The sequence below is a fragment of the Serratia sp. (in: enterobacteria) genome (genome assembly GCF_051654945.1).
In the GTDB taxonomy this organism is placed as follows: domain Bacteria; phylum Pseudomonadota; class Gammaproteobacteria; order Enterobacterales; family Enterobacteriaceae; genus Chania.
The window spans coordinates 57,672-113,162 of the sequence record NZ_JBOFZA010000038.1 but is presented as its reverse complement, the minus strand read 5'-3'; the positions used below and the strand labels follow the sequence as shown (position 1 = coordinate 113,162).

Annotated in this window: 58 protein-coding genes (2 of these 58 running past the window's edge); 27 read left to right on the top strand and 31 right to left on the bottom strand. The window is 55.4% G+C overall.

What is annotated here, in order from left to right; translation table 11 throughout:
• Both fdxH and fdnG read right to left on the bottom strand, forming a co-directional pair.
• Positions 1-712 carry the 5' portion of a formate dehydrogenase subunit beta gene (gene fdxH, locus ACRDCA_RS05190; protein WP_438688578.1) on the bottom strand. It extends 182 nt beyond the left edge of the window, so 712 of the gene's 894 nt are visible here — the first part of the coding sequence; its start codon is at positions 710-712; its stop codon lies beyond the left edge, outside the window.
• 12 nt (positions 713-724) lie between these two features.
• A complete protein-coding gene (gene fdnG / locus ACRDCA_RS05185) occupies positions 725-3,772 on the bottom strand; it encodes a formate dehydrogenase-N subunit alpha (RefSeq protein WP_438688577.1) in 3,048 nt (1,015 codons plus the stop codon).
• Between the two features lie 479 nt (positions 3,773-4,251).
• Here fdnG and ACRDCA_RS05180 point away from each other — a divergent pair, with 479 nt between their 5' ends.
• Positions 4,252-4,641 (top strand): hypothetical protein, encoded by a 390-nt coding sequence (locus tag ACRDCA_RS05180; RefSeq protein WP_438688617.1) that lies wholly within the window; start codon positions 4,252-4,254, stop codon positions 4,639-4,641.
• Positions 4,642-4,667: 26 nt separating this feature from the next.
• On the opposite strand, the gene ACRDCA_RS05175 is transcribed toward ACRDCA_RS05180, so the two are convergent.
• Positions 4,668-5,051 (bottom strand): hypothetical protein, encoded by a 384-nt coding sequence (locus tag ACRDCA_RS05175; protein ID WP_438688576.1) that lies wholly within the window; start codon positions 5,049-5,051, stop codon positions 4,668-4,670.
• Positions 5,052-5,283: 232 nt separating this feature from the next.
• Between ACRDCA_RS05175 and ACRDCA_RS05170 the strand changes: the two genes are divergently transcribed.
• Genes ACRDCA_RS05170 through ACRDCA_RS05150 form a run of 5 tightly spaced genes read left to right on the top strand, consistent with a single transcriptional unit; the run spans position 5,284 to position 8,364 of the window.
• A complete protein-coding gene (locus ACRDCA_RS05170) occupies positions 5,284-5,703 on the top strand; it encodes a PPC domain-containing DNA-binding protein (RefSeq protein WP_438688575.1) in 420 nt (139 codons plus the stop codon).
• 27 nt (positions 5,704-5,730) lie between these two features.
• Entirely contained in the window at positions 5,731-6,309 is a 579-nt protein-coding gene (locus tag ACRDCA_RS05165) for an ECF transporter S component (RefSeq protein ID WP_438688574.1), read from the top strand.
• Positions 6,309-7,019 carry an energy-coupling factor transporter transmembrane component T gene (locus ACRDCA_RS05160; protein ID WP_438688573.1) on the top strand — a complete coding sequence of 237 codons (711 nt, stop codon included), beginning with the start codon at positions 6,309-6,311 and terminating at the stop codon, positions 7,017-7,019. Before ACRDCA_RS05165 ends, ACRDCA_RS05160 begins: the two co-directional genes overlap by 1 nt.
• Positions 7,010-7,681, top strand: coding sequence for an energy-coupling factor ABC transporter ATP-binding protein (locus ACRDCA_RS05155; RefSeq protein WP_438688616.1), 672 nt, complete (start codon positions 7,010-7,012; stop codon positions 7,679-7,681). Before ACRDCA_RS05160 ends, ACRDCA_RS05155 begins: the two co-directional genes overlap by 10 nt.
• Positions 7,675-8,364 (top strand): ABC transporter ATP-binding protein, encoded by a 690-nt coding sequence (locus ACRDCA_RS05150; RefSeq protein WP_438688572.1) that lies wholly within the window; start codon positions 7,675-7,677, stop codon positions 8,362-8,364. The genes ACRDCA_RS05155 and ACRDCA_RS05150 overlap by 7 nt, the downstream gene beginning before the upstream one ends.
• Before the next feature lie 57 nt (positions 8,365-8,421).
• Here ACRDCA_RS05150 and ACRDCA_RS05145 read toward each other — a convergent pair whose 3' ends face one another.
• Both ACRDCA_RS05145 and ACRDCA_RS05140 read right to left on the bottom strand, forming a co-directional pair.
• A complete protein-coding gene (locus tag ACRDCA_RS05145) occupies positions 8,422-8,805 on the bottom strand; it encodes a DUF6979 family protein (protein WP_438688571.1) in 384 nt (127 codons plus the stop codon).
• Between the two features lie 80 nt (positions 8,806-8,885).
• A complete protein-coding gene (locus ACRDCA_RS05140) occupies positions 8,886-9,749 on the bottom strand; it encodes a YicC/YloC family endoribonuclease (protein WP_438688570.1) in 864 nt (287 codons plus the stop codon).
• A 126-nt stretch (positions 9,750-9,875) separates the two neighbouring features.
• Between ACRDCA_RS05140 and rph the strand changes: the two genes are divergently transcribed.
• A complete protein-coding gene (gene rph, locus ACRDCA_RS05135; protein ID WP_037376445.1) occupies positions 9,876-10,592 on the top strand; it encodes a ribonuclease PH in 717 nt (238 codons plus the stop codon).
• 90 nt (positions 10,593-10,682) lie between these two features.
• Positions 10,683-11,324, top strand: coding sequence for an orotate phosphoribosyltransferase (gene pyrE, locus ACRDCA_RS05130; protein WP_025121328.1), 642 nt, complete (start codon positions 10,683-10,685; stop codon positions 11,322-11,324).
• Between the two features lie 33 nt (positions 11,325-11,357).
• Here pyrE and slmA read toward each other — a convergent pair whose 3' ends face one another.
• The 3 genes from slmA to coaBC form a co-directional block, all read right to left on the bottom strand.
• Positions 11,358-11,954, bottom strand: coding sequence for a nucleoid occlusion factor SlmA (slmA, locus tag ACRDCA_RS05125; protein ID WP_025121329.1), 597 nt, complete (start codon positions 11,952-11,954; stop codon positions 11,358-11,360).
• A gap of 247 nt (positions 11,955-12,201) precedes the next feature.
• On the bottom strand, positions 12,202-12,660 hold the full coding sequence (gene dut, locus ACRDCA_RS05120; protein WP_037408615.1) for a dUTP diphosphatase: 459 nt from the start codon (positions 12,658-12,660) through the stop codon (positions 12,202-12,204).
• Positions 12,638-13,855 (bottom strand): bifunctional phosphopantothenoylcysteine decarboxylase/phosphopantothenate--cysteine ligase CoaBC, encoded by a 1,218-nt coding sequence (gene coaBC, locus ACRDCA_RS05115; RefSeq protein ID WP_438688569.1) that lies wholly within the window; start codon positions 13,853-13,855, stop codon positions 12,638-12,640. The genes dut and coaBC overlap by 23 nt, the downstream gene beginning before the upstream one ends.
• Before the next feature lie 181 nt (positions 13,856-14,036).
• On the opposite strand from coaBC, the gene radC reads away from it, so the two are divergent.
• From radC to mutM, 4 genes are all read left to right on the top strand, one after another.
• Positions 14,037-14,720 carry a RadC family protein gene (gene radC, locus ACRDCA_RS05110; protein ID WP_438688568.1) on the top strand — a complete coding sequence of 228 codons (684 nt, stop codon included), beginning with the start codon at positions 14,037-14,039 and terminating at the stop codon, positions 14,718-14,720.
• Positions 14,721-14,985: 265 nt separating this feature from the next.
• Entirely contained in the window at positions 14,986-15,222 is a 237-nt protein-coding gene (rpmB, locus tag ACRDCA_RS05105) for a 50S ribosomal protein L28 (protein ID WP_004931195.1), read from the top strand.
• Between the two features lie 11 nt (positions 15,223-15,233).
• Positions 15,234-15,401, top strand: coding sequence for a 50S ribosomal protein L33 (gene rpmG, locus ACRDCA_RS05100; protein WP_004392084.1), 168 nt, complete (start codon positions 15,234-15,236; stop codon positions 15,399-15,401).
• A gap of 82 nt (positions 15,402-15,483) precedes the next feature.
• A complete protein-coding gene (mutM, locus tag ACRDCA_RS05095) occupies positions 15,484-16,293 on the top strand; it encodes a bifunctional DNA-formamidopyrimidine glycosylase/DNA-(apurinic or apyrimidinic site) lyase (RefSeq protein ID WP_438688567.1) in 810 nt (269 codons plus the stop codon).
• Here the strand turns inward: mutM and coaD are convergent, their stop codons facing one another.
• The 3 genes from coaD to waaA are packed head-to-tail and all read right to left on the bottom strand — an operon-like array spanning position 16,294 to position 18,834.
• A complete protein-coding gene (coaD, locus tag ACRDCA_RS05090) occupies positions 16,294-16,779 on the bottom strand; it encodes a pantetheine-phosphate adenylyltransferase (RefSeq protein WP_438688566.1) in 486 nt (161 codons plus the stop codon).
• Positions 16,780-16,782: 3 nt separating this feature from the next.
• Positions 16,783-17,556, bottom strand: coding sequence for a glycosyltransferase family 2 protein (locus ACRDCA_RS05085; RefSeq protein ID WP_438688565.1), 774 nt, complete (start codon positions 17,554-17,556; stop codon positions 16,783-16,785).
• The gene (gene waaA, locus ACRDCA_RS05080; protein ID WP_438688564.1) at positions 17,557-18,834 is read right to left on the bottom strand and encodes a lipid IV(A) 3-deoxy-D-manno-octulosonic acid transferase; all 1,278 of its coding nucleotides are present in this window, start codon (positions 18,832-18,834) and stop codon (positions 17,557-17,559) included.
• Between the two features lie 124 nt (positions 18,835-18,958).
• On the opposite strand from waaA, the gene ACRDCA_RS05075 reads away from it, so the two are divergent.
• Positions 18,959-19,972 (top strand): glycosyltransferase family 9 protein, encoded by a 1,014-nt coding sequence (locus ACRDCA_RS05075; RefSeq protein ID WP_438688563.1) that lies wholly within the window; start codon positions 18,959-18,961, stop codon positions 19,970-19,972.
• 34 nt (positions 19,973-20,006) lie between these two features.
• Here ACRDCA_RS05075 and ACRDCA_RS05070 read toward each other — a convergent pair whose 3' ends face one another.
• The 3 genes from ACRDCA_RS05070 to rfaQ are packed head-to-tail and all read right to left on the bottom strand — an operon-like array spanning position 20,007 to position 23,313.
• Positions 20,007-21,104, bottom strand: a complete 1,098-nt coding sequence (locus tag ACRDCA_RS05070) for a glycosyltransferase (RefSeq protein ID WP_438688562.1) — start codon at positions 21,102-21,104, stop codon at positions 20,007-20,009.
• A 2-nt stretch (positions 21,105-21,106) separates the two neighbouring features.
• Positions 21,107-22,234: a glycosyltransferase family 4 protein gene (locus ACRDCA_RS05065; protein ID WP_438688561.1), complete on the bottom strand. Its 1,128-nt coding sequence runs from the start codon at positions 22,232-22,234 to the stop codon at positions 21,107-21,109.
• A complete protein-coding gene (rfaQ, locus tag ACRDCA_RS05060; RefSeq protein ID WP_438688615.1) occupies positions 22,231-23,313 on the bottom strand; it encodes a putative lipopolysaccharide heptosyltransferase III in 1,083 nt (360 codons plus the stop codon). The genes ACRDCA_RS05065 and rfaQ overlap by 4 nt, the downstream gene beginning before the upstream one ends.
• A gap of 104 nt (positions 23,314-23,417) precedes the next feature.
• Between rfaQ and ACRDCA_RS05055 the strand changes: the two genes are divergently transcribed.
• From ACRDCA_RS05055 to ACRDCA_RS05045, 3 genes are all read left to right on the top strand, one after another.
• Positions 23,418-24,548 (top strand): RNA-guided endonuclease InsQ/TnpB family protein, encoded by a 1,131-nt coding sequence (locus ACRDCA_RS05055; protein WP_438688560.1) that lies wholly within the window; start codon positions 23,418-23,420, stop codon positions 24,546-24,548.
• Positions 24,549-24,815: 267 nt separating this feature from the next.
• Positions 24,816-25,772 carry a polysaccharide deacetylase family protein gene (locus ACRDCA_RS05050; RefSeq protein ID WP_438688559.1) on the top strand — a complete coding sequence of 319 codons (957 nt, stop codon included), beginning with the start codon at positions 24,816-24,818 and terminating at the stop codon, positions 25,770-25,772.
• A gap of 1 nt (position 25,773) precedes the next feature.
• Complete coding sequence (locus tag ACRDCA_RS05045; RefSeq protein WP_438688558.1) at positions 25,774-26,868, top strand: glycosyltransferase family 9 protein; 1,095 nt, start codon at positions 25,774-25,776, stop codon at positions 26,866-26,868.
• A 30-nt stretch (positions 26,869-26,898) separates the two neighbouring features.
• On the opposite strand, the gene ACRDCA_RS05040 is transcribed toward ACRDCA_RS05045, so the two are convergent.
• The 6 genes from ACRDCA_RS05040 to rfaD are packed head-to-tail and all read right to left on the bottom strand — an operon-like array spanning position 26,899 to position 33,268.
• A complete protein-coding gene (locus tag ACRDCA_RS05040) occupies positions 26,899-27,879 on the bottom strand; it encodes a glycosyltransferase (protein WP_438688557.1) in 981 nt (326 codons plus the stop codon).
• A complete protein-coding gene (locus tag ACRDCA_RS05035) occupies positions 27,876-29,108 on the bottom strand; it encodes an O-antigen ligase family protein (RefSeq protein WP_438688556.1) in 1,233 nt (410 codons plus the stop codon). Before ACRDCA_RS05035 ends, ACRDCA_RS05040 begins: the two co-directional genes overlap by 4 nt.
• A 28-nt stretch (positions 29,109-29,136) precedes the next feature.
• Positions 29,137-30,300: a glycosyltransferase gene (locus ACRDCA_RS05030; RefSeq protein WP_438688555.1), complete on the bottom strand. Its 1,164-nt coding sequence runs from the start codon at positions 30,298-30,300 to the stop codon at positions 29,137-29,139.
• A complete protein-coding gene (rfaC, locus tag ACRDCA_RS05025; RefSeq protein WP_438688554.1) occupies positions 30,300-31,265 on the bottom strand; it encodes a lipopolysaccharide heptosyltransferase RfaC in 966 nt (321 codons plus the stop codon). Before rfaC ends, ACRDCA_RS05030 begins: the two co-directional genes overlap by 1 nt.
• Positions 31,266-31,267: 2 nt before the next feature.
• A complete protein-coding gene (gene rfaF, locus ACRDCA_RS05020) occupies positions 31,268-32,314 on the bottom strand; it encodes an ADP-heptose--LPS heptosyltransferase RfaF (protein ID WP_438688553.1) in 1,047 nt (348 codons plus the stop codon).
• Positions 32,315-32,338: 24 nt separating this feature from the next.
• Positions 32,339-33,268 (bottom strand): ADP-glyceromanno-heptose 6-epimerase, encoded by a 930-nt coding sequence (rfaD, locus tag ACRDCA_RS05015; protein ID WP_438688552.1) that lies wholly within the window; start codon positions 33,266-33,268, stop codon positions 32,339-32,341.
• 240 nt (positions 33,269-33,508) lie between these two features.
• On the opposite strand from rfaD, the gene kbl reads away from it, so the two are divergent.
• Together kbl and tdh are read left to right on the top strand one after the other, a co-directional pair.
• Positions 33,509-34,705: a glycine C-acetyltransferase gene (gene kbl, locus ACRDCA_RS05010; protein ID WP_438688551.1), complete on the top strand. Its 1,197-nt coding sequence runs from the start codon at positions 33,509-33,511 to the stop codon at positions 34,703-34,705.
• A gap of 9 nt (positions 34,706-34,714) precedes the next feature.
• A complete protein-coding gene (tdh, locus tag ACRDCA_RS05005; protein ID WP_438688550.1) occupies positions 34,715-35,740 on the top strand; it encodes an L-threonine 3-dehydrogenase in 1,026 nt (341 codons plus the stop codon).
• A 178-nt stretch (positions 35,741-35,918) separates the two neighbouring features.
• On the opposite strand, the gene ACRDCA_RS05000 is transcribed toward tdh, so the two are convergent.
• The 3 genes from ACRDCA_RS05000 to gpmM are packed head-to-tail and all read right to left on the bottom strand — an operon-like array spanning position 35,919 to position 39,760.
• Complete coding sequence (locus tag ACRDCA_RS05000; protein WP_438688549.1) at positions 35,919-36,869, bottom strand: divergent polysaccharide deacetylase family protein; 951 nt, start codon at positions 36,867-36,869, stop codon at positions 35,919-35,921.
• A 2-nt stretch (positions 36,870-36,871) separates the two neighbouring features.
• The gene (gene envC, locus ACRDCA_RS04995) at positions 36,872-38,206 is read right to left on the bottom strand and encodes a murein hydrolase activator EnvC (RefSeq protein ID WP_438688548.1); all 1,335 of its coding nucleotides are present in this window, start codon (positions 38,204-38,206) and stop codon (positions 36,872-36,874) included.
• 9 nt (positions 38,207-38,215) lie between these two features.
• A complete protein-coding gene (gpmM, locus tag ACRDCA_RS04990; RefSeq protein WP_438688547.1) occupies positions 38,216-39,760 on the bottom strand; it encodes a 2,3-bisphosphoglycerate-independent phosphoglycerate mutase in 1,545 nt (514 codons plus the stop codon).
• Positions 39,761-40,052: 292 nt separating this feature from the next.
• Between gpmM and ACRDCA_RS04985 the strand changes: the two genes are divergently transcribed.
• The 7 genes from ACRDCA_RS04985 to ACRDCA_RS04955 all read left to right on the top strand — a co-directional run bounded on the left by ACRDCA_RS04985 (position 40,053) and on the right by ACRDCA_RS04955 (position 45,413).
• Entirely contained in the window at positions 40,053-40,487 is a 435-nt protein-coding gene (locus ACRDCA_RS04985; protein ID WP_025121353.1) for a rhodanese-like domain-containing protein, read from the top strand.
• 26 nt (positions 40,488-40,513) lie between these two features.
• Positions 40,514-40,762 (top strand): glutaredoxin 3, encoded by a 249-nt coding sequence (gene grxC, locus ACRDCA_RS04980; protein WP_024482902.1) that lies wholly within the window; start codon positions 40,514-40,516, stop codon positions 40,760-40,762.
• 82 nt (positions 40,763-40,844) lie between these two features.
• A complete protein-coding gene (gene secB / locus ACRDCA_RS04975; RefSeq protein ID WP_025121354.1) occupies positions 40,845-41,315 on the top strand; it encodes a protein-export chaperone SecB in 471 nt (156 codons plus the stop codon).
• Positions 41,315-42,334 carry an NAD(P)H-dependent glycerol-3-phosphate dehydrogenase gene (gene gpsA, locus ACRDCA_RS04970; protein WP_438688546.1) on the top strand — a complete coding sequence of 340 codons (1,020 nt, stop codon included), beginning with the start codon at positions 41,315-41,317 and terminating at the stop codon, positions 42,332-42,334. Before secB ends, gpsA begins: the two co-directional genes overlap by 1 nt.
• A 98-nt stretch (positions 42,335-42,432) precedes the next feature.
• Positions 42,433-43,254: a serine O-acetyltransferase gene (gene cysE, locus ACRDCA_RS04965; RefSeq protein ID WP_438688545.1), complete on the top strand. Its 822-nt coding sequence runs from the start codon at positions 42,433-42,435 to the stop codon at positions 43,252-43,254.
• A gap of 101 nt (positions 43,255-43,355) precedes the next feature.
• Complete coding sequence (locus tag ACRDCA_RS04960; RefSeq protein ID WP_438688544.1) at positions 43,356-44,858, top strand: PLP-dependent aminotransferase family protein; 1,503 nt, start codon at positions 43,356-43,358, stop codon at positions 44,856-44,858.
• Positions 44,859-44,957: 99 nt separating this feature from the next.
• The gene (locus ACRDCA_RS04955; protein ID WP_438688543.1) at positions 44,958-45,413 is read left to right on the top strand and encodes a GNAT family N-acetyltransferase; all 456 of its coding nucleotides are present in this window, start codon (positions 44,958-44,960) and stop codon (positions 45,411-45,413) included.
• Between the two features lie 36 nt (positions 45,414-45,449).
• On the opposite strand, the gene rhaM is transcribed toward ACRDCA_RS04955, so the two are convergent.
• From rhaM to rhaB, 5 genes are all read right to left on the bottom strand, one after another.
• Positions 45,450-45,764, bottom strand: coding sequence for an L-rhamnose mutarotase (gene rhaM, locus ACRDCA_RS04950; protein WP_438688542.1), 315 nt, complete (start codon positions 45,762-45,764; stop codon positions 45,450-45,452).
• 16 nt (positions 45,765-45,780) lie between these two features.
• Positions 45,781-46,929, bottom strand: coding sequence for a lactaldehyde reductase (fucO, locus tag ACRDCA_RS04945; protein ID WP_438688541.1), 1,149 nt, complete (start codon positions 46,927-46,929; stop codon positions 45,781-45,783).
• Positions 46,930-46,996: 67 nt separating this feature from the next.
• Entirely contained in the window at positions 46,997-47,821 is an 825-nt protein-coding gene (gene rhaD / locus ACRDCA_RS04940; protein WP_438688540.1) for a rhamnulose-1-phosphate aldolase, read from the bottom strand.
• Between the two features lie 10 nt (positions 47,822-47,831).
• On the bottom strand, positions 47,832-49,088 hold the full coding sequence (locus ACRDCA_RS04935) for an L-rhamnose isomerase (RefSeq protein WP_438688539.1): 1,257 nt from the start codon (positions 49,086-49,088) through the stop codon (positions 47,832-47,834).
• On the bottom strand, positions 49,085-50,554 hold the full coding sequence (gene rhaB / locus ACRDCA_RS04930) for a rhamnulokinase (RefSeq protein WP_438688538.1): 1,470 nt from the start codon (positions 50,552-50,554) through the stop codon (positions 49,085-49,087). The genes ACRDCA_RS04935 and rhaB overlap by 4 nt, the downstream gene beginning before the upstream one ends.
• A gap of 323 nt (positions 50,555-50,877) precedes the next feature.
• Here rhaB and rhaS point away from each other — a divergent pair, with 323 nt between their 5' ends.
• On the top strand, positions 50,878-51,699 hold the full coding sequence (rhaS, locus tag ACRDCA_RS04925; RefSeq protein ID WP_438688537.1) for an HTH-type transcriptional activator RhaS: 822 nt from the start codon (positions 50,878-50,880) through the stop codon (positions 51,697-51,699).
• Positions 51,700-51,783: 84 nt separating this feature from the next.
• Positions 51,784-52,623, top strand: a complete 840-nt coding sequence (rhaR, locus tag ACRDCA_RS04920; protein WP_438688536.1) for an HTH-type transcriptional activator RhaR — start codon at positions 51,784-51,786, stop codon at positions 52,621-52,623.
• A gap of 3 nt (positions 52,624-52,626) precedes the next feature.
• On the opposite strand, the gene ACRDCA_RS04915 is transcribed toward rhaR, so the two are convergent.
• The 3 genes from ACRDCA_RS04915 to trmL all read right to left on the bottom strand — a co-directional run.
• The gene (locus ACRDCA_RS04915) at positions 52,627-54,051 is read right to left on the bottom strand and encodes an arabinose isomerase (protein ID WP_438688535.1); all 1,425 of its coding nucleotides are present in this window, start codon (positions 54,049-54,051) and stop codon (positions 52,627-52,629) included.
• A gap of 10 nt (positions 54,052-54,061) precedes the next feature.
• Positions 54,062-55,096, bottom strand: a complete 1,035-nt coding sequence (rhaT, locus tag ACRDCA_RS04910) for an L-rhamnose/proton symporter RhaT (protein WP_438688534.1) — start codon at positions 55,094-55,096, stop codon at positions 54,062-54,064.
• A 204-nt stretch (positions 55,097-55,300) separates the two neighbouring features.
• On the bottom strand, positions 55,301-55,491 hold the 3' end of the coding sequence (trmL, locus tag ACRDCA_RS04905) for a tRNA (uridine(34)/cytosine(34)/5-carboxymethylaminomethyluridine(34)-2'-O)-methyltransferase TrmL (protein ID WP_438688533.1). Its footprint extends 283 nt past the window's final position; 191 of the gene's 474 nt are visible here — the last part of the coding sequence; its start codon lies beyond the right edge, outside the window — the gene reads right to left on this strand; its stop codon occupies positions 55,301-55,303.

The window sequence follows — 55,491 nt, the reverse complement described above, 5'->3', positions numbered from 1 at the left end:
GATACAGCTCGGGGTTATCGGCATGGTGCAGTACGTACATCACGTGGGTGCCGCCAACGCCTTGCGGGTTGTAAATGCCCGCTTGGTCAAAGCCGCGTTTCTTCAGCTTTTCGACGCGCTCCTGTGCCACGTCCAGCATTTCTGCTTTGGTGCCAAAGTGAATCGCGCCCGTCGGGCAGGTTTTCACACAGGCCGGTTCCTGGCCCACGCTGACGCGATCCACACACAGGGTACATTTGTACGCCCGGTTGTCTTGCGGGTTGAGCCGTGGGATGTTGAACGGACAGCCGCTGATGCAGTAGCCACAACCAATGCAGTGCTCAGACTGAAAATCCACGATGCCGTTGGCATATTGGATAATCGCCCCGGCAGACGGGCAGGCCTTCAGGCAACCCGGATCCGCGCAGTGCATACAGCCATCCTTGCGGATCAGCCATTCCAGCTTGCCGTTCTGCTCCACTTCCGAGAAACGCATCAGCGTCCAGGATTTGGCACTCAGATCGGCGGGGTTGTCATAAACCCCGACGCAGTGGCCCACTTCGTCGCGGATGTCATTCCATTCGGAACAGGCCACCTGACAGGCCTTGCAACCGATGCAGGTGGAAACGTCGATCAGCTTGGCGACCTCAACCTTGTAATCACGCGCCTGCGGCGGTGGTGTCAGGGTGTTGGTGGCCGAACGTTTGATAATGTCTTGTGATTGCATGGACATAAATTCAGCTCCTTACACCTTTTCCACGTTAACCAGAAACGCTTTGTACTCCGGCGTTTGCGAGTTGGCATCGCCGACAAACGGCGTCAGGGTGTTGGCCAGATAGCCTTTGCGCGTCGCCCCTTCAAAGCCCCAGTGCAGTGGAATACCGATGGTGTCGACATCCTGCCCGTTCACCTTCAGGGTTTGCAGACGGCGGGTCACCACGGCTTTCGCCTTGATAAAGCCGCGCTTGCTGCTGACCTTGACGGTGTCGCCTTGCTCAATCCCTTTCTCTTTCGCCAGACGTTCGCTGATTTCCACAAACTGCTCCGGCTGCATGATCGCGTTAAGGCGCGCGTGCTTGGTCCAGGTGTGGAAATGCTCGGTCAGACGATAGGTGGTACCGACATACGGGAATTCGGATTTATCACCCATGCGTTTGGCGTCGGACGGATAGAGACGGGCCGCCGGGTTGGAGATCACGTTTGGATGCAGTGGGTTGGTGCCCAACGGCGTTTCAAACGGCTCGTAGTGTTCCGGGAACGGCCCTTCGGCCATTTTGTCGATGGCAAACAGCCTGCCCAGACCTTCCGGTTGCATGATAAACGGCCCAACGCCGCTGCCCGGTGCGGCAGTGTTGTAGTCTGGAATATCATTCCCGACCCACTTGCTGCCGTTCCATTCAATCAGCATGCGTTGCGGATCCCAAGGTTTACCCATTGGGTCGGCGGAGGCGCGGTTGTAGATAATGCGGCGGTTCAGCGGCCATGCCCAGGCCCAGCCCAGCGTATTGCCCAAACCGGACGGATCGCTGTTATCACGGTTGGCCATCTGGTTGCCTTTGCTGGTCCAACTGCCGGCATAGATCCAACAGGCCGAAGCCGTGCTGCCGTCATCGCGCAGCAACGCGAAGGAGTCCAGCAACTGGCCTTTTTTCGCTTGCAGGTTGCCGTTGGCGTCATACAGATCTTCCAGCGCATAGCCGTTGCTGTCTTTCGCCACTTCCTCGGATTCAGGGTGATCTGGCCGTTCATAGTGCCAGCTCATCTTCAGTAACGGCTCGACACCTTTACCGCCTTCGCTGCCATACATCTGACGCAGACGATGGTACAGACCCGCCAGGATCTCGCCGTCGGTTATCGCTTCACCTGGGGCATCGCCGCCTTTCCAGTGCCATTGCAGCCAGCGGCCGGAGTTGGCGATCGAACCGTCTTCTTCGGCGAAGCAGGTTGATGGCAGACGGAATACTTCGGTCTGGATCGCCGCAGTATCGACATCGTTCATCTCACCGTGGTTTTGCCAGAAGTTGGAGGTTTCCGTGACCAGCGGATCGATGATCACCAGATACTTCAGTTTGGCCAATGAGGCGACCACCTGATTTTTATCCGGGAACGAGGCGACCGGGTTAAAGCCCTGGCAGATATAGCCGTTGACCTTATTCTGATCCATCATCTGGAAGTATTTCATTACGTCGTAGGACTGATCCCACTTCGGCAACCAATCAAAGCCCCAGTTATTCTCTTTCTGTGCATCGTTACCGTAGAACGATTTCATCAGGCTGACGAAGAATTTCGGGTAGTTGCTCCAATAGTTAACCTGGCCCGGTAAGGTGGCCTTTGGCGTATTGGCGGTCAGATAGGTGGTCAGATCGGTCTGTTTATCCGAAGGCAGCGTCAGATAACCCGGCAGGCTGGTGGACAGCAGGCCGATATCGGTCAACCCCTGAATGTTGGAGTGACCACGCAGGGCGTTGACGCCACCGCCAGCCATCCCCATGTTGCCTAGCAGCAACTGGATCATCGCCATGGTGCGGATGTTCTGCGCGCCGACCGTGTGCTGCGTCCAACCCAAGGCGTACAGGAAGGTCGTTGTGCGGTCTGCTGCACTGGTCGAAGCCAGGACTTCGCACACCTTCAGGAAATCTTCCCGTGGGGTGCCGCAGATATTTTCCACCACTTCCGGGGTGTAGCGGCTGACGTGCGTTTTCAGCAGGTTCCAGACGCAACGCGGGTGCTGGAGCGTATCGTCACGCAAGGCATAGCCGTCTTCGCCAAACTGGTAGTTCCAGGTGGTTTTGTCGTATTGGCGTTTGCCTTCGTCATAACCGCTGAACAACCCGTCTTCAAAGGTAAAGTCATCCCGGACCAACAGGTTGGCGTTGGTGTAATGCTTCACGTATTCGGCATTGATCTTGTTGTTGGAAATCAGGTACAGCAAAACGCCCGACAGGAAGGTAATGTCGGTGCCGGAGCGGATCGGTGCATAGATATCGGCAACCGATGCGGTACGGGTAAAGCGGGGATCGACGACGATTAACGTGGCGTCGTTGTTGTTTTTGGCTTCCATCGCCCAGCGGAACCCCACCGGATGCGCTTCAGCGGCGTTGCCGCCCATCACCATCACAACGTTGGCGTTTTTGATATCAACCCAGTGGTTGGTCATCGCACCGCGACCAAATGTTGGAGCAAGACTTGCTACCGTTGGTCCGTGTCAGACACGCGCTTGGTTATCAACTGCCAGCATGCCCAGCGAACGGACAAACTTTTGCGTCAGCATACCGGTTTCGTTACTGGCCGCAGAGGCGCACAACATCCCGGTGGAGAGCCAACGGTTTACCGTTACGCCAGCGGCGTTGGTGGCTTCGAAGTTGGCATCCCGGTCATCTTTCATCAGTCTGGCAATGCGATCAAAGGCATCATTCCAACTGATACGCTGCCATTTGTCTGAGCCAGGCGCGCGATATTCCGGGTAACGCAGGCGGCTATCGCTGTGGATATAATCCAGCAGGCCGGCGCCTTTCGGGCATAGCGCCCCACGGTTGACCGGGTGATCCGCGTCGCCTTCGATATGGAAAATGGTCGATTTGGCGTTTTTCGCCCCATCGCCCAGGCTATACATCAATAAACCGCAGCCTACGGAACAGTAGGTACAGGTGTTGCGGGTTTCTTTGGCGCGCAATAATTTGTAGTTGCGCGTTTCCGCTAACGCAGCCTTGGGCGCGAAGCCTAATGCTGCCACCGTGGTCCCAGCCATCCCGCCAGCGCAGATTTTAAAAAACTGTCTGCGATTGACGTCCATTGCTTTCCCTAATGCTTATCAGTGGTTTTTTAGTCATGGCAAACTAACAGCAATAACCCAAGCGTTATTGAGGGAAATCAACATAAGGGACATTTAGCGGAAAAATACTCCTTAATAAGTAGCCTGCGACGCCGTAATTAATCCTTAATTTATCGGCTGAAGACGATATTCAGGTAAAGGTAAAAAAATCTTATTGATAACCAAGGGAAACTTTTCCTGCATGGCTTGAAAATAGGTTGAGGATATTACCTTTCTCCGATTATTGAGGTTATTACTGTGGGTATTCAATATCCTGATTTTAGATAGGTATTGCCTCTAAGTGATTATTTTCTTGCAATAAATGGGGTTAATTTGGAATTTCCCTCGCAAAGTTATTACATGATCCGATCAACTCGTTGAATCGATCGTTTTATGATCGAAAATAGACGGTGGAACTCACTGCGGCAATGGCAGCGAGATTTTTAAGGACGGAAACCATGATGCAGACCTACTTGACGTTGCGAGCGTTGGCGAGGGGGATTAACCCAGAAACGGGGGAGTTTTTGAATCACACCTCGCTGGTGCATTCCCCAGAGACGATCCGGATGTTGTTTGCGCTGGCAGATGAGTTTTATGCCGAGCCAGAACGGGTGAAAAAGGTGAAATTGTCGCCCGAGGAGCGGCGGCAGAAAAATATTGCCGAGGGCAGGCCCGCCAACTTTAATTTCCCTTGGTCAGAGGAAGATAGACAACTATTGGAGGAAGGCTACAGCGCAGGGAAAACGATAGAGGCATTAAGCGTGGAGTTCGGGCGCTCCCTGCGTGGTATCGCGGTGCAGCTTGAAAAGATGGCGCTGATCACCGAAGAGCAGGCCGCCGCCTATAGCTGAAAGGCGAAGCCTCTCTTCTGAAGACATCAATCAACCGGCGAGGTGGGCAGGTGGACGATGTCCTGATTATCGTTACCCATCCAATAAACGCCTCCTTTTGTCCAGAATGGGCCTTCAACAAAGTCGAGCAGGTCGGAATACTCTTCGTATAGCCGCTTGCCGTTTCGGTCATAAACCCGCAGGTAGCCGGAGTAATGCCCGCCATCGCCCGGCATGGCCATACGTGGAATAAATTCGAAGGTTTTATAATAGCGCACCACATACTGCTGGTTGGGGCTCCACTCTTCGTAGCGCAGTGTCCCTTGTTTCCACCACTGGTAACAGCCAGCAATGATGATCACCAGTATCGCCAACAGCACCCAGCGCTTACGTTCGCGCACCAGCGTTTCTTGGCTTTTTATTTTTGGCATTCGTATTCTCTCAAATCCATGCAAATTTAACTTTCTGCCCGCGTACTGGCACCGCAACTTTTACTGACCTATATCACATACATCGGTTGCATCAATCTCTATGATGCAGCATAACGTCCGAGGTTCGGAGTTATTTGGAGTCACATCCCTCATGCAGCATCCTACCTTCCTGACGCCATTTCGTTCCCTGTTTTCCGTATCGCTTAACCTATCGAGGTAAGAGGATCCTATCGTGGAGACATTAACGCCGTCTACGGCTCGGTTTTATGCCTTGCGTCTGTTACCGCAACAAGATCCGCTGGATGCACTGCGTGATTTTATCCGGCAGCAGGGTTTACGTGCCGCCTGGATCAGCGGCTGCGTCGGTAGTTTGAGTGAGGTGGCTTTGCGTTATGCCGGGCGCGAAGGGACCACGTTATTGAGCGGGAAATTTGAAGTGGTATCGCTGATTGGCACGTTGGAGGCCGGAGGCGAACATCTGCATCTGGCGGTGGCCGACGAGCATGGCCATATGACCGGCGGCCATATGATGGAAGGTTGCACCGTGCGCACTACGCTCGAATTGGTGATTGGGGAATTGAACGACGTGGTATTTAGCCGACAACCTTGCACGCTTTCGGGCTATGACGAATTAGACGTCAAGCAACGTTAATTTTTCTCCTATTTAAATGAGGTCGTTATGGCACGTAGTGGGTTGTCTAGTCAGACGCTGGTGTTGATGGTGATTTCGATCGCCATCAACATGATTGGCGGGCAGTTGGTATCGATGTTGAAGCTGCCGATATTCCTCGATTCTATCGGCACTTTGCTGAGTGCAATCCTCGCCGGGCCGATTATCGGCATGTTGACCGGTTTGTTGACCAACCTGATCTGGGGCCTGCTCACCGGGCCGATTGCTGCGGCATTCGCTCCGGTGGCGATGGTGATTGGTTTGGTCGCTGGCCTGTTGGCAAGCATTGGCTGGTTCCGCACGTTGCCGAAAGTGATCTTGAGCGGTGTGGTGATCACTTTGGCGGTAACGGTGGTTGCCGTGCCGATCCGTACTTATCTGTTCGCCGGCGTCACGGGTAGCGGCGCAGATTTCTTTGTTGCTTATGTTCATTCTATGGGCAGCAATCTGATTGAATCCGTGGCGATGACCGTGCTGGGGATCAACCTGATAGATAAGGTGCTGGTCGCTATCATCGTCTGGTTATTGGTGCGCAATATGTCGCAACGAACTTTGCGTAACTTCCCTGCCATGGCTGCGGTGCGTTAATGCATCCGTTTACCTCCCTGACGTTATGGGTGGTATTGGGCACCAGCAGTTTATTGATGCCGCTCGGCTATCCGCTGTTAGCTTATAGCCTGGCGAGCTTGCTACTGCTGATCTTGATGAAAAGTACCCGGCATCGTTGGCGCTATGTGGCGTGGATCATGTTGCCTATGGCGGGGGGGTTATGGCTGGTGCATAGCGGCTGGCTGGCGTGGTGGCTACGGGGTGAGGCGCGGGATGATACCGCATTGCTGAACGCTGTCGCGCTCTGGTTACGTTTGTTGGCGTTGCTTTGCTGTGGGCAAATCTGGCTGCAATATGTGCCACCGCAGCGCATTATTCGCGCCCTGTTTGCCAGCCGTTTGCCGCTCGGATTGGCCTATCTGCTGGCGGGGCCACTGTTGGTTGTTGAGCAACTGCGGGCGCAACTGGCCGCAGTTTACCAGGCACAACTGGCGCGAGGCGTACCGCTAGATGGTTATTGGTACCAACGCTTGCGCTATATTCCGGCACTGGTCATCCCGTTAACCCACAGCGCGTTGAATGATCTCACCGCACGCAGCACGGCGTTGGATATGCGCGCTTTTCGGCTGCATGCCAAACGTACCACGCTATGGGCACCGAGCGACAGCCTGCTGCAACGCAGCGTGCGCTATAGCTTACTGCTGGTGGCGTTGGTGGAAATAGGAGTCTGGCTGTGGTTGTGGTACTGAATGCGCTGAGCTTTGCTCCTCAAGGAAGCACCTGGCGGTTGGATAATCTCGATCTGCATTGCGAGAAGCCGGGCTTATATGGCATCAGCGGCGGTAATGGCAGCGGAAAAACCACGCTCGCGCAGCTGCTTGCTGGCTGTTTCCCCGATTATCTCCCCGGTACTTTACAGGGCGTTGGGCAGGTTCTCGGCGATGAAATAGGTTCGCGACCGCTGGTTGAGATGGCACAACGGGTGCAGTTGATTCAGCAGGCTCCGCAACTGCAACTCTCCGGTTGTACCTTTACGGTTGAAGAGGAGATCGCCTTCGGACCAGAGAATTTGTGCCTGGATGAAGCCGAGATCATGGTGCGTATCGAACAGGCGCTGACGTTCACCGATTGTCACGCCTTGCGCCATCGTCACCCGGCTACGCTCTCTGGCGGAGAGGCACAGCGGGTGGTGATCGCCTGTGCGTTGGCGATGCATCCACGGCTGCTATTGCTCGATGAAGCCTTTAGCCGCCTGACACCTGATGCAACCACCAAGCTGCTGCAACAGTTGGCTGACTACGCTAACCAGCAGCAATGCGTGATTATGCTGTTTGAACGGTCGCTTACCAAGGTTGCCGCTTATTGCCTGCAAACCTGGGCGCTGGAGCAAGGCAGGCTTTCATTATGCTAACGATTGAATCGCTGGAATATCAGTGGCCAGGCGTAGCCCAACCCATCATTAACGGTTTGGATCTGACCATCGAGGCCGGTGAATGGGTGGCCCTGATCGGGGACAATGGTGCAGGGAAATCTACGCTATTACGCCTGATGGCCGGGCTATTAAAACCGACTGGCGGCAAGGTTCTTTTACAGGGGCAAAACTTAGCCTTTCTTAAAGCGGCACAGCGTGCGCCGTTGCTGGGGGTATTATTTCAGGAAGCGGAACGGCAGATATTCTGTAGCCGGGTACGTGATGAAATCGCTTTTGGCTTACGCCATCGGGGTATGCGTGGCGATATGCTGGCGCAACGAATCGCCCAAACGCTAGCGCTGTGTGAATTAACGGATGTGGCGGATGCTCATCCACTGGATTTACACGCCGGGCAGCGGCGTATGGTCGCGGTAGCCAGCCTCGCCGCCGTAGCGCCACCGTTGCTGTTGCTGGACGAACCCAGCCGTGACTTTGATAGCGACTGGCTGGCCGTCTTTACCCGCTGGTTAGCGGTTTGCCGCGTACAGGGCACCACCGTGCTGGCCATCAGCCATGATTATGATTTTGTTAGAGAACACTTTCCACGTGTGATCCGTTTGGCCGAGGGGGTTATTGCGGAGGATGGTGAGGCGGGGCGGATATTGGGATCGCCAGATGTCTGACGTGATCTTTTTGGTGGCGTCAACGAAATGGTCTTCAGCGTGCAAGTTTAATTGTAGCTAGATATTGAGCATGCCTTCATGCAGCAATGCCAAGACAATATCCATCTGATGATTAGGCTTTTTATTTGCATCGGTAACTGCGGCCCATAACTGTTTTTTATCAGGTTCGCTGCCTGCTTGAAGGAGTGCCACTGCATCCACTGCATATCGTTTATTAACATTTCCCGGCTTAACGCCATAATCTCCAGTGGGAATACCCATAATTAAACCTGCCTCGCTGAGACCAAGAAATGCGTTACGTGGACATCCTTTTTCCCTGGATGGCTTTTTTGTAGGGTAATATTCCATCATCGTTTTATCCCATTCTTGACGCATATCGAGTGATGATTTTCCTTGGTTTTTTCTTACCGTTTCAACGGCTGCTTGAGCATATTTGGACACAAGAAAACCTCAGTTTATGGCAGCGAGATTAAAAAGCCCGCGACCATGCGGGCTCTCTACTCACTGATGGAGCGTAACTCTTACTCGATATTCTGGATCTGCTCGCGCATCTGCTCAATCAGCACCTTCAGCTCAATGGCTGAGGTAGTCACTTCGGCATTGATCGACTTGGACGCCAGCGTATTCGATTCGCGGTTGAATTCCTGCATCATAAAGTCGAGGCGACGGCCAACGGCTTCTTTCTTCTTCAGGATGTTGTGCGTCTCTTTGACGTGGGCTTCCAGGCGATCCAGCTCTTCGGCGACGTCGATACGCTGTGCCATCAGCACCAGTTCCTGCTCCAGGCGAGTATTTTCCAACTGCACCTGTGCTTCTTCCAGCTTGCTGACCAGGCGCTCGCGCTGCCATTGCAGAATATTAGGCATTTGGGCGCGTACTTTGACCACTTCGGCGCTCACGCCGTCAAGGCGTTGCTCGATCAGGGCTTTCAGTGCGGTGCCTTCGCTTTCGCGTGCAGTGATGAAATCATCTAGTGCGCCTTCCAGCGCCTGCATCAGTTCGTTGCTGATGACATCCAGATCCTGTTCCTGAGCGGACATCACGCCCGGCCAGCGCAGGACATCGATCGGATCGATTTCACCTTCGTCGCTCTGCATTTTGACCCAGTTGGCGGCTTCAACCAGCTGTTTGGCCAGTTTTTCGTTCAGGATCATCGAGCTTTGCGCACTTGGGTCGAGCTCAAAGCGCAGGTTGCACTCCACTTTGCCGCGCGTCAGGCGGCCACGGATACGCTCGCGGATCACCGGTTCAAGGCTGCGGAACTGCTCAGGCAGGCGGATGTAGGTTTCTAAGTAGCGTTGGTTAACGGAACGCAGCTCCCAAGCTGCGCTGCCCCATTCACCCTTGATTTCACGCCGGGCGTAGGCGGTCATGCTGCGGATCATTGTGCGTACCCGTAAAGAGGAAAAGATGGAACGATTATAGCGTTGCACCTGCGGGCAGGATAGGCATAACGTCACGAAGCCCGTATAATGCGCAGCCAAACGTTAATAAGAAGCCGGAGAGAGCCCATGCGTCCTGCAGGCAGAGCACCACAACAAGTTCGCCCCCTGACACTGACCCGTCACTACACGAAACACGCTGAAGGTTCAGTGCTGGTTGAGTTTGGCGATACCAAAGTTTTGTGCACCGCCACGGTAGAAGAGGGCGTTCCGCGCTTTTTGAAGGGCCAGGGACAAGGGTGGATCACCGCAGAATACGGCATGTTACCGCGTTCTACCCACAGCCGTAATGCCCGCGAAGCGGCCAAAGGCAAGCAGGGTGGTCGTACTCTGGAGATCCAACGTCTGATCGCCCGTTCACTGCGTGCCGCCGTGGATCTGAAAAAACTCGGCGAGTTCACCATCACCCTGGACTGCGATGTGCTGCAAGCCGACGGTGGTACCCGCACCGCTTCTATCTCCGGTGCCTGCGTAGCGCTGGCCGATGCGCTGAATGCGCTGGTTGCCGCTGGTAAACTGAAAGCCAACCCGATGAAAGGTTTGGTGGCAGCGGTATCGGTGGGTATCGTTGGCGGTGAAGCGCTGTGCGATCTGGAATATGTGGAAGATTCCGCAGCAGAAACCGATATGAACGTAGTGATGATGGAAGATGGCCGCATGATCGAGGTGCAGGGCACCGCCGAGGGCGAGCCGTTCAGCCACGATGAGCTATTGGCGCTATTGGCGCTGGCCCGAGGGGGCATCGAAACCATCTTCCAGGCGCAGAAAGCGGCGCTGGCAGACTAATTTTTAAAAGGCGACGTAGTCGCCTTTTTTATGCCCGGCGATCGGGCGGCAGTAGAACCAACGTTATAGCCCAGACGAGGAGAAGCAGTAATGAAAGCCTACCAGCGCCAGTTTATCGAGTTTGCGCTCAGCAAGCAGGTATTGAAATTCGGCGAGTTCACCCTGAAATCCGGCCGTACCAGCCCCTATTTCTTCAATGCCGGCCTGTTTAATACCGGGCGTGATCTGGCGCTGTTAGGGCGTTTTTATGCCGAAGCATTGGTGGATTCCGGCATCGAGTTCGATCTGCTGTTTGGCCCAGCCTACAAAGGTATCCCGATCGCGACCACGACCGCAGTGGCGCTGGCAGAACATCACAATCGCGATGTGCCTTATTGCTTCAACCGTAAGGAAGCCAAGGAACATGGCGAAGGAGGCACGCTGGTAGGTAGCCCGTTGCAGGGCCGTGTGATGCTGGTGGATGACGTGATCACCGCAGGGACGGCCATCCGCGAATCGATGGAAATCATCAGCGCCCATAACGCCAGCTTGGCCGGGGTGCTGATTTCTCTCGATCGTCAGGAGCGTGGCCGTGCCGAAGTTTCCGCCATTCAGGAAGTTGAGCGCGATTATCACTGTAAAGTGATCTCGATTATTACGCTCAAGGAGCTGATTGCTTACCTGGAAGAGCAGCCGGAAATGGCCGAAAGCCTGGTAGCCGTGCGGGCATATCGCGAGCAGTACGGGGTTTAAGTAATAACGCCGGGTTTAGCCCGGCGTTATCAGTTACTGCAGCTGTGCGGCCAGCAATGGCCAACGGGCATCGAAATCCTGCGTTGGGCGGTAGCGGAATTCGGAGCGAATATAGCGCGACAGCATCCCTTCACAGAAGGCCAGGATCTGGCTCGCCAGCAAGGTTTCATCAACGATAAAGCCTTTTCCTTCCCGCAGCTTACGCTCTTTTAGTACCTGACGCAGTTGCGCTTCGATACGCTCGAACAGCTGGTTGATCCTGCCTTGCAGGCGATCCTGTTCAAACATCAGCGCGTGCCCGGTCATGATCCTGGTCAGGCCTGGGTTGCGTTCTGCAAACCCTAGAATCAACAAGACAATCAGGCGCAGGCGGCTAAAGGTCTCTTTTTCATCCTGCAAGATCAGGTTGATGCGGGTTATCAGGCTGTCTTCAATAAACTCGATCAGGCTGTCAAACATCCGCGTCTTGCTGGGGAAGTGCCGATAAAGGGCAGCCTCAGAGACACCAACGTTGGCGGCAAGTTTGGCTGTGGTAATGCGCTGGCTGCCGTCGCTGGATTCCAGCATCTGGGCTAACGCCTGCAATATCTCCTCACGCCGGTTCCTTTTGGTAACTTCTTTTTCTGCCATGTTTGATTAGACCCTTGCTAAAACGGCTTATCCCCTCAATCTCTTCGGGTATAGATTTGCGAAAACCCACGCACTGGCCGTTGCAGAGTAAACTCTGTGCGGCTTATATGATCGCTTTTTGTGCAGTGCTTGGGTTTATGGTCGTACAGACCATTATTCTCCGTGCGGTACTCTCAATTGCCAGATAAACCGTGCCGTATTGCAAGCGACACGGTTTCAGGCGCCATCCCTGCCAATCATCCTGAACCTATTGGCGGCCAGAGTGGCCAAAACCACCGGTGCCACGTTCGCTGCTATCGAACTCTTCCACCAGATTAAACTCGGCTTGCACCACTGGCACAAACACCATCTGTGCGATGCGTTCACCCGGTTCGATAGTGAAGGATTTCTGGCTACGGTTCCATACGGATACCATCAACTGGCCCTGATAATCGGAATCGATCAGGCCAACCAGGTTGCCCAGCACGACGCCGTGCTTATGGCCCAGACCGGAACGCGGCAGGATCACTGCGGCAAGACCGGTATCGGCAATATGGATAGCCAGGCCGGTAGGCAGCAGGGTGGTTTCGCCTGGTGCCAACTCAACCGCGCTGTCCAGACAGGCGCGCAGATCAAGACCGGCAGAGCCTGGGGTGGCATAGGTCGGCAATGGGAAATCCTGACCGATACGTGGGTCAAGGATCTTAACGTCGATTTTTTTCATCATAACGGCTGACTATCTCGTCTAGTAAACGTTGGCCAAGGAGTGCCTTGTCGCTATGCGGCAGGCGCTTTTCTCCATCCTGCCAAAAAAGATGCAGGGCATTGGTATCACTGTTAAAACCGTGCTCTGCAAGCGATACATCGTTAGCGCAGATTAAATCCAGTTTTTTACGCAGGAGTTTTTGTCGTGCGTATTCTTCCACATTCTGGGTTTCGGCAGCAAACCCGACGACAAACGGACGGTTTTTGCTCATCGCGGCAACGCCAGCGACAATATCAGGATTCTTCACCATCTTGAGGATGATTTCATCACCCTGCTTTTTGATTTTTTCATCGGCAATCTGTTCTGCCCGGTAATCTGCCACGGCAGCACAACCGATAAAAATGTTCTGCTGTGCGGCATGCTGCTGCACCGCTTGCTCCATTTCCAGCGCGCTGACGACATCGACGCGGATAACCCAAGCTGGCGTAGGCAGATTGACCGGCCCGGCGACCAGCGTGACTTGCGCACCGCGAGCAGCGGCGGCCTGGGCGATAGCAAAGCCCATCTTGCCGGAGCTGTGGTTGCTGATGAAGCGTACCGGGTCCAGCGCCTCGCGGGTGGGGCCCGCGGTGATCATAATCTTTAAATGTTGCAGATCCTGCGGCGCGGAGAAATGGGCGTTAGCCAGTTCAACGATGGCCAACGGATCCAGCATGCGGCCCGGGCCGATATCGCCACAGGCCTGGCTACCGCTGTCTGGCCCCCACAGCAGCAAACCACGCCCTTGCAGGATCTGTAGGTTGGCCTGGGTGGCAGCAGCGCGGTACATCTGTTGGTTCATGGCCGGCGCTGCCGCGATCGGGGCTGCGGTGGCCAGGCAGACCGTGGTCAGCAGATCGTTGGCCATACCGGCGGCAATGCGGGCCAGCAGATCGGCGGTGGCCGGAGCCAGGATCACCAAGTCGGCCCATTTGCCTAATTCAATATGGCCCATGGCGGCTTCTGCCGCCGGATCCAGCAGATCGTCGAAAACCGGATAGCCAGAAACGGCCTGCAGCGTCAGTGGGGTAATGAAGGCTTTGGCCGCGCTGGTCATAACCACTCTTACCTCGGCGCCCCTGTCGCGCAGGCGGCGTACCAGCTCAGGGCATTTGTAAGCAGCAATGCCGCCACTGATGCCAAGCACAATATGTTTGCCGGAAAGTCCCGTCATCATGATTGTCCGATTGAAAACCGAAAGAGGCGGACATTTTAGCATAACCGCTGCCAGGTTGAGCGATTCTGCTGTGTATGCAGCCAGTTACATGCCGGTTTTCGTAACACTTCGCAATATTATCAATCACCTGTCGCGCGATGAAATCCCTCGTGACATGCTTTGAGTTGGCAGGGAGGTGGCAATGAGCAGTCAGGATATGTCGTTATGGCCTGGGGCGTTGGCACCCAGGGAGAAATTGATGCGTGATGGGGCCGCAGCCCTCTCCGATATAGAGCTGTTGGCAATTTTCTTGCGCACTGGCTTGCCCGGGGTCCATGTCTCACAACGGGCGGAACAGCTGTTGGCGCATTTTGGTTCGCTGTATCACCTGGTTTCGGCAGACTACGAACAATTTCGCAGCCAGAAAGGGCTGGGGATTGCCACCTATGCGCAGTTGCAGGCCATTTCCGAATTGGCTTTCCGGCTGTTTTCCGGCCCCTATGTGCTGGAAAACGCGCTGCTGAATCCGAAAATTACCCAGCATTACCTGCACAGTTTGCTGACTCACCACGAGCGGGAGGTGTTTTTAGTACTGTTTTTAGACAATCAGCATCGGGTTATTCGCCATCAGGAGATGTTTGCTGGTACCATCAACAGCGTCGTTGTCCACCCAAGAGAAATTGTGCGTGCGGCGTTGAAGGCTAATGCAGCAGCCCTAATTCTGGCGCATAATCACCCTTCGGGTAAGGCTGAACCCAGTCACGCCGACCGTTTGATAACCGAGCAAGTGGTTAATGCCTGCCGATTATTGGAGATCCGAGTGCTCGATCACTTGGTGATTGGCCGGGGTGAATGCGTCTCTTTTGCCGAGCGCGGATGGCTATAAGCAACTTTTTCGCGATCCTTGAGGGATCTTTAGCTGTTCGGGACTTGAGCACTTACGCTTCAGAGCGTATACTACGCCACCTTTGAGAATCTTGGGTTTGGCGTTAAGAGCCTATCTCAGCAGGTTTCCAACCTGATGTGAGGTTTCTGACCTGATGACGAGAGTCTCCTCAGTATGAAGTTTGCTGAGATGGGCTCTAAAAGCCTGACGAGGCGGCCATACCCTATACGAAGCTCGAGCTGATTTGATTTTTGGAGAATAAGACATGTCACGAGTCTGCCAAGTTACTGGCAAGCGCCCGGTGAGCGGTAACAACCGTTCCCACGCAATGAACGCGACCAAACGCCGTTTTCTGCCTAACCTGCACTCACACCGTTTTTGGGTTGAGGCTGAGAAGCGCTTTGTAACTCTGCGTGTATCTGCTAAAGGTATGCGTGTTATCGATAAGAAGGGTATTGAGACGGTCTTGGCCGATCTGCGTGCCCGTGGTGAGAAGTATTAAGGAACTGCATCATGGCTAAAGGTGTTCGCGAGAAGATCAAGCTGGTTTCTTCTGCTGGTACTGGTCACTTCTATACCACCACGAAGAACAAGCGTACTAAGCCGGAAAAATTGGAACTGAAGAAATTCGATCCAGTTGTCCGTCAACACGTGATCTACAAAGAAGCTAAAATTAAATAATTTTAGTGGATTAATAAAAACCCGCCTCGCGCGGGTTTTTTTTTAGGTATAAAACGTAGATAACGCAGAGAGGGAGCCTGAGATGCCTGAATTACCAGAAGTCGAAACCAGCCGCCGCGGTATTGAGCCTTACCTGGTTGGCCACAACATCCAGTATGCGGTGGTGCGTAACGCCCGCCTGCGTTGGCCGGTCTCCGAGCAGATCCTGGCGTTAAGCGATCGGCCGGTGCGCAGCGTACAACGCCGCGCCAAGTATCTGCTGATCGAGCTGGATCGCGGCTGGATTATCGTACATCTGGGGATGTCCGGCAGCTTGCGCATGCTGGCAGAGGAAACCGAAGCGGGTAAGCATGACCATGTCGATCTGGTGATGAGCAACGGTTATATCCTGCGCTATACCGACCCTCGGCGCTTTGGTGCCTGGTTATGGTGTGAAGATCTGGCCGCCAGCAACGTGTTGGCTCATCTTGGCCCAGAACCTTTGGGTGAAGAGTTCAATGGCACCTATCTGTACGAGAAGTCCCGCAATAAGCGCACGCTGATCAAGCCCTGGCTGATGGACAACAAGCTGGTGGTTGGCGTGGGGAATATCTACGCCAGCGAATCGCTGTTTACCGCCGGGATCCTGCCGGATCGTCAGGCGGGATCCTTGACCAGGGCGCAAGCGGATCTGTTGGCAGAAACCATCAAGGCGGTGTTGCTACGTTCTATTGAACAAGGGGGAACCACGCTGCGTGATTTCCTGCAGTCGGACGGTAAGCCGGGGTATTTTGCGCAGGAGTTGCAAGTGTATGGCCGGGCAGGTGAACCTTGCCGCGTCTGTGGCACCCCGATTGAGAGTGCCAAACACGGGCAGCGCAGCACCTTCTTCTGCCGCCGCTGCCAGCATTGATTACTGCGCGGCGAGCTTTTCCATCAGCGCTTGGGTGACGACATCCGGCAAGAAGGGAGCGATGTCGCCGCCATGACGTGCCACTTCCTTCACCAGCGAGGAAGAGATAAATGACCACTGCTCGGAAGGCATCAGAAACACGCTTTCCAACGTTGGCATCAAATGGCGGTTCATATTTGCCAGCTGCAATTCATATTCAAAGTCGGACACCGCACGCAGGCCGCGGATCAGAATATTGGCGTTCTGATGGGCGGCAAAGTGCGCCATCAATTCGCTGAACCCCAACACTTCGACGTTATCCAGATGAGAGGTCACCTGCGTGGCCAGGGCAACGCGTTCTTCCAGCGTAAACAGCGGCTTTTTGCTCGAGCTGGCGGCAATGGCCAGGATCACGTGATCAAACATCAGTGAGGCACGGGTGACCAGATCCAGATGGCCGTTGGTCATTGGATCGAAGGTGCCTGGGTAGATGGCTTTGCTGCTCATGATTTACTTCCCTGAATAGTTGCGGCCGAATGCCCACAGTGCGGCATATTTATTGAAAGTATATTGCGCGTTGACCACGGCTAACAGCAACCCCTGTTTGCCGTCGAGGAAACCGGCCCGCAGCAGCCAGGTTTTGCAGAACGCCCCCAGCGTGTGGGTGAGGATCGACAGAAAACCGCTGCGCTTGCCAGCCTGATGGCGTTGGATGGCCCACTGTTCGGCGTAATGCAGCTGCTTGCGCTGGAAGGCAAAAAAGTCACGGCAGGTCAGGTGTAGCAGATCGCCTGATAGCGGGACGACTTTGGCACCATGAGTGTTGAGGGATTCATGGACCAGATCGTCGTTGTAGCGGTAGCGCTGATTGGCATACAGCCGGTTAACCCTATCGGGATACCAGCCGCTGTGGCGCATAAAGCGGCCTAGAAACAGATTACGGCGGCCCAGGCTGTAGACGACGTTGTCGTCGGCGTTGGCTAGTACCTGCTCGATGGAATGACGCAATTCTGGCGTGACGCGCTCGTCGGCGTCGATCATCAAAACGTAATCCTGAGTGGCATAGCTTTGCGCTTGCTGGCGCTGTTTGCCGAAGCCTTGCCAGGCGGTATGGGTATAGACCTTGGCACCCAAACTTTCGGCCAATGCGATGGAACCGTCGCTGCTGCCGGAGTCGAGCACGATGATTTCATCGGCCCAGGCGACCGATTGCAGGCACTCGGTCAGCAATTCGGCTTCGTTTTTGGCGATCATCACTACCGACAAACTTTTACGGTGGCTCATTCAGTGGCTCCGTGGCGGCAGGTGTGGCTCCAGCAATTGCAGCAGGCGTTGCAACGCCCCCTGATTCTGATACAGCACCTCAACCGCGTGGCGACCGTAATAGCGGCGATAATCTTCATCGGTCAGCAGCGTTTCGACCTCTTTCACCAATGAATCGACGTCGCTGATGGTGATCATCCCGCCTGCTTCGGAAAGTTTGGCGCAGATATCTTTAAAGTTGAACGTATGCGGCCCCATCAGTACCGGAATGGCATGAGCAGCCGCCTCCAGTGGATTATGGCCACCGCGCTCAACCAGGCTGCCGCCGACGAAGGCCAGATCGGCAATGCCATACAGCAGCATCAGCTCACCCATGGTATCGCCAATCACCACTTGCGTGCTGCCGGAAGGAATTTCACCGCTGCTGCGGGTGGTGTAGCTGAAGCCTGCTTTTTGCGTCAGCTCTTTGGCGGTTGGGAAGCGTTCCGGGTGGCGTGGCACCAGAATTAGCAACAGATCGGGATGTTTTTCCAACAACCGACGGTGTGCTTCCAGCAGAATGGTTTCTTCACCTTCGTGGGTGCTGGTGGCGATCCATACCTGACGGCGCGGTGCCCATTGGCGGCGCAGCGTTACGGCCCTGGCAGCCAGTTCTGGCGTCACCGAGATATCGAACTTCAGGCTGCCGGTAACGGTCAGCTGTGAGCGCTTCAGGCCCAGTTCGATAAAGCGTTCGCCATCTTCCTGATTTTGCGCAGCGATCAGGGTAATGCGGCGCAGGATATCACGGATAAAATTGCCGGTTTTCTTGTAGCCGGCAGCCGAGCGGGCGGAAAGACGCGCGTTGGCAATCACCAGCGGGATTTGGCGCTGATGCAGGGCGTTAATCAGGTTTGGCCATAGCTCGGTTTCCATGATGATCACCAGCTTGGGATCCACCTGGTCGAGGAAACGGCGCATGGAGCCGGGCAAATCGTAAGGCAGATAGACATGATGCACATCTTTGCCGAAAGCGGATTGCACCCGTTCGGAACCCGTTGGCGTCATTGTGGTCACAGTAATCGGCAGATAAGGGTAACGGTGGCGTAGGGCGCGTACCAGCGGGATAGCCGCCAGGGTTTCACCCACAGAAACGGAATGCAGCATAATGCCGCCCGGCACCACTTTCCCGGCGCAGAAACCATAGCGTTCCGCCCAGCGTTTACGGTAGGCTGGTGCTTTACGGCTGCGCAACAGTAAACGCAGCCAGATCAGGGGTTGGATAAGGTAGAGTAGTACCTGATATAAACGGAGCAGCATTCTATCAATTTCATTTATATGGGTTATCCAGAATAGTACCATAACCGGAAGGGAAAGGCGCTAGCTTGGTGGCTCGGTGGTCAGGTTGGGACAACAGGCGAGAGCTGTCGCCGATAGGTTTGCAATGAAGAATATTTTAATTATCCGCCGCGACAATATTGGCGATCTCGTTTGTACCACCCCGCTGATTGAAGGAGTGAAAACGGCTTATCCCGACGCTAACCTCTATCTGCTTATCAATAAAGTCAGCCAGGATGTGGTGAAGAACAACCCGCATCTTGCCAAGGTATTTGTTTATAAGAAGGCCAAACACAAGGCCAAGAATGAAACTACCCTGGGCGTCTATTTTGAACGACTGATGATATTTTTGCAGCTGAGAAAAATAAAGTTTGATGCGGCGATTCTGGCCAATCCGGTGCCATGCAAATATAGTCTGCGGCTGGCAAAAATGGCCGGGGTCAAAAATATCATCGGTGCAGATCTTGGCACCAGTGAAATTCATCACCCTTTCCGCGCGGCGGACTTTAACGGCAAGCATCAGGTGGAACACACCTTCAGCTACCTGTCTGCCATCACCGATCGATCCATTGCCATTCCTCCGGTGAAGGTTTTCCTCACTCAGGAAGAGAAGCAACAGGCGCAACAACGTTTGCATAGTCTGCTCCCTTCCGTGGAGCGGGTGTTTGCCGTGCATATCAGCAGCCGCAGCCCGAAACGGCGCTGGCCGATCGAGCGCTATGCCGAAATCATCAACCGCCTGATAGCCGATCCCACTACCGGTGTGTTGATCTTCTGGTCACCACAGGGGACGCTGACACCCGACGATATCGGCGATCAAAAGCGGGCGGAACAGCTGTTGGCCGGGTGCCAGAACGAGCGGGTTGCGCTTTACCCAACGGCATCGGTACGCGAGTTGCTGGCGGGCTTTGATCTCTGCGACCGGGTGCTGTGCAGCGACGGCGGGCAGATGCACCTTGCTGCCGCATTGAATAAAAGCATGGTGGTGTTCTTTGGCGATACGGATAAAGAGTCCTGGCATCCGTGGAGCGGGCAATATCGCATCCTGCAAACCGAGTCGGGTGATTGCGTCGATGTTACCGTCGACGAGGTTTGGCAGGAAATACAGGCCTTGAATTAATTAAACAGCCAGGCAGGATAACCCCTGCCTGGACTTATTTCTTTAACGCCAGATACTGTTGGCAAATAGGCTCCAGGCCATAGCTCAGCAGTTGCTGGTGGTTAATCTCCGGCGGTTGGGCATAAATTGCTGCCATTTTCTCCGCCAGTGACGTTTCATTCAACTCCGCCAGCGCATGGCTCATACCGGCTTTTTCCAGAATTTCCTCAGGCCCACCAGGGCAGCGGGTGCTGACCACTGGTGTGTCGCACAGCAAAGCTTCAACCAGCACATTGCCGAACCCTTCACTGTCTGAACTGAGCACCAGCATCGCGGCATGTTTGATCAGCGGATAGGGATTGGCCTGAAAACCGAGGAACAGTACGCGATCGTTGATGTTCAACTCAACGGCGAGGCGTTTAACCTCATCGATGTGCGCTTGATTGCCGGTGCCGATCAGCGCCAACGGGGCCTGGATACCGGAAAGTGCATAGGCTTTCAGCAGGCGATCGTGGCGTTTATGGGGGTGAAAGCGGCCCACGTGCACCAGATAGTCTTTGCCTGCCAGTTCGCAAGGCTCCGCCGCCTGCTGCTCGATGGCGGCGATGTCGAACGGGTTGTTGATCACTGCCAACCGGTTGGGGGCAATGCCCAGATTTTGCTGAAGATCGTTACCTACCGCCTGCGAGACGGCGACGATATTCTGCCGCTGGTAGACGCCTGCCACCTTGCGGCGCTTCAGCCAGCGATCGAGGCCGGTGCGGTGGCCGAGGTAGGAGGTGGACAGAATGCCGTGAATGCAGAACCACAGGCGGCTGCTATCCAGCACTTTGCTGTGGCTGACGATGCGATCGGTCTTATGCAGATTGGAAAACACCAGATCGTAGCGGCCATGCTGCTGTTCGTTGGCGACAACCGCGCGATCCAACATCGCTGCGCGGCGTGCAAGCTCAGTCAGCTTACGCCAGGGCGACCGGCAACTGTCGCTGAGCACCTGATAATCAATCCCGGTGGGGATTGGGTAGTTGCAGACGTCCCGCAATGAGATCAGGCTGACGTCATGCCCCAACTGCTGCATGCCCTGGCACAGGGTCAGTACCACCTTTTCCGCTCCGCCGCCCGGAAGGCCGTCGATAATCATCAGAATGCGCATAGTTAGTCCAGCAGTCGGTTATAAAGCGATATGAGCTGTTCCGAGAGATGTGCTGGCGTAGCTGACATGATGCGCACCCGCGCCGCCTCTCCCATGCTCGATCCCAAGGCTTGCCGTGGCAGTGCCCGGATAGCGTCGGTGAGGGCGCTGACGTCCAGAGCGTCGCAGACGAAGCCGTTTTGCCCTGGAGTGATGAACTCCGAGCCACCGCAGGTGGTGCTGGTGATCACCGGTAGCCCGCATGACATGGCTTCCAGGATCACATTGGGGAACGGATCGTACAACGTTGGCAGCAGCAGGCCATCGGCGGCCTGGTAGAACGGCAACGTCTGTTTCTGTACGCCCATGAAGCGCACCCGGTTATTACAACCCAGTTTGTGTGCCAGCGAGCGGTAACGCTTTTCTGCTTTGTCTTTACCGACCACCAGGAGATAGCTGTCGGTAGCGGCTACGGCGCGGATGGCGGCCGCCAGCCCTTTACGTTCAAAGCCTGAACCGACAAAGATCAGACAGTGTGCCTGTTGCGGGATCTGATATTGCGCCCGCAGTTGCTGACGCAGCAGCTCGTTCGCCGGTAAAAATTTCTGATTGTCGATGGCATTGTAGATCACCGTGATCTTATCGGCCGGTACGCCGAAATCGGCGATGATTTCGCGTTTGATCATCTCGGCGTTGCAGATCACCGCTTTCAGCTCTGGCGCGGCATACATGGCGCGTTCGGCACACATCACATAGCGGTGATAGCGGTTGGAGAACAGCCATTTACGCCGCCACTCCGGCAGCAGGCGTGCCCGTTGCAGCAGCCAGCGGCGATGGACGCCGTCACCCGCGCGATAGATATCACAGCCGGGGATACGTTCATGGCTCTGCACCAGGTCGAAGCTCTCTTTCTGCCACAAAGCTCGAGCCGCTTCGGCAAAGCCGCGTTCGCGGCTGATGCGCCCGAACTTCATCGGGTTGCACAGGTGGATGTGCCAGTTAGGATTGGCGTCCCCCTGCCATTCGCGGGTGATGACGTTCAGATCCAGATCTTGTTGCTCCAGCGCCTCCAGGGCACGGGAAACGAAACGTTCTGCCCCGCCGTCCGGGCGGTATTTTTGGCGGACAATCGCCAGGCGAAATGCTTTCATGCAAGCGTGCTCCGCGCGGCTGCAATCACCACGTCTGTAGGTATAAGGTCCAGGTAGCGCTCATCGGTGCCGGTATCAATGGCATCCGGGTCTGGCAGATTGCCGTAGTCCCCGGCCCAAATCACCTGGCCGAGAACCTGCCAGGGGCGCCAGAATACCAGTTTGGATGGCCCGAACAGCGCCACGCAGGGGGTCTGTAATGCCGCCGCCATATGCATGGGGACAGAGTCTACCCCGATAAACAGTTTGGCATGGTCGATCAACGCCGCCAACTGACGCAAAGTTAACTGCCCGGCCAGAGAAACTACCCCTTGCTGTGGGCACTGTTTCACTATCTGCGCCACCATATGCTGCTCTTTGGCATCCGGCCCCGAGGTGATCACCAACTGGTGCCCTTCGGCCTGCAATGCGCTGAGGGTGGCCGCCATTTTTTCCTCGCTCCAGCATTTAAAAAACCAGCGCGAAGTGGGTTGTACCACGATATAGCTGCCGGTGACGCCATTTTGTTGCAAAAGCTGGTGGCTGGCCTGCCAATCTTGCGGGCTGTAACTCATGGTGACCTGCTGACTCAGGCCAGGTAAACCCAGCGGTTGCAGCAGTGACAGGTTCTGTTCCACGGTATGCAGATGCTCGTGCCCGGCGACTGGCACTAACTGAGTGTGGCAATGGCGCCACAGGAAGCCACGGCGCTTGGGGAAATCGAACCCCAGACGAATACGCGCACCGGTGAGGCGGGTAATCAACGCGCTGCGCCACTGGTCGGCCAGGTTGACCACCAGATCGTAGCGTTGTGCTTGCAACTGGCGGATCAGATGCAGTTCATGGCCCAGATGCGCCTTGGTGCCCTGTTTTTTCCACTGGCGATCGATGGCAAATATTTGCGACAGCGCCGGGTTGCTTGCCAACATCTCCTGCGTTTCTTTGTACAGCAGGATGTCGATCTGGGCGTCGGGGTAGTTCTGCCGCAGCGTATTGATGACCGGCGTGGTCAGCAGCATATCGCCATGATGGCGCAGCTTGACGATCAGAATACGCTGTATTGGCGTGGCAGAAACAGGGGCTAGCGCGTCGTTCATCAGATTGCCTCCGGGAAACCTCGGCCTCTAGGCCGGGGAGGAAAGGAGGCGTTTTTCAAGCTAACTTCTTTTTGTCTTTTCACCCTAACTCCTGTAATTTTGTACATATGAAACGCGCCTACAAATATCGGTTTTATCCAACACAGGATCAGATTGAGTTTTTAGCTCAAACCTTCGGCTGTGTGCGTTTTGTCTACAATTCAGTTCTCCGCTGGCGTACTGATGTGTACCGCGAACGACAGGAGAAGATCGGCTACATTCAGGCCAATGCCCGACTAACTGCCCTAAAAAAAGAGCCTGAATTTACCTGGCTGAATGATGTTTCCTGCGTCCCGTTACAGCAGACTCTTCGCCACCAACAGACCGCCTTTTCTAACTTCTTTGCGGGGCGTGCCAAGTACCCAACATTCAAAAGCAAACACCACAAACAATCTGCTGAATTTACGGCGAGTGCCTTTAAATACCGTAACGGCAAGCTGTACATGGCTAAAAGCACAAGGCCACTCTCTGTTCGCTGGAGTCGTGAACTCCCCTCGACACCTTCAACCGTGACAATTTCCAAAGACGCATCAGGTCGATATTTCGTGTCCTGCTTGTGCGAATTTGAATCAAAATCACTGCCTGTTACCGCAAAAATAACGGGCATTGATATAGGTTTAAAAGATTTGTTCGTCACTGATAGCGGATTTAAAACCGGCAATCCCCGCCACACGGCGAAGTACGCGAAACGTTTAGCGTTGTTACAGCGCCGATTGAGCAAGAAGAAAAAAGGTTCAAGGAACCGTGCCAAAGCAAGATTAAAAGTCGCAAAGCTCCACGCTAAAATTGCTGATTGCCGAATGGACAGCCTGCATAAGTTGTCCCGCAAACTGATAAACGAGAACCAAGTTGTTTGCGTTGAATCCCTGAAAGTGAAAAACATGATCCGTAATCCCAAACTATCGAAAGCGATATCCGATGCCGGATGGGGTGAATTTGTACGGCAGCTACAGTACAAGGCGAAATGGTCTGGACGTTCTGTCGTTGCCATAGATCAGTTTTTCCCGTCCTCAAAACGCTGTAGCTGTTGCGGCTTCACCATGGAAAAAATGCCTCTTGATATTCGTAACTGGCACTGCCCTAAGTGCGGTGCTGACCATGATCGAGATATCAACGCGGCGCGTAATATCAAAGCTGCCGGGCTGGCAGTGTTAGCCCACGGAGAGCCTGTAAATCCTGAATCGCAGCACGCGGCTTAGGTTCGGCTCTGTGAAGTGGGAATCCTCGCCCTTTTGGGCGGGGAGCAGTCAAAGTCAGTCGCTTTCAGGGAAACCAATCTTTGATTCTAAATGACCCGATCGCATGTGGCTACTGTTGCTCGGTTTTCTTGCCTGCGAACAAAAAAATAATGGCAGAGGGTGACAATTACGGCTCAATGTTGTCCAAACGAGGCGATAAAGTCGTTTGCCCTGAGGAATGGGGCTGCGTAACATAATGTAACTCTGTGGCTATCAGGCTCTTAACGTATGACTAAACCGGCGTTTCTTATCACTATTGATACCGAAGGCGATAATCTGTGGCAAAACCACGATCGTATTTCGACCGAGAACACGCGTTTCTTGCCGCGCTTTCAGGCGCTGTGTGAAAAATACGCCTGCAAGCCGGTTTATCTGACCAACTATGAAATGGCGGTGGATGCGCAGTACGTCGAATTTGCCCGCGATGTGATAGCACGTGGCACCGGCGAGGTGGGAATGCACCTGCACGCCTGGAACAGCCCGCCGCTGACGCCGCTTACCGATGATGACTGGCGGCATAAGCCCTACCTGATCGAGTACCCGGCCGATCAGATCCGCGCCAAGGTCGATCATATGACCAAGCTGCTGGAAGATACCTTCCAGACCAAGATGCTCAGCCACCGTGCCGGGCGCTGGGCGTTTAATGAGTTTTATGCCTCCTTGCTGCTGGAGTATGGCTATCAGGTTGACTGTTCCGTCACCCCGCGCGTTAACTGGCAGTATTCACCAGGCAATCCGCAGGGTAACGGCGGTACCGATTATCGCCATTTTCCTTCGCAGGCCTATTTTATCGACCCGGCCAATATCGCCCAACCCGGTCATTCCAGGCTGCTGGAAGTGCCAATGAGCATTCAGTATAAACACTCGGCGCTGATGAATACGCTGAAGCAAGGCTATGACCGCTTACGGGGTAAAAAGCGTTCTCCGTCGGTGCATTGGCTGCGGCCCTCTGGTAACAATCTGGACAAGATGAAGCTGGTGGTTGAGCGCTCTCTGGCGCAGGGGCACGATTACGTCGAGTTTATGCTGCACTCTTCCGAGTTTATGCCGGGAGGCAGCCCTACGTTCAAGAACGAACAGGATATTGAGGCGTTATATCGGGATTTGGAGCAGCTGTTTGCCTGGTTGCAACAGCGCACGGTTGGCATGACCTTGGCTGAATACTATCAACGTAAAGTGAACTAACATGTCGAAAAAATGGAAAATCAAGGCCGCTGACTGGTTCTTGCGGCGCTACACGGCAAAGCACGGCCGTTTCCAGCCGCCTGCGACTTTCGACAGCCGTCTCCAGTTCGAAAATATCGTGATTTATTCCACCACGGCGCTGGGGGATTTTATGTTCAATACCCCGGTGTTAAGAGCGATGCGTGAACGCTACCCGGATGCGCATATCACGCTGGTAGTCCATGAAAAGAATAGGGAGCTGGTAGAAAACGGCCGCTATTACGATCGCGTGGTGTATTGGAACAGCAAAATAAAGACGTTGGGGCCGCTGTTGAAATCGTTGCGTGAACATCAGCCCGATCTGGCGCTGATCATGCACTCGCATCTGCCCTATGACATTATCAGCGCCGTTATGGCCGGGGCGAAATATGTCATCAGGGATAACTACAGTTCAGGCATCTGCGGGCTGGAGCCTTGGCTGACCAACTATGTGTTCCATTATTACGGCCACTTTATCCGCCGTAAGCTGGAGCTGGTTTCCATTCTGGGTTGCCGCAGTGACGATCCAACCATGGAGATACCGGCTCCTTATACGCCAGGTGTTAAAAATCCTGATTTCTGCACCATTGGTTTCCAGCTAGGCGCTTCAACGGAGTCGCGCTGCTGGCCGGTAGGACACTTTGCCAAACTGGCGGATATGTTGGTCGCTCGCTATGACAACATGCGTTTCGTATTGATTGGCGCGCCGATGGAGGAAGGTAAAGCCCAGCAGTTCCAGCGGCTGATCAATGCCAACACCCAGGCCTGCGTTGATAACCAAATTGGCAAGACTGGGCTGCAAGGGGCGCTGACGCTGATTAGCAGCCTCGATGTGCTGGTGACCGGAGACACCGGGCCGCTGCATCTGGCGGTGGCCCTGAAAACCAAGACCATCAGCCTGTTTGTCACCGCCGACCCCCGCTCAACCGGGCCGATCCAGGATCACGAGCTGCACCGCATTATTCATCAGTCACGCACGGGTTACACCATGCCATTAGAAGCGGAAGGCCCGGTGGGAGTGATACAGCCACAGCGGGTTTATGATGAAATCGTGGCGCACGTACCGTTGAACCCTTGAAGAAAAAACGCATCGGTCACCCGGTGCGTTTTATCGTTTCTTCAGCCACCAACGGATCTTGGACAGGCAGCTATCCACGCGTGCAAAGCGCATCTGGTAGATCTTCTTGCGGGGCACGTCGCTGTTGCTACATACAGTTGCTGTTTGGCGGAGAGTCTCCAGGGTTGCTGGCTCATAGTGGTAATAGCCGTAGACCGCCTTCGACATGGCTTTTAACTCAGAAAAACAGTTGGCGAGCATCAAGGCGGCCAGCTGCCGCAGCGGCTCATCCCCGTGATGTATTTCCACGAATCGCAGCATCTTCTTCATCGCAAACCGCATGTCTTCAATATCCTTAACCTGGATATTGCGGGTGATCCCCTGGCTATTATCCCGATAAAAATAGAGTTGATGATCGAGATGGGCGATTTTGCGAGTCTTGAAATACTGGAACGGCGTGAAAATAACGTCTTCATAGCGGCGACCGTCTTCGAAGGTTTCGCCTGCCAGCAATGTACGCCGATAAACTCGGCTCCACAGGTGCCACATCGAGTGGGAAAATAGCGGTTTCAGGCAGGCCAGACCATGATGTTCGACATCATAAATCGTGTAACGGGTCTCGCTATTAGCTGACGGTGCTGGCGGCTGGACGGAGAATTTCTGGTAGTTGAAATCAATCAGATCATCTTTGCCAGCGAGCAACAGCGGGCGCAGGATCGCCAGATAATCGCTACTCAGTAAGTCGTCCCCATCCAGAAAAGTGACATAATTTCCGCTGACGTTTTGCAGGCCGACGTTGCGGGCGTTGGCAATACCGCCGTTTGCCTGGGAAATGAACTTGGTGTGCGGGTGTTGCTTCTCCGCCAGGAACTGGCGTACCAACGTTGCAGACGCATCGCTAGAACCATCATCAATAATCACCACTTCGATATCATCGGTAATCTGATCGAATAACGAGCTCAGACCAGCAATGATGAAGTCTTCATTGTTGTAAAACGGCACGATAACGCTGAGCAGCGGTGATGAACTCATATTGCCGTTTCCTGACGTTTCTTCACCGACAGCACGCTGGCAATAATGGCCAGGCAGAAGATCGCCGTGCCTTCCGTGCTGAAGAAGATGACATCGCTTAGCCCATAGACGAACAGGCTGAAGGTTACCCCCAACATCAGCGCATTTCGATACGGCCTAAATGCGGAGATAAACAACCCGATGTAGAGCGCCAATAAAAACAGCGTTCCCCAGATGCCTTTGAGTGAATAGGTTTCCAGCAGTTCGTTATGCAGATGCACGTTGATATAAGGCATCACGCCGTACAGGCGTGGTTCTTGAGCAACGATAGCCAGGATCTCTTTCCCACGCTGTTCTGCCGATTGTCCCAACAGGGCCTCTGATCCGGTACGTATCGCGATGGTCTGCATCGTCAGGCGGGAAATGATCGAGTTATCCACTTCGGGCTGATCGATCATTTGCAGATTGGCTTTGAAATCGTTAATCCGTTGCTCTATCTGTGCCTTGAAGGCGAAGCCACAGGCCAGCAGTAATAAAGGGACTGCGGCGACTAGCTGGATCTTATGCTTGCGAGTCACCAGATCTTTGGTCGCCAACAGTGACAGGCAGATCGCCACGGGGTAGATCAGTATAGCTGCGCGCGTTCCGGTGAGAATAAGAGTGGAGAAGGTGAGCAAGAAACCGGCAACATACAGAGCAATGCGATATCGGGTCCGCAGCATCAGTATCGCCTTCATCATCACCAGGCTGATGGCGGTCATCAGATAGGCAACGACGGTGGCACGGTCAAAGTTAAGCTCCACGCGTGGGATATCTAACCGCAGCCCCTGATACAGCGCATAGCCATTGACCGCCAAACCGCACCCCAAGGCCACGACAATAAAGGCGCGCTGCATACAAAGGCGCTCATTTAACGCGATCAATAAAATAAACGCCGTGGCGATTTGCAGCTTACCGGTCGACATATATGAGCGGTAAATATTGATGTATTCGCCAGGCTGCTTGAAATGGTTCATCCAGAAAATCGTCCCCATGCCCACGCAGAAGAACAGCACCGGCAGGATCAGATTGCTTTTGTTTTTCAGGAAGTACCTTAAGTGCAGGCAAACGGCAATAAAGGAGATGTAGCTGGCAACGTAAAACAGGTTGCGCCCCGTGTCGGAGCCAAACGGAATGGTACAAAAGGCAATGGCGCATCCCAGGTAGATCAGATAGCTGAATACGGGATGCGGAGCTGTTTCTTTAAACATGAAAAGTGGTTTCCGGCTCACATTACGGTTAGGCAATAAAGGATTGCAGCCTGTCATCGAATTCGCTTTTGAACACATCATAGCTGAAATGCTGAGCGGGATACTGTCGGGCATTGTGGCTCATGGAATTATAGGTTTCCGCCACCAGCAGTTGCTCTACGGCATCCGCACAGTCGATGTGTGATAACAGCTTCGGCGTGACCAGGCTATCGGAGAGAGGGTCGTAAACCTCGTGCGGAAAATCGACCTTGATACCGGTTAACCGCTGGTGCTCTTCAATGGTCACCGTCGGCGTCAGGCCAATGCCGCAGTAGCCGTCTTTCACCGCTTCCGGCTGGCCATCGACCATCGGGAAAATCACCGGCACGCCAAAGTAGAGCGACTCCATGCAGGATAAGCCGAACGGTTCGGTGATCGGCGTACTCATATAGATTTGTGTACGGTTGAAGAAATCCGCCACGTTATCCTGAAAGCCGCTGAAGACCACCCGCTCACCAAGTTGAAGTCTGGCTGCCAAGGCTTCAAACGCCTCCCGATCCGGGCCTTTGCCCGCAATTTCCAGGTAAACGTCGTGCCCACGGCGCAGCAGTTCCTGCATCATCAGCAGAGAAACGCTGATGCCTTTCAGACTTACCAGGCGCGAGGCCGTGCCAATCCTGATCGGCTGGGTCAATGACTTCGGGGCCGCACTGATCCCCGCAGGCGTTTTGATGCGGTTGATTACCACCGGGTTCGGGCACGGCAGATTAAAACGCAGCTCCATCACCCGTTTTGAGGCATGGGAGGCGGAAATCACGCCGTCCAGCATGGCAAAGAAGCGCAACGTCTTGTGGTTCTTGGCATAGCGCCACGAGCAGCCATGATCGTAATAAACCAATTTGCCCCGCTTGGGCTTGGCCGCCAGCCCTGGGATCAGATCCCAGACAATAATCACGTCGGCGTTGGCCCGTTCGATTTTTCTTTGCAGCAGGTATTTGCGCAGAAACTGTGGGCAGCGCAAAGGGAGCGAATTGAACAGCCGATTGGCAAAGGTGACTGGCTGGTTCGGCATCTGTTGGCGGATCTCTTCACCCACTTCACCGCTGATGCAAATGACCTGGTTACTGCCGTCGCTGGTATCATTGATATATTGCAGGAACAGGCGTTCAACCCCGCCCATCTTGCCTAAATTGATAATATGCAGCTTTTTCATCAATCAATAACCTTTTGCAGTTCTGCCCAAACGGCGTCGGCGGTCAGGGTGGCCATGCTTTTTTCCGGCGAAATCAGGGAGTGCTGATTCTGTCCGTAGCCACCAATCAGCCCCGGATCGGTCGGGCCGAACAGGGTGATATTAGGGCGATCCAGCGCAGCGGTCAGATGACTCAGCCCGGTATCGACCGATACCACGGCCTTTGCTCCGGCCAACACTTCCGCCACCTGCTGTAGGCTGAGTTTTGGCAGCGCCTCGACGTGGGCAAATCCTTCCGCCAGCCGTAAGGCGCGTTGGCGTTCGTGCTCTGCGCCCCAGGGCAGTTTGATTTTCATTCCGCTCGGTGCGATCAATGCAATAAGTTCGCGCCAGTTTGGCTCCGGCCAGTGTTTTTCATCCCGCGTGGTGGCGTGCAGAAACACCAGATATTGCCCGGCATCGGCGGGTGGCTGGCTGAGAAAGCGTGCGGCAATCGCGTAGTCACCCGTGCCCTGAGGTTTTTCATACCCCAGGCTTTTGGCAAACAGTTCGCGGATGCGTTCCACCGCATGCTGCTGCTTGTCGATTTCATGGCGATGATTATAGAACCAGCTGGCAAACGGCTCACGGACGCTTTTGCAGTCCAGGCCATGTTTACTGCCGTGTGCGATGCGAGTTACCAACGCCGCGCTCTTGATCAGGCCCTGCGCATCGATCACGATGTCATAATTACGTTCCTGCACCTGACGCTTGAAGTCGCAGCGTTGTTGGCGCGCTTCGCTACCGAACCAGTTCTTACGCCAGCGGCGAATGGCCACCGGGATCACGCGATCCACTGCCGGATGCCAACTGGGGATCTGACTAAACCCTTCTTCCACCACCCAATCGAAGCGGATACCGGGGATGGCCTGCATCGCGTCGGTCAAGGCCGGCAGCGTATGGAGCACATCCCCCATCGAAGAGGTCTTTACGATCAGCACCTGCATGATTATTCCTCGCTGGCGGCTAGTAATGGCGTCAGCGCGTCCAACACCTGCTGTGGCTGGATGTCGATCAGGCTCTGGTGATAACCCTGATCGGCATCACCTTTGCGTACTTTGTGATAGCCACTGATCAGGCGGATCACCTTGGCCTGATGGGACAACGGCGGGGTGAAATCCGGGCTGCTTGGCCCGTACAAGGCTATCAGAGGCTTGTTCAACGCCGCTGCAACGTGCATCAGGCCGGAGTCGTTGCTGACCACCGCCCGGCAGGAGGCCAACAGGATCACCGCCTGTTCAAGCTGGGTTTCCCCAGCCAGGTTAAAGCAGAAGTCGCGTGATTTTTCCGCCAATGCGGTGCGGATTTGTTCACCGGCCTCGTGGTCTTTAGCCGAACCAAACAGGGCGATTTGATAGCCTGCGTCGATCAGCATCTGCGCCAGCGTGGCGTAGTGGTAATGCGGCCAGCGTTTGGCCGGGCCGAATTCGGCTCCCGGGCAAAAGCCGATAATGGGCCGGTGATCGGTGAGATTAAACGCCGAGGTAGTTTCGGCAATCTCTTCGTCACTGACCTGCAACTGCGGCCAGAGTATCGGCTGCGGCAAATCTTCGGCACGCTGTATCCGCTGCTTGTCATAGGCCAGCGCGACGTAGCGTTGCACCATCAGCGGGAATGCCGCTTTATCCAGCACGCGGATATCGTTGAGCAGGCCGTAGCGCATCTCGCCGCGCCAGCCGGTACGCTGCGGCACGTTGGCGAAGAAGGGCACCAGGGCAGACTTGAACGAGTTGGGCAGCACATAAGCGCGGTCGTAGCCATTCGCCCGCAGCGCATGGCCAAGACGGCGGCGCTCGCCCAATGCCAGGGCACCGTGGCCCAGCGGCATCGCCAACGCCTGGTTGACTTCAGGCATCCGCGCCAGCAGGGGACGGCACCAGGCTGGTGCCATCACATCGATTTCTGCCGACGGGTGCTCGGCCTTCAGGGTGCGGTAGAGACTTTGCGACATCATCATATCGCCAACCCACGAAGGGCCAATGACCAGTATTTTCATACCGTTATTTAGTTCCTTCAGCGCTTATGCGGGACGATTCAACCAGGCCATATATTCTTTAACGCCTTCGGCTACGGTTTTGAACGGGGCGTCATAGCCAGCAGCGCGCAGCTTGGTTTGGTCGGCTTGGGTGTAAGCCTGGTAGCGGCCTTTCAGCTTTTCCGGGAACTCAATGTATTCCACGGCACCTGACTGGTGATATTCCACCACCGCATCGGCCACGGCCTGGAAGGTTTCAGCACGACCGGTACCGCAGTTGAAGATGCCGGAAACGCCGTTCTGCCAGAACCACAGGTTGACCGCCGCCACGTCACCGACGTAGATAAAGTCGCGTTTGAAGTTTTCGCTACCGGCGAACAGTTTTGGATTCTCACCGCGGTTGATCTGGTTGTTCAGGTGGAACGCCACGCTGGCCATGCTGCCTTTATGGCCTTCGCGCGGGCCATACACGTTGAAGTAACGGAAGCCACATACCTGCGAATCCGCTTCTGGCAGGATCTCGCGCACGTATTGGTCGAACAGGAATTTGGAGTAGCCGTAAACGTTCAACGGTTTTTCAAACTGGCGCTCTTCGATAAAGTCTGAGCTACCGCCGTAGGTGGCGGCAGAAGAGGCATACAGGAACGGGATTTGGCGATCCAGGCAGTAGTGAAGGATGTCTTTGGAATACTGATAGTTGTTATCCATCATGTATTTGCCGTCCCACTCGGTAGTGGAAGAGCAGGCACCTTCATGGAAAATGGCGTCGATTTCACCCAGATCGTCACCGGCCATGATGCTGGCGATAAAGTCTTCTTTATCGATATAGTCAGCGATATCAAGGTCGACCAGGTTAACGAATTTGGTGCCGTCTTTCAGGTTGTCCACCACCAGGATATCGCGATATCCGTTTTCATTCAGTGCCTTGATGATGTTGCTGCCAATCATGCCAGCGCCGCCAGTGACGATAATCATTGGGTTTACCCCTGTGTTCTTCCCGGTGGCGCACAATGCTCCACCCTATATGCTGCCTATAATAGCATTTCATGCCATTGGGAACATCGGGACGGCTCTTAATATCCCGTGCAGTTGACCTCAGCGGTGGTTTGCCGTGATATCTGCTGCATTTTTCAGATTCTCTGTGGCGGAATGTCGTCAGTTTACCGACAAAGCAGTAAAATATGCCGAAAATGCCCCTATCCTGGAGATGACCGAATGTCTGCGTCCTTTTATCAGCAGCTGGAACAACAGCTTGCTACCACTCGTGCCGAAGGGCTGTTTAAACATGAGCGCATTATCACTTCCGCTCAGCAGGCCGATATCTCGGTGGCCGATGGCTGCCAGGTGATCAACTTCTGTGCCAATAACTACCTGGGCTTGGCGAACCATCCAGAGCTGATTGCGGCGGCGAAGGCCGGGATGGACAGCCATGGCTTCGGTATGGCGTCGGTGCGTTTTATCTGTGGTACACAAGATAGTCATAAGGTGCTGGAACAAAAGCTGGCTGATTTCCTGGGTATGGAAGACGCGATCCTCTATTCCTCCTGTTTTGACGCCAACGGCGGCCTGTTTGAAACCCTGCTTGGCCCGGAAGACGCGATTATTTCCGATGCGCTGAACCATGCTTCGATCATCGACGGCGTGCGTCTGTGCAAAGCCAAGCGCTACCGTTATGCCAATAACGACATGGACCAGTTGGCCGAGCAGTTGAAGCAGGCCAAGGCGGACGGCGCGCGGCACATCATGATCGCCACCGACGGGGTGTTCTCTATGGATGGCGTGATCGCCAACCTGAAGGGCGTGTGCGATTTGGCTGACCAATACGATGCGTTGGTGATGGTTGATGATTCTCACGCTGTGGGTTTTGTTGGCGCAAACGGGCGCGGAACGCATGAATACTGCGAAGTGATGGACCGCGTCGATATCATTACCGGCACCCTGGGTAAGGCGCTTGGCGGTGCTTCCGGTGGCTATACCGCAGGCAAGAAAGAGGTGGTGGAGTGGTTGCGCCAGCGTTCACGCCCTTATCTGTTCTCCAACTCGCTGGCTCCGGCGATTGTCGCGGCCTCGATCAAAGTGCTGGAACTGCTCGCAGATGGGGACGCCCTACGCGATCGTCTGTGGGCCAATGCCCGCCTGTTCCGCGAAAAAATGACCGCAGCAGGCTTTACGCTTGCCGGGGCCGATCACGCCATCATCCCGGTGATGTTGGGTGAAGCAAAACTGGCGCAGGATTTCGCCAACGCACTGCTTAAGGAAGGCATCTACGTTACTGGTTTCTTCTACCCGGTGGTGCCGAAAGGTCAGGCACGTATCCGCACCCAGATGTCTGCCGATCACTCACCAGAGCAGATTGAACGTGCCGTTGAGGCGTTTATCCGCATCGGTAAGACGCTTGGCGTGATTGCATAAGGTAATTCAATGAAAGCATTAGCAAAACTGAAAGCGGAAGAAGGTATTTGGATGACCGATGTGCCTCAGCCTGAGCTGGGCCACAACGATGTCATGATCAAGATCCGCAAAACCGCGATCTGCGGTACCGACGTGCATATCTATAACTGGGACGAATGGTCGCAGAAAACCATTCCGGTACCGATGGTGGTGGGGCACGAATATGTCGGTGAAGTGGTCGCCATCGGCCAGGAAGTCAAAGGCTTCAGCATTGGCGATCGCGTTTCTGGCGAAGGACACATCACCTGTGGTCACTGCCGTAACTGCCGTGGTGGCCGTACGCATTTGTGCCGCAACACCACTGGCGTGGGCGTCAACCGCCCAGGCTCATTTGCCGAATATCTGGTGATCCCGGCGTTTAACGCCTTCAAAATCCCCGACAATATCTCGGATGAACTGGCCTCGATCTTCGACCCGTTTGGTAACGCCGTACACACCGCACTCTCCTTCGATCTGGTCGGGGAAGACGTGCTGGTGTCTGGCGCTGGCCCAATTGGCATCATGGCGGCGGCGGTATGTAAACACGTTGGCGCACGCCACGTGGTGATCACCGACGTGAACGAATATCGTCTGGATCTGGCGCGCAAGATGGGTGTGACCCGTGCGGTCAACGTCAGCAAGGAAAACCTGACGGACGTCATGGCCGAATTGGGTATGACCGAAGGGTTTGACGTGGGCCTGGAAATGTCCGGTGCGCCACCGGCGTTTCGTTCGTTGCTCAATGCCATGAACCACGGTGGCCGTATCGCGATGCTGGGGATCCCACCTTCGGATATGTCTATCGACTGGACTCAGGTGATCTTCAAGGGGCTGTTTATCAAAGGGATCTACGGCCGGGAAATGTTTGAAACCTGGTACAAGATGGCGGCCCTGATCCAGTCTGGTCTGGATCTGACGCCGATCATCACCCACCGTTTCTCGATTGACGAGTTCCAGCAGGGCTTTGACGCCATGCGCTCCGGGCAGTCGGGCAAAGTGGTGCTGAACTGGGATTGAGGCGATCGTTCGCCCCTCACCCTAACCCTCTCCCACAGGGAGAGGGGACTTTACGTGCCACATATTGACGTCTGCACCTGACTGCAGCTCAGAACTGGCTCCCTCTCTCCCAACAAGTGCTTATTGCCTACCCTTCCCATAAATTGGGAGAGGGTTGGGGTGAGGGGATTATGAGTAGTTACGGCTTGGTTGGCTCTGAACCCATCCAGTGCTGCCAATGGCGTTTGATCACCACCACGACCGGCGACTGTGTCACGCTTTCTGCAATGATCCCCAGCGCATGGCTGGCGTTCACGCCTTCCTTCGGCAATTTAACCTTGCACTGCTTGACGGCACCGGTAAACGGATTTTTCGGCTGCGGTTTGTTTGGCTTGGAAGGTGGCACATAACCGCTTCCGTTTTGCTGTGGCTCGTTGAGCAGCGAGCTGGGTTTCACCAGCACGATGTCCGAGGGCAACGTAGCCAGCATCTGTTGCAGCACTTTGACCGTCGCCGGGCGCGGGTGGCCGATAGCGATGGCCGAACCGTTGCGGCGCGCCAGCTCGACGGCACGATTAAACTGGCGGCGGATATCGTCCGGGTTGGCGGTATCGTCGAGGAACACCTTGCGTTTGATCACCTTCACACCGGTGCCTGCCGCAGCACGCGTGGCCTGGCTATTACCGATGGTCATGCTGTCGAGGAAGTAAAGGTGGTAGCTTTCCAATGCCTGCATGACCTTTTCCATGCCCGGTAGGCTGGAGGTCATGGCGCTGCCCATATGGTTATTCATCCCCACCGCAAAAGGCACGTTATTCACCGCGTTGCGGATAATACGCTGCACTTCTTCACTGCTCATGGTGGGTTGTAAGGTATCGCGCTCCAGCGGTTGTTTGCTGAGCGGAGCCATGGGCATGTGGATCAGCACTTCGCGCCCCTGGCTATGAGCTTTGGTGGCCATCAGATGGGCGTGAGGCGCGTTGGGCAGTACGGCAACGGAGATCGCCGTCGGCATTTGCAGTACGGCGTTTTCTTCATGTGGGCGATAGCCCACATCATCGATCACGATAGAAAGCTTGCCAGCCTGTGCGGCGCTAGCGAACAGCAGCGCACTCAGTAACAGGGCAGTACGCGTTTTGGTGTAGTACAAATCTATCTTCCCAACCACGGCTGTGGGTTAACGGCCTGACCCTGGCGACGGATTTCGAAATAGAGCGATGGCGTTCCCTGACCACCACTGGTACCGACCAGGGCGATAGGTTGGCCGGCACGCACCTGCGCTCCGACGCTAACCAAAGCGCTCTGGTTGTAACCATAAAGACTCATGTCACCTTTGCCGTGCTCGACCACCACCACCAGGCCATAGCCTTGCAGCCAGTCGGCCAGCAGCACGCGACCATCGGCAATGGCTTTCACTTCGCTGCCTTCGGCCGCGGAGATCACCATACCTTTCCAGCGTAACTCACCTTGCAGCTGTTCGCCAAAACGATGCTCGATACGGCCACGCACCGGCCATACGGCTTGCCCCGCGGGTTGGCCTAAACCACCGGTTCGCGCCATCAGTGAACGCTCACCTTCGCTAGGTTTATAGCTGGTACCGGTTTTCTTCGCCTGCTGTTCTTTAACTTTGACCTGCTCACGTACCTTGGCCGCTTCACGCGCTTCGCGTTCGGCGCGGGCACGGGCTTCACGTTCGGCACGGGCGATCTGATCGCGCAGGCGGGTTTCGTTCTGGCGCAGTTCCACCAGCCGCTGCTGATCTTTTTCCAGTGAGGCTTCTAACGCGGTCAGGGTTTTTTTACGGGCGCTACGCGCCTGCTCCAGCTTTTGCTGCTGGGTTTGCTGTTCGCCGAGCAACGATTTCTGCTGACCCTGTTTAGCCACCAGCGAGACTTTCTGCTCCGCCAGCTGCGCCCGGGTTTGCTTGAGCTGCTCTATGGACTGCTGACGGGCTTCATTCAGATAGCCGAAATAGGCCAGCATACGTTCACTGCGCTGGCTTTCCTCACCGCTGAGCACCAACTGCAAGGCGCTGTGCTGCCCCTGGCGAAAGGCGGCATCGAGCTGTTTGGCGAGGATTTCCTGCTGGGTGGACTGCTGCTTTTGCAGCTTGGCGATGGAAGCGTTAAGCCCGGAAATGTCTTTGCTGAGGGTGGCGAGCGTACCCTGGGTATCACGCAGCGAACGGCTGGCTTGCGCGATGGTCTTTTCCTGGAGTTTGAGCTGATCTTGCAGCGAACTACGCTGTTGCTGCTGCTGTTTCACCGCCTTTTCTTTTTCGGCGATGCTTTGTTGAATGTCTTTGAGTTGGGACTTGTTATCTTCCGCGGCGTTGCCGGTTAATGGCAACAGCAATGCGCCAGCGAAAAACACGCTGGCGCAGAGTGTGGTTAACTTCCTTGGCGCGGAGCGTTCAGGCAGCGATTGGCCGCCTGAGTTTGCGCTTCGGGTTACCCTTGATAGTGCAAAATTCGCCTTCTCCCTCATGGAGAAGGATTATTCCACGATGAACAGCGGCTTACCAGTCATCTCTTGCGGGATTTCCATTCCCATCAGTGACAGCATGGTTGGAGCAATGTCGGACAGTTTGCCGCCTTCTACCGCTTTCGCTGCTTTACCGATATAGATCAACGGCACCGGCAGGCTGGTATGGGCAGTGTGCGCCTGGCCAGTGGCCGGATCGCGCATTTGCTCGGCGTTACCGTGGTCGGCGGTGACCAGCAGCTGACCGTCAACGGCTTTAACCGCCTCAACCACCTGCGCAATACAGTTATCCAGCGTTTCTACCGCTTTGACGGCCGCATCATAGATACCGGTGTGGCCAACCATGTCGCCGTTCGGGTAGTTACAGATGATGGCGTCATATTTACCGCTGTGGATGGCTGCCAGCAGTTTTTCGGTCAGCTCGGCGGAGCTCATCTCTGGCTGCAAATCGTAGGTGGCCACTTTTGGTGAGTTGATCAGGATACGATCTTCGCCTTTGAAGGGTTCTTCAACGCCGCCGTTATAGAAGAAGGTGACGTGGGCGTATTTTTCGGTTTCCGAGATGCGCAGTTGGGTTTTGTCGTGCTTCATCAGCCATTCACCGAAGGTGTTGGCCAAAGAGGCTGGTGGATAAGCGCAGGCGGTTTTGATGTCGGCCGCGTATTCGGTCAGCATCACAAAATCACCGAACTTGACCACTTTGCTACGTGGGAAGCCATCGAAATCGGCATTGACGAAAGCACGGGTGATCTGGCGCGCACGGTCAGCACGGAAGTTCATGAAGATTAGCGCGTCACCGTCGTTCATCTCGGCGCTGGCTTCGCCGGCTGCCTGGATCACGGTAGGTTTCACGAACTCGTCGTTTTCGTCACGAGCATAGGCGGCTTGCAGTGCGGCCACGGCGTTATCTGCGGTGTATTCGCCTTTGGCCTGGGTCATCAGATCGTAGGCCAGCTGTACGCGGTCCCAACGGTTATCACGGTCCATCGCATAGTAGCGTCCAATCACCGTGGCGATGCGCCCGGCCCCCAGCTTGGCGAATTCATCACTGAAACGTTTCAGTGAATTTTCAGCACTGCGCGGCGGGGTGTCACGGCCATCCAGGAAGGCATGCAGGTAAACGGCTTTGGCACCGCGCTGCGCGGCCAGTTTGATCATCGCCAGGATATGTTCTTCATGGCTGTGCACGCCACCAGGGGACATCAGGCCCATGATGTGTACCGCTTTACCTGCCAGCACGGCCTTGTCGACGGCGTTGGTCAGCGTGGCGTTGGTGAAGAAGTCACCGTCCTGGATTTCTTTATCCAGACGGGTCAGATCCTGATACACGATGCGCCCAGCGCCCAGGTTCACGTGACCCACTTCGGAGTTACCCATCTGGCCATCAGGCAGGCCGACATCCAGGCCGGAAGCGGCAATCAGGGTGTGCGGTTGTTGTTGCCACAGGCGGTCCATGACCGGCGTTTTGGCGTTCAGGATCGCGTTGTCCTGTTGCTCTTCCCGGTGGCCGTAGCCGTCCAGGATCACCAGTACCATGGGCTTTTTCGTGCTCGACATTGCAGTAACCTCTTTATGATCGTTTTAAGTTGTGAATAGCCATCAGCCCATGGGCGCTGGAATGATGGCTATTCACTCTCCGAAACCCGATGATACTACAATGTTGCCGACTAAAAAGAGCCCAAAGAGATCAAAGATGCGGTGAACAACCCCTCCCAGGGCGGTAATTTTCCAGTGCACTCCGCAGTTTCTGCATTCCCATTTGCTTATTGGCTGTATTTGACGCATTCGGCAGGTATACTCTGAAACCTTGACTTATTTTTCCCTTAACTGACGGGAGTTGTTACACCCCATGCTGCAAGAAATTATGCAATTTGTTAGCCGGCACCCCATACTTAGTCTGGCCTGGGTCGGTCTGCTGGCTGCCGTGATCGTCATGACCTTCAAGAGCCGTTTCTCCAAGGTCAAAGAGATCGCCCGCGGTGAAGCTACTCGATTGATTAATAAAGAAGATGCGGTAGTGGTCGACACCCGTACCCGTGATGATTTCCGCCGAGGCCATATCGCCAATGCGATTAACCTGACGGCGAGCGAGATCAAAGCTGGCAGCTTCGGCGAGCTGGATAAGCACAAGGCTCAGCCAGTCATCGTGGTCTGCGCCAATGGCACCACTTCACGCGAACCCGCAGAAAACCTGAGCAAAGCCGGGTTTGAACAGGTTTATACCCTGAAAGACGGCATTGCCGGCTGGAGTGGTGAAAACCTGCCGTTGGCTCGTGGCAAATAAATTTTACTGTGGTTGAAGAGGTTTCCATGGCTAACATTGAGATCTACACCAAGGCAACCTGCCCGTTCTGCCATCGCGCCAAGGCGCTGCTGAACAGCAAGGGTGCCGCGTTTAGCGAGATCGCCATCGATGGCGATAACGTCAAGCGTGAAGCAATGATTGCGCGCAGTGGGCGAACCACCGTGCCTCAGATTTTCATCGATGGCCAACATATTGGCGGCTGTGATGATTTACATGCACTTGATGCTCGCGGTGGGCTGGATCCGCTGCTGTAAACCAGCGCGGTCCCACTGCCAAGATGTGGGTATTGCGACCACTGAGTGTCTATAAGGATATTTAACCAAGGGTATTACACACATGTCAGAACAAAACAGCACAGAGATGGCTTTCCAGATCCAACGCATTTACACCAAGGATATCTCATTCGAAGCGCCAAACGCTCCGCAGGTATTCCAACAGGAATGGCAGCCAGAAGTTAAGCTCGATCTGGATACGGCTTCCAGCCACCTGGCAGACGACGTTTATGAAGTGGTACTGCGCGTCACCGTCACCGCCTCTCTGGGTGAAGAAACTGCCTTCCTGTGTGAAGTTCAGCAGGCAGGTATCTTCTCTATCTCCGGTATCGAAGGCACGCAGCTGGCACATTGCCTGGGTGCATACTGCCCGAACATCCTGTTCCCGTATGCGCGCGAGTGCATCACCAGCCTGGTTTCTCGCGGTACCTTCCCGCAGCTGAACCTGGCACCGGTCAACTTTGACGCGCTGTTCATGAGCTACTTGCAGCAGCAGGCCGAAGGCGAAACTGCCGAACCTCATCAGGATGCCTGATGAACACCGTCAATGCTTCAATGACTGTAATCGGTGCCGGCTCGTACGGCACCGCTTTAGCCATTACGCTGGCGCGTAATGGCCACCCGGTCGTGCTGTGGGGGCATAACCCCGAGCAGATCCAGATTATGCAGCGCGATCGTTGCAATCAGGCATTCCTGCCCGACGTCCCATTCCCCGATACCTTGTTGCTTGAAACCGACCTTGCTCGTGCGCTAGCGGCCAGCCGTGATGTGCTGGTGGTGGTGCCTAGCCATGTGTTTGGTGACGTATTGCGTCAGTTAAAACCTCATCTGCGCCCGGATGCCCGGGTTGTCTGGGCCACCAAAGGCCTGGAAGCGGAAACGGGGCGGCTGTTGCAAGACGTGGCCCGCGAAGCGCTAGGGGATGACATCCCACTGGCGGTTGTGTCTGGGCCGACGTTTGCCAAAGAGCTGGCAGCCGGGTTGCCAACGGCCATCGCTTTGGCGGCTACCGACGAGCAATTTGCCGAAGATTTACAGCAGTTGCTGCACTGTGGCAAAAGCTTCCGCGTTTACAGCAACCCGGATTTCATCGGGGTACAGCTGGGCGGGGCGGTGAAAAACGTGATTGCCATTGGTGCCGGTATGTCCGACGGTATCGGTTTTGGTGCCAACGCGCGCACCGCATTGATCACTCGTGGCCTGGCGGAAATGAGCCGTCTCGGCTCAGCATTGGGTGCCGATCCTTCCACCTTTATGGGCATGGCTGGCTTGGGCGATCTGGTGTTAACCTGCACGGATAATCAATCGCGCAACCGTCGTTTCGGTATTATGCTGGGGCAAGGCAAGGGCGTGCAGGAAGCGCAGGATAGCATCGGCCAAGTGGTTGAAGGCTATCGCAATACCAAAGAGGTATTGGCACTGGCGCAGCGCTTTGGCGTGGAAATGCCGATCACCGAGCAGATCTATCAGGTGTTGTACTGTGATAAAAATGCCCGCGAGGCCGCGTTAAGCCTGCTTGGGCGTACCAAGAAAGACGAAAAGCACAGTGCCTGACCTTGGCTGCGATCCAGCAATGGATCGCGCCGCGACAATTTGATTAGGCTGCTCTGCCGGGATAAGGCGGGGTGGTCCGTTTTGGCAGAGAGGAAGCGATGTCGTCAGAAGAGTTAGAACAGGTCTGGAGCAACATTAAATCAGAGGCGCGAGCGCTGGCAGATTGTGAACCGATGCTGGCTAGCTTTTTCCATGCGACCTTGCTCAAGCATGAAAATCTGGGCAGTGCGCTCAGCTATATTCTGGCGAACAAACTGGCCAATCCAATCATGCCGGCGATTGCGGTGCGAGAGGTGGTAGAAGATGCCTATCGTTCCGACGCACAAATGATCGTCTCAGCGGCCCGCGATATTCTGGCGGTGCGGTTGCGTGACCCCGCAGTAGATAAATATTCCACGCCGCTGCTGTACCTGAAAGGTTTCCATGCCTTGCAGTCGTACCGCATCGGCCATTGGCTGTGGCAGCAGGGCCGCCAGGCATTGGCGATCTACCTGCAAAATCAAATCTCGGTCGCCTTTGGGGTGGATATTCACCCGGCGGCCACCATCGGTTGCGGCATTATGCTCGACCATGCCACTGGCATCGTGATCGGTGAAACCGCCGTGGTGGAGAATAACGTCTCCATCCTTCAATCGGTAACCTTGGGCGGGACAGGCAAAACCAGCGGCGATCGCCACCCGAAAATCCGCGAAGGCGTGATGATTGGCGCGGGGGCTAAAATCCTCGGCAATATCGAAGTGGGGAAAGGGGCCAAGATCGGTGCAGGTTCCGTGGTGCTGCAACCCGTACCCCCTCATACCACCGCCGCAGGCGTGCCTGCGCGTATTGTCGGCCGGCCGGAAAGCGACACGCCATCGATGGATATGGACCAGTACTTCAACGGTGCCAACCATGGGTTTGAGTACGGCGACGGTATCTGAACTACTCCCTGCCGTAGTAGCTCCAAACCGGATGTAAACCGCTGTGTGATAGTCTTATCACAGGGCGGTTTGTCATTTATTTCTCTGAGTGGAGCCGCCCCTTGAACCGTTTGACTGAATCGCAACTCCAGGCCCTTCTGCTGCAAAAAAATCTCGCCAAGCAAACGATCCCAGAGGTTTCATTAACCGCTGCGCTGGCCACCGCGTTCAAAACCATGATCCAACAGGGTGAGTTCATTGCTGGCCATCGTTTGCCCGCCAGCCGTGCGTTGGCAGCATCGCTCCAGCTATCCAGAGGCACCGTTGAGAACTGTTATTCAGCGCTGGAAACCGAGGGGTACGTGTGCCGAGAAGTGGGCAGGGGAAGTTTTGTCGCACAACGCCAGCAACCCTTGCTTGGCCTGACCCGCGAGCGTGCAGCCGTCCCCGCTGGCCATGTCACACTAAGCCGGAGATCGTCACAGCATGCCAAATCTGCTTTGAGCGGCCATATTCCTCGTCGGGCATTTAGCCCCGGTATGCCAGAAACGCGTAACTTTCCGATCCATACCTGGCTCAGGCTTTATCAGCAGACCGTCAAGGAAGAGGGGCTGTCTATCTCGGCGGGCAGCGACTTGCAGGGCAATATTCATCTGCGGGAGGCGATTTGCGACTTCCTGCTGGTCGAACGGGGCGTGAAAGCGCTGGCCAATCAAATTCTGATTGTGAGCAGCACCCAGCAGTCACTGTCCTTATGTGCGCAGGTGCTGGCGGATGCTGAAGACGCCGTTTTTATCGAAAATCCAGGCTATACCGGGGCGATTAAAGCCTTCCGGGCGGCTCAGCTTAAACCTATTCCGGTTGCCGTCGATGATCAGGGGATCTGCACCGACGAAATCATTGGCTCACCAGTTAACGCCAGATTTGTCTATGTCACTCCTTCTAACCAATATCCGACCGGGCGAGCACTTCCGCTGGCAAGGCGTCTGGCATTAATTGAGGCGGCGAAATCACGCGACATGTGGATCATCGAGGATGACTATGACAGCGAATTTCACTATCAAGGCATTGCGACGGCCTGTTTGCAGGGGTTAGATCCCCATCAGCGCACCATTTACATGGGCACCTTCAGCAAAACCTTATTCCCGGATCTGCACGTCGCTTATATGGTCTTGCCTGAAGCCTTGGTAAAACCGATGACCACCGCACGCGCGAATACGGATAGCCAGGTTTCAGGCATCACACAGCGCACGTTGGCCAAGTTTATTATGCAAGGGCATTACCGAGAGCATGTCCGAACCATGAAGAAGATATATTCTTCGCGCGCGGCGCTATTTATTAATGAGATAGTCAGGCATTGTGGTGAAAAGGTACGGGTAATGGTGCCGAATTGCGGTTTGCAGATCCTTTGCCAAGTAGAGAATAAACGGTTGGAGCAGGCGGTTTCCCTGCGTGCTGAGCAGTATCATTTAACCCTTAAGGGCATCTGCGAGTTTTGTACTGAGGAGATCCCCTTATCTGGCTGGCTGCTGGGTTTTGCGGCGCTGGATCCGATTGAGATCGCCCATAACGTCGAGCAGTTTTCCCGCCTGCTAACGCTCTGTCTAAACGAGGTAGAGCGTTAGTCTGTGCAATGGTCCTGTGTCTATCCCGGATTTGTCCATTAACCTTGCACTATGGCGTCGTCTATACTGGCGGCACTTTGATAATGCAAGGACAACAACATGTTAAACACCAAAAATGATATTACCATCAGGGACATATGCGCGGCAGATAAACCGGGCTGGGAGAATTTGTGGCAGCAGTATCTGCACTTTTATCGCGCCGATGTCAGCCCTGAAATCTCCGAAAAAACCTTTAGCAAACTCTGCCAAAAACAAGAATTGGTTGGCCTGGTCGCCGTTAATGATCAGGGGCAGGTTTTAGGCTTTATGCATCTGGTTTATCACGCTTCGACATGGAGCGATACCAATTATTGCTATATTGAAGATCTGTTCGTTGATAAAAGTGCGCGGGGAAAAAACGTTGCCGAGAGCTTATTTAACGAAGCCTACAAACAGGCGGAAATAAGAGAGAGCAGTCGGGTTTACTGGATGACCCAAGAGTTTAATTCCTCTGCCCGTTCGCTGTACGATAAAATCGGCCAACGAACGTCATTTATTATTTATAGCAAGCGTTAATCATAAGGCGACGGTTTTTCACCGCCGCCTTAACGATCAATCGAGATAAAACACTTCACGCAGCGGTGAGCTTACCGGGCTATGATCCGGATTGCTCGGCATCACGTCGCCCATATGCTGCCACCAGCGCTGGCAGACAGCGGTGTTAGCCACCGCATTCCAGCGCTCTTCCGATTCGATCTCCACATAGCCAAACAGCAGGTTGCGCGCCTCATCCAGAAAAATGGAGTAGTGGTGTGCGCCATGCTCTTTCAATACCTGCTCCAACTCTGGCCAAATCGGGTTGTGGCGCCGTTGGTATTCGGCGTGTGCGTCCGGGTTGACCTGCATCACAAAAGCTTTACGGATCATGGGTTCTCCTTGAAGGTCACAGCGCGGCCAAATAGAGCGTACGTACCTGCTCGCGATCGGCCGTGCGTGGGTTGCACGGGGCGCATGGGTCGGCTAAAGCCTTATCCAACCAGCCTTCGATATCGGCCTCTTTGATACCCAGCGCCGAGAAACCTGCCGGAATACCTACGCGCAAGGACAGCGCACGAATGGCGGCAATTGCCTGATGGCTGGCCTGCTCTTCGTTCATGCCTTGCGTGTCCGCTCCCATAGCTTGTGCAATTTGAGCAAAGCGGGCAACGGCATTCGGCCGGTTGAACTCTTCGATCACCGGCAGCAGGATCGCGTTGCAGACGCCGTGCGGCAGATTGTGGGTCGCGCCAGGCTGATGAGCCAAGGCATGTACCAGGCCAAGCCCGGCGCTGTTGAACGCCATTCCCGCCAGATATTGCCCATAGGCCATCATTTCCCGCGCCTGCAGGTTCTTGCCATCCTCGACGGCGGCAGGCAGCCAGGTGCTAATCAGACGGATGGCTTCCAGCGCCGAGTGATCGGTCAGCGGGTGGGCGCCCACGGAAACATAGGCTTCAACCGCGTGGGTTAGCGCGTCCATACCGGTGGCGGCGGTGACGCTGGCGGGAATATTCAACATCACCTGCGGATCGTCCACGGCAATATCAGGGATGATGTTGGTGTCGATGATCACTTCTTTGACGTGGCGCTGGCTGTCGATGATCACCGCATTGCTGGTCATCTCGGCTGCGGTACCCGCAGTGGTATTGATGGCGACCAAGGCGACGCCAGGGTGTTTGACTTTGCCAACGCCGGAATAGGCGGTAGAGGGACCAGGGTTGCCGGTGAGGATTTTGATCGCCTTGGCGGTATCGATTGGGCTGCCGCCGCCGAAGGCAATCAGGTAGTCACATTGCTGCTGTTTGAACGCTTGCCAGCCCTGTTGCACCAGCTCCTCGGTGGGGTTGGGAAATACCTCATTGAACATGGCGTAAGGCAGCGCGTGCTGCTGCATAGCACTGAATAGCCCATCCAGCAGGCCGAGTTCAACCAACTGGCCGTCGGTGACGATCAGCGCCTTACCCCATTGCTTCTGTGCCAGCAGCTTGACCATATCTTCGATGGCGCCGCAGCCGTGCAAACTGATTTTCGGTAATGCCAACATGAAACTCATAGTATTGCTCCTGAAAGGGGAAACCGTTGTGTTGCGCCCGCCGTAACGGACGCAGGGCACCGATTTCTCAATCCTTGAGCGCGGCGGCCAGTGGCGTCACGCCAAAGCGCTTGGCCAGTGCGGTCAACTGACTGCCGGAAATGGTTTGCTTCTTGCCACCCATCGACAGCACTTTCACCATGATTTCTGCCGATTTTTCTGCGGTGTCGATCAGGCCGAAGGCATCGTCCAGCGTTGGGCCAGAGCCGAAAATGCCGTGGAACGGCCACAGTACCAGGCTGTGTTCCTGCATCTGCTCGGCGGTCTGGGTACCGATGCCGTCAGTCCCTGGCACCATCCAGGGCACAATGCCGATGCCGTCCGGGAACACCACCAGGCACTCGGTGCTGCCTTCCCACAGCAGGCGGGTGAAGCTGGCGTTATCCAGTTCCTGCACAAAGCTCAGAGCGATCAGGTTGGTGGCGTGGCAGTGCATGATGACGCGATCGCTGCCTCCGCTGACGTTCATACGTACGATGTGCGACTGGAAGTGCGCCGCCAGTTCCGATGTTGGGAATCCTCCCTGCGAAAGCCCCCAGTGAATGTGGTAGGCGGTACCGTTGTGGTTCAGTTGCAGCAGCACCAGATTCTCTTGCGGTGCCAGCTGCACGTTGCGAAAGAACTTGCCTGAGCCGGTGACCAGGAACCAACAGTTGGCCAGTTCGGTGGCTGGTTGCGTCAGCTCAACGCAGCGCGGATCGGCCACGAAGTCGCTACGGAAAGGCTCAACATCTTGCGCCGAAAGCCGCAGGCTGACGTTGCCGCCGTTGCGCTCATCCCAGCCTTTGAGCCACATGTCGCTGGTGGCCTTGATCATGCCCTGGACGAACCAGGAAGAAACTATCTGTTGCATTGCGCTACCCTTAACGTTGGCTGAGGATCTGTTGTTCGTAATTGCGTACGTTGTTGAGCCAGCTGGCATCCGCCGGGACATCGTTACGCTGGCAGTAGGTTTCCCACACGGCTTGCCATGGCAGGCATTTCTGCTCTTCCAGCAGGGCCAGACGGGCGGTGTAATCGCCGTTTTCTTCGATCTTGCGCAGCATCTCGGTCGGCTCCAGCAGCGCACGCAGCAGGGCTTTCTTCATGTTACGGGTGCCGATCACCCAGGCGGCGATGCGGTTGATGGAGGCGTCGAAGAAGTCCAGGCCGATATGTACGCGGTTGAACAGATTGTTGCGCACGATCTCACCGGCAATCGCCTGCGTTTCATCATCCAGCAGCACCACGTGGTCACTGTCCCAGCGTACCGGGCGGCTAACGTGCAGCAGCAGGCGCGGCACATACAGCATGGCGCTGGAGATCTTGTCGGAGATCACTTCGGTCGGGTGGAAGTGGCCCGCATCCAGACACAGTGCGGTCTGGCGGCTGGTGGCGTAGCCAAGATAAAACTCGTTGGAGCCGACGGTGTAGCTCTCTGCGCCAATGCCGAACAGCTTGCTTTCCACCGCGTCGATATGGTGTGCCGGGTCGAGTTTTTCGCTAATCACTTCATCCAGCGCGCTCAATAGGCGCTGGCGCGGCGCCAGGCGGTCGATTGGCGTATCTTTCATGCCATCCGGGATCCAGATGTTCATCACCGAAGGTGTACCGAGCTGCTCGCCAAAATAGGCAGACACGCGGCGGCTGGCCTGGCAGTGTTCAATCCAGAACTGACGAATTTCCGGGTCGGCGTGAGACAGCGTAAAACCGTCGGCGCTCAGCGGGTGCGAGAAGCAAGATGGGTTGAAATCCAATCCCAGACGATGTTTTTTGGCCCATTCCACCCAGTTTTTAAAATGGCGCGGCTCAATTTTATTACGGGCAACCGGCGCATCGGATTCCAGATAGATCGCGTGCAGGTTCAAACGTTTCGGGCCAGGGATCAGCGCCAGCGCCTGTTCCAGATCGGCCCGCAGCTCTGTGGCGTTGCGGGCTTTACCCGGGTAGTTGCCGGTCGCTTGAATGCCGCCGGTCAGGGAGCCTTCCGGATTTTCGAACCCGGCTACGTCATCCCCTTGCCAGCAGTGCATTGACACCGGCAAGGTTTCCATCGCGCTGATAGCGGCCTCAACGTCCACACCAACGGCGGCAAAGCGCTGTTTTGCCAGTTCCCAGGCTTGATCGATAGAGCTTTTCATATGCAAAGTTCCTTAGGTAATTGACTCAACGACTGAAATTGCGACCAGTGGGCGGCAAAGTCTGGATTGTCGCGAGGGGTAAAGTGTTGTAGCGGGAAGTTCTGCGCCACGATGCGGCGGAATTGGCCAATGTCGGTGACCGCGTCCAGAGCCATCAACTGGCAGCCAACGTTGCCCAGAGTTGAGGCTTCGATCGGTCCGGCGCTGATGGTCAGCCCGCAGGCATCGGCGCACAGCTGATTGAGAAAATGGTTTTGACTGCCGCCACCGACGACATGCAGATGGCTGATTGGGCGGCCATGCATCATCGCCAGCTCCTGGGCAACCTGGCGGTAGAGCATGGCGAGGCTGTCGAAGATGCAGCGCACCAGTTGGGCTGCGGTTTCCGGCACCGGCATCCCGCGTTCGCGGCAGCTGTCCTGAATGGTTTGGCACATGCTGGCCGGGTTGATAAAGCGATCGTCATTGGGATTAACCAGTGAACGACAGGCTGGCTGTTGGGCCGCCTGAGCAATCAGGGCGGGCAGATCGCTGATGTTCAGTTCCTGAGTGGTACGCTGCAGCAGCCACAGGCCCATAATGTTCTTCAGTACCCGATAGCCAGTGGCACCGCCCTCATTGGTGATATTGGCTGCCAGTGAGACTGGGTGAACCACCGGGATGGGGCTTTCGATGCCCATCAGCGACCAGGTACCAGAGCTGAGATAGGCGGCATTGGCATCTTGTAATGGCGTAGCAAGTACCGCGCTGGCGGTGTCGTGAGTGGCTACGGCAATCACCGGGATCTGCTGGCCACTGGCGCTGGTCCAATAGCCGACGCGATTACCCGGAGGCGTCGGTTTGCCAAACCAACTGGCGGGGACGCCTGCCCAGGCCAGTAGTTCTTCATCCCATTGATCGCTCTCAATATTCAATAGCTGGGTGGTGCTGGCGTTGGTGTATTCCCAGTTCAACTTCCCCGTCAGGCGAAAGTGCAGATAATCCGGGATCAGCAGCAGGTGAGCCACGCGCTCTAACAGTTCAGGCTGCTGTTCACGCAGGGCCCGCAGCTGATACAGCGTATTGAAAGGCAGGAATTGAATGCCGGTACGTTGATAGATATTGCTGCGGCCCAGTTCCTGCTGGGCTTTTGCCATCAATCCTTGGGTGCGGGCATCACGGTAGGAAACGGCCTGGCCGACCCGCTCACCTTGCGCATCCAGCAGTACGAAATCCACGCCCCAGGTATCGATGCCAATGCTGTCGAGACGAATCCCTTCTGCATCGAGTTGCGCAAGTGCCTGGCGGATATTGCCTTCCAGCGCATCCAGATCCCAGCAGTCTTGTCCGGCCTGGTGCTGCAAACGGTTGGTGAAGCGGCTGACCTCACGCAGTTGAAGTTGCTGCTGTTCCGGTTGATAGCTCGCCAGCATCACTCGCCCACTGGAGGCTCCAAGGTCGATGGCGACAGTATTGCGAATAGTCATGAGAGAAAGCCCGTGATTGCTTGATGGCGAGCAGTGTAGAAAGTTGCCGCTGTCCGAGCCTTCTCACCACTGCCAACGCCAGAGGGGGGTTGGCAAAATGGCAAAGGTAAAGGTGAAGTAGCTCACAGTTTGCGATTCGGGCCGTTTTTCGTCCGGCTGTGACCTTGTACGCATTTCTCAACATTGCTAGCGCTTTCTTAAAAAACGCGCAGCTTAAGCGCGCTTTTTGGTCAAAAACTTAAGGTTTGTTGCCGGGCGCTTCTCTTACTATCGATAACCGACGTTGCGCGGTAATCCCGCCGCGCCAAAGCTCTGGGGGCAAGATGGATCTATTGCACAGTAGCGACTTTTTCCCTTCCTGTAGCGCGCCCGTGGTGATCGAACCCCGCGAGCCGCAGCAGGCTTTTCCAGAACATCATCATGATTTTTACGAAATTGTGATTGTCGAGCAGGGGGCGGGGGTGCATGTGTTTAATGGCAACCCTTATACCTTGAACAGCGGCTGCGTCTGTTTTGTGCGCGATCACGATCGCCACCTGTTTGAACAGACCGACGGCCTGATCCTGACCAATATTCTGTTCCGCGCGCCGGACGCCTTCCGTTTTGTCTCCGGCGTGGAGCAGTTTCTGCCGCGTGAAGACGATGGCGTCTATCCGGCCCATTGGCGTATCAGCCAGCAGGTGTTACAACAGGTCAAAGGGCTGATTGGGCTGCTGGTGGATGCGCCGACGGGCGATCGGCCAGAAGAGATTGCGCTGCATGAAAGCGTGTTTATGCAGTTGCTGGTGCAGCTGTGGCAAGGTTGCCTGGCGCGACAGGGGGACGATCAGGAAGGGCGTTTGCATCAGCTGTTGGACTGGTTACAGGGCCATTATGCTGAGCCGATCGAATGGCCCGAACTGGCCGATCGCTTTGCCATCCCGCTGCGCACGCTGCATCGGCAACTGAAACAGCACACCAACATGACGCCGCAGCGCTACCTGACCCACCTGCGTTTGTTACAGGCCCGCCATATGCTGTGCCACAGCGACAGCAGTATCACCGATATCGCTTTTCGCTGCGGTTTCGGCGACAGTAACCATTTTTCGACGCTGTTCAAGCGCGAGTTTACCTGTCCGCCGCGTGCGCTGCGTGGCATGCGCTAGCGGTGTGAAAATCACGACTGCGTCAATTTTCCTCACCGGAGGTTCGGCAATAATGCCAGTCGTGCCAACCAGGAAAGGTGTGAGATGAGGGAAACATTACTGCTAGAGAGCCACGATTATCTACCCTCCGTACAGATGCCGGTGGCCGTGGCGGAGCGCTATCCCCAGGAGGGATTTGCCACCCATACTCACCAGTTTTGCGAGATCGTTATCGTTTGGCGCGGTAACGGTCTGCACGTTCTCAACGATCGTCCTTACCGGATCACCTGCGGGGATATTTTTTATATCCGCGCCAGCGATTGCCACAGCTATGAGTCGGTGAACGATCTGGTGCTGGATAATATTATCTACTGCCCGGAGCGCCTGCGGTTGAATGCCCAGTGGGAAAGCCTGCTGCCGCCGTTTGATGCCACCAGCGAATGCTATTGGCGGCTCTCAACCCAGGGTATGGCGCTGGCCCGGCCGATTATCGCCCAGCTTTCACAGGAGAGCCGCAAAACCGACTCGTTATCGATTCAGTTAACCGAAGCCTTGCTGTTACAGCTGGCGATCGTGCTCAAACGTTATCGCTATGCGGTGGACTGCGTGCACATGTTGCCGGATGGGGAACAGCTGGATTTGTTGATGGCGGCATTGCAAGGCGGTATCGACGGCGATTTTGACCTACCGGCATTTTGCCAACAGCACCAGCTGACCGAACGGGCGTTGAAGCTGCTGTTCCGCCAGCAAACCGGCATGACCGTCAATCACTACCTGCGCCAGCTCCGCTTATGCCAGGCCAAGAGTTTATTGCGCCGTAGCGAATACCGCATCAGCGATATTGCTGCGCGCTGCGGGTTTGAAGACAGTAACTATTTCTCCGTGGTGTTCACGCGCGAGGCCGGAATGACCCCGCGCGAGTATCGCCAGCGGTTTATCGCCTAGCGGTCAGGCGATGCGTTGTGTACGGATATTCAATACCTGTGCGAGCTTCTCCAGCCGATCTCCCTGATGGCCAATGCCGATGGCGCAGTGATGAGCCGGGCCTGCCAATGACCACTCGCGGGTAAAGGCTCTGGCACCCAGGCTGAAACGATAGCGGCTGTTGGTATTACCGATATCCAGCGTTTCCCCAGCGACCGAGAGCCCCTCGGCATACTGCAACACCACGTCGCCGTTACGCTCCTCAACGACCGACAAGAAGGTGACCGGGCCGTTCTTTACCGACATCTGGATCGAAACGCCGCAGCCTGGCTTGCCGTGGTACACCGGCAGCGGCACCAGCCGTACATCGCCTTCGGCCATCAGTGGATGGGCCGGTCCGTCGTGACCCCACAGCACGACATCATCCTCGAATTCGATGCCGTAAGGTTCGGAGAAGGAGCCACCGGCACCCAGCAGAGCCAGGATCTTCATGGCGATCGCATTTTTGACTTCGTATTCCCCTGCGACCGGAATGCCTTTTTGGGTCAGCAGGGTGTTACCGGCGATCAGCGAAGTGACGATATTCTCGTAATCATTGCCGTTTTGCCCTTCGTAGTAATAGGCGAGTGCCCCAAGCTGATGTCGTTCCGCCAGTTGATCCAGCGCGCAGGCGGTATGGGCAGCACGTTGCAGTTCCGCTTCGGAACAAAGCTCGTCCACCACAAAGGCGTGGCGCATCTCATCTCGTTTGTGCTGGATTTGCGCAGTAGTGCTTTGCTGGCGCAGAACGTTCAGTTCGCACATTTCCAGCGGTTTGAAACGCACGCCAAGCCGGGCTGAAAGATTGGTCAGGTTGCTGTAAACGTCGATCATGCCGTCGTAATAATGACCCAGCAGGCCGATCTGCGTGGTGCGTAACGCATTGCGCAGCGCAAAGGCGGTCAGCCAGTTATCCAGCTCCTGCCAAACTTGCGGATCGCCCTGCAATGCCCCTACCAGCAGTTGGTAATCGATCCCGGCGCGATTAAACACGTTGGCCAATTCGGGAGCGCTGCACGCCTGACAGTGGGCAAGCCATTCGCCAGTGCGATCGCCGCGATCGGTCATGGTGCGTATTTTCTGGTAGGGCAAACCGGTTTCAGGTTGCAGCGCCAATACCAACACGGGTTTGCCCAAGGCTTGTACCAGCGGCAATACGGTGGCGCTAAGTGCGTAGGTGCTGATGTACAGCACCACCACGTCTACCGGCTGGTGGCTAGTCTGTGCCAGCAGCGCATCGGCGGCGGCTACCGAATCCACCAGCCCACCGCGTTGCACCCGATGGTCGGTGGCAAGGCGTTCGGCGATCTGTTCGAGATAGCCCTCAAGGCGAGGTTTAAGGCCGCTAAACTGTGGCCAATAAGTGTCAAGCCCGATACCAAACAGCAAGATATTCAATGAACTGTTCAATTCTCGTTCCTCAAGATGCCATACCCATACCCACAATGTTGGCCGCCAGGATGATCACCAGACAACCGAGACACAATACGGCCACCGGCTTTCTGGTGCCGCATTTCCACTCTTTCAGCAGGAGCCCGACGATGCCGCCGCACAGCACGTAGAAGCTCATGTGCAGCATCCAGCTCATGTAATCGTATTGCGCCGGGATCTTGGCGTGGCCCCAGGCGTAGAAGAAGAATTGCAGATACCACATCAGCCCGGCCAGCATCGAGAACAGGACGTTGGCGACCAGCAGTTTTTTCGGCAGGGAGAAATCGGCTTTTACCGAGATATTCTTCAGGGTGGCCAAACGGATAATGCAGTAACCCAGGTTGATCAGCGCGCCACCGCCCATAATCACCACATAGCTCGGCAGGGCAACGTACAACGGATCGATGCCCAGAGCTCCGGCGGCTTCATGCATCGGCTTGGCCGCGTCCATGGCGAAGGACATCCCGGCGGAGAAAATGCCGCACATCACCGCCAACACCAGCCCTTTCTTGAGGTTGAACTCTTCGGCGCGGATGCCCATGGCCCGCTCTTTCAGCAAACCTGCGTAGCTGACGATCAGCACGCCGATCAGTGCGACAAACACGCCCACCAGCGACATGCGGCCACCTGCGGTGCCGAACAGCAGCTCAAAGCGGCCCTGCAACAGCGGTGTCATCAAGGTACCAATGATCAGCGTGATACCTATGGCGATACCAATGCCCATCGACATGCCGAGGTAGCGCATGGTCAAACCGTAGTTGATATTGCCGATCCCCCACATGGCGCCGAACAGGAATACCGGCAACAGGGTGGCAGCGCTGAATGAGCCGTAATACTGCCAAAAGTCCGGCAACAGCAGATAGCTGATGGCCCAAGGCAGGATCAACCAGGAAACGAAGCCACCGATCGACCACATGGTTTCCCAGGACCAGTTTTTGACCTGCTTGAAGGGTGCGTAGAAGCAGGCCGCACTGGCCGCCCCGACCAGGTGCCAGAGTATCCCTAGCAGAATGGCGTTGTTCATCTTGTTATCCTTGTAGTTGTTGGCGTGGTGAGGTTGAACGCAGAGACCACGGATGAACAGGGAGTCTAAAGAGACACCGGGGAAGGAACCTTCGGTTGGCTGCCGGATGATGGGGGAGCATGGCAAAATTCAGCGGGTGTGGATGCTGACGATCACAAATTTGGCAGGGGGGCGATCGGGCGATGTTTGATCGCCCAACAGGGATTACTCTTTGAGCAGGGCACCCGCATAACCCAGTTGACGCCAGGCTTCGTAAACCACCACCGAGACGGCGTTGGACAGGTTCATACTGCGGCTTTGAGCTTGCATTGGAATGCGGATCTTCTGCCGTGCGGGCAGCGCATCCAGAATGCTGGCGGGTAGGCCACGGGTCTCTGGGCCAAACAGCAGATAGT

What these genes read in the sequence shown, in the direction of transcription:
- rph (WP_037376445.1), top strand. Translation starts at nt 9,876, where the DNA reads ATGCGTCCTGCAGGCAGAGCACCACAACAAGTTCGCCCCCTGACACTG.
- ACRDCA_RS05175 (WP_438688576.1), bottom strand. Translation starts at nt 5,051, where the DNA reads ATGCCAAAAATAAAAAGCCAAGAAACGCTGGTGCGCGAACGTAAGCGC.
- ACRDCA_RS05045 (WP_438688558.1), top strand. Translation starts at nt 25,774, where the DNA reads ATGTCGAAAAAATGGAAAATCAAGGCCGCTGACTGGTTCTTGCGGCGC.
- ACRDCA_RS05075 (WP_438688563.1), top strand. Translation starts at nt 18,959, where the DNA reads ATGAAGAATATTTTAATTATCCGCCGCGACAATATTGGCGATCTCGTT.
- mutM (WP_438688567.1), top strand. Translation starts at nt 15,484, where the DNA reads ATGCCTGAATTACCAGAAGTCGAAACCAGCCGCCGCGGTATTGAGCCT.
- rfaC (WP_438688554.1), bottom strand. Translation starts at nt 31,265, where the DNA reads ATGCAGGTGCTGATCGTAAAGACCTCTTCGATGGGGGATGTGCTCCAT.
- ACRDCA_RS05065 (WP_438688561.1), bottom strand. Translation starts at nt 22,234, where the DNA reads ATGAAAGCATTTCGCCTGGCGATTGTCCGCCAAAAATACCGCCCGGAC.
- dut (WP_037408615.1), bottom strand. Translation starts at nt 12,660, where the DNA reads ATGATGAAAAAAATCGACGTTAAGATCCTTGACCCACGTATCGGTCAG.
- ACRDCA_RS04985 (WP_025121353.1), top strand. Translation starts at nt 40,053, where the DNA reads ATGCTGCAAGAAATTATGCAATTTGTTAGCCGGCACCCCATACTTAGT.
- rhaS (WP_438688537.1), top strand. Translation starts at nt 50,878, where the DNA reads ATGGATCTATTGCACAGTAGCGACTTTTTCCCTTCCTGTAGCGCGCCC.
- cysE (WP_438688545.1), top strand. Translation starts at nt 42,433, where the DNA reads ATGTCGTCAGAAGAGTTAGAACAGGTCTGGAGCAACATTAAATCAGAG.
- tdh (WP_438688550.1), top strand. Translation starts at nt 34,715, where the DNA reads ATGAAAGCATTAGCAAAACTGAAAGCGGAAGAAGGTATTTGGATGACC.
- slmA (WP_025121329.1), bottom strand. Translation starts at nt 11,954, where the DNA reads ATGGCAGAAAAAGAAGTTACCAAAAGGAACCGGCGTGAGGAGATATTG.
- ACRDCA_RS05055 (WP_438688560.1), top strand. Translation starts at nt 23,418, where the DNA reads ATGAAACGCGCCTACAAATATCGGTTTTATCCAACACAGGATCAGATT.
- ACRDCA_RS04955 (WP_438688543.1), top strand. Translation starts at nt 44,958, where the DNA reads ATGTTAAACACCAAAAATGATATTACCATCAGGGACATATGCGCGGCA.
- pyrE (WP_025121328.1), top strand. Translation starts at nt 10,683, where the DNA reads ATGAAAGCCTACCAGCGCCAGTTTATCGAGTTTGCGCTCAGCAAGCAG.
- ACRDCA_RS05140 (WP_438688570.1), bottom strand. Translation starts at nt 9,749, where the DNA reads ATGATCCGCAGCATGACCGCCTACGCCCGGCGTGAAATCAAGGGTGAA.
- ACRDCA_RS04935 (WP_438688539.1), bottom strand. Translation starts at nt 49,088, where the DNA reads ATGAAAAGCTCTATCGATCAAGCCTGGGAACTGGCAAAACAGCGCTTT.
- rhaD (WP_438688540.1), bottom strand. Translation starts at nt 47,821, where the DNA reads ATGCAACAGATAGTTTCTTCCTGGTTCGTCCAGGGCATGATCAAGGCC.
- coaD (WP_438688566.1), bottom strand. Translation starts at nt 16,779, where the DNA reads ATGAGCAGCAAAGCCATCTACCCAGGCACCTTCGATCCAATGACCAAC.
- rhaT (WP_438688534.1), bottom strand. Translation starts at nt 55,096, where the DNA reads ATGAACAACGCCATTCTGCTAGGGATACTCTGGCACCTGGTCGGGGCG.
- rfaF (WP_438688553.1), bottom strand. Translation starts at nt 32,314, where the DNA reads ATGAAAATACTGGTCATTGGCCCTTCGTGGGTTGGCGATATGATGATG.
- grxC (WP_024482902.1), top strand. Translation starts at nt 40,514, where the DNA reads ATGGCTAACATTGAGATCTACACCAAGGCAACCTGCCCGTTCTGCCAT.
- rhaR (WP_438688536.1), top strand. Translation starts at nt 51,784, where the DNA reads ATGAGGGAAACATTACTGCTAGAGAGCCACGATTATCTACCCTCCGTA.
- ACRDCA_RS05030 (WP_438688555.1), bottom strand. Translation starts at nt 30,300, where the DNA reads ATGAAAAAGCTGCATATTATCAATTTAGGCAAGATGGGCGGGGTTGAA.
- kbl (WP_438688551.1), top strand. Translation starts at nt 33,509, where the DNA reads ATGTCTGCGTCCTTTTATCAGCAGCTGGAACAACAGCTTGCTACCACT.
- ACRDCA_RS05035 (WP_438688556.1), bottom strand. Translation starts at nt 29,108, where the DNA reads ATGTTTAAAGAAACAGCTCCGCATCCCGTATTCAGCTATCTGATCTAC.
- ACRDCA_RS05050 (WP_438688559.1), top strand. Translation starts at nt 24,816, where the DNA reads ATGACTAAACCGGCGTTTCTTATCACTATTGATACCGAAGGCGATAAT.
- coaBC (WP_438688569.1), bottom strand. Translation starts at nt 13,855, where the DNA reads ATGATGACGGGACTTTCCGGCAAACATATTGTGCTTGGCATCAGTGGC.
- rhaM (WP_438688542.1), bottom strand. Translation starts at nt 45,764, where the DNA reads ATGATCCGTAAAGCTTTTGTGATGCAGGTCAACCCGGACGCACACGCC.
- fucO (WP_438688541.1), bottom strand. Translation starts at nt 46,929, where the DNA reads ATGAGTTTCATGTTGGCATTACCGAAAATCAGTTTGCACGGCTGCGGC.
- secB (WP_025121354.1), top strand. Translation starts at nt 40,845, where the DNA reads ATGTCAGAACAAAACAGCACAGAGATGGCTTTCCAGATCCAACGCATT.
- ACRDCA_RS05085 (WP_438688565.1), bottom strand. Translation starts at nt 17,556, where the DNA reads ATGAGCCACCGTAAAAGTTTGTCGGTAGTGATGATCGCCAAAAACGAA.
- gpsA (WP_438688546.1), top strand. Translation starts at nt 41,315, where the DNA reads ATGAACACCGTCAATGCTTCAATGACTGTAATCGGTGCCGGCTCGTAC.
- gpmM (WP_438688547.1), bottom strand. Translation starts at nt 39,760, where the DNA reads ATGTCGAGCACGAAAAAGCCCATGGTACTGGTGATCCTGGACGGCTAC.
- ACRDCA_RS05180 (WP_438688617.1), top strand. Translation starts at nt 4,252, where the DNA reads ATGCAGACCTACTTGACGTTGCGAGCGTTGGCGAGGGGGATTAACCCA.
- rfaD (WP_438688552.1), bottom strand. Translation starts at nt 33,268, where the DNA reads ATGATTATCGTCACTGGCGGCGCTGGCATGATTGGCAGCAACATCATC.
- rpmG (WP_004392084.1), top strand. Translation starts at nt 15,234, where the DNA reads ATGGCTAAAGGTGTTCGCGAGAAGATCAAGCTGGTTTCTTCTGCTGGT.
- envC (WP_438688548.1), bottom strand. Translation starts at nt 38,206, where the DNA reads ATGAGGGAGAAGGCGAATTTTGCACTATCAAGGGTAACCCGAAGCGCA.
- ACRDCA_RS05070 (WP_438688562.1), bottom strand. Translation starts at nt 21,104, where the DNA reads ATGCGCATTCTGATGATTATCGACGGCCTTCCGGGCGGCGGAGCGGAA.
- ACRDCA_RS05040 (WP_438688557.1), bottom strand. Translation starts at nt 27,879, where the DNA reads ATGAGTTCATCACCGCTGCTCAGCGTTATCGTGCCGTTTTACAACAAT.
- ACRDCA_RS05150 (WP_438688572.1), top strand. Translation starts at nt 7,675, where the DNA reads ATGCTAACGATTGAATCGCTGGAATATCAGTGGCCAGGCGTAGCCCAA.
- ACRDCA_RS05165 (WP_438688574.1), top strand. Translation starts at nt 5,731, where the DNA reads ATGGCACGTAGTGGGTTGTCTAGTCAGACGCTGGTGTTGATGGTGATT.
- waaA (WP_438688564.1), bottom strand. Translation starts at nt 18,834, where the DNA reads ATGCTGCTCCGTTTATATCAGGTACTACTCTACCTTATCCAACCCCTG.
- radC (WP_438688568.1), top strand. Translation starts at nt 14,037, where the DNA reads ATGAGCAGTCAGGATATGTCGTTATGGCCTGGGGCGTTGGCACCCAGG.
- rpmB (WP_004931195.1), top strand. Translation starts at nt 14,986, where the DNA reads ATGTCACGAGTCTGCCAAGTTACTGGCAAGCGCCCGGTGAGCGGTAAC.
- rhaB (WP_438688538.1), bottom strand. Translation starts at nt 50,554, where the DNA reads ATGACTATTCGCAATACTGTCGCCATCGACCTTGGAGCCTCCAGTGGG.
- ACRDCA_RS05160 (WP_438688573.1), top strand. Translation starts at nt 6,309, where the DNA reads ATGCATCCGTTTACCTCCCTGACGTTATGGGTGGTATTGGGCACCAGC.